Annotated in this window: 51 protein-coding genes and 2 pseudogenes (1 of these 53 cut by a window edge); 19 read left to right on the top strand and 34 right to left on the bottom strand. The window is 62.8% G+C overall.

What is annotated here, in order from left to right:
- The 4 genes from ACVIGB_RS34320 to ACVIGB_RS34305 form a co-directional block, all read right to left on the bottom strand.
- Window positions 1–826: the 5' portion of a VOC family protein gene (locus ACVIGB_RS34320; protein WP_092122295.1), read on the bottom strand. Its footprint begins 50 nt before the window's first position; 826 of the gene's 876 nt are visible here — the first part of the coding sequence; its start codon is at window positions 824–826; its stop codon lies beyond the left edge, outside the window.
- On the bottom strand, window positions 823–2,025 hold the full coding sequence (locus tag ACVIGB_RS34315; RefSeq protein WP_456719329.1) for an FAD-dependent monooxygenase: 1,203 nt from the start codon (window positions 2,023–2,025) through the stop codon (window positions 823–825). The genes ACVIGB_RS34320 and ACVIGB_RS34315 overlap by 4 nt, the downstream gene beginning before the upstream one ends.
- Entirely contained in the window at window positions 2,022–3,644 is a 1,623-nt protein-coding gene (locus ACVIGB_RS34310) for an FAD-dependent monooxygenase (protein WP_456719330.1), read from the bottom strand. The genes ACVIGB_RS34315 and ACVIGB_RS34310 overlap by 4 nt, the downstream gene beginning before the upstream one ends.
- A gap of 190 nt (window positions 3,645–3,834) precedes the next feature.
- Complete coding sequence (locus ACVIGB_RS34305) at window positions 3,835–4,713, bottom strand: fumarylacetoacetate hydrolase family protein (protein ID WP_456719331.1); 879 nt, start codon at window positions 4,711–4,713, stop codon at window positions 3,835–3,837.
- A gap of 125 nt (window positions 4,714–4,838) precedes the next feature.
- On the opposite strand from ACVIGB_RS34305, the gene ACVIGB_RS34300 reads away from it, so the two are divergent.
- Window positions 4,839–5,591, top strand: a complete 753-nt coding sequence (locus tag ACVIGB_RS34300; protein WP_456719332.1) for a GntR family transcriptional regulator — start codon at window positions 4,839–4,841, stop codon at window positions 5,589–5,591.
- A gap of 34 nt (window positions 5,592–5,625) precedes the next feature.
- On the opposite strand, the gene ACVIGB_RS34295 is transcribed toward ACVIGB_RS34300, so the two are convergent.
- The 5 genes from ACVIGB_RS34295 to ACVIGB_RS34275 all read right to left on the bottom strand — a co-directional run bounded on the left by ACVIGB_RS34295 (window position 5,626) and on the right by ACVIGB_RS34275 (window position 12,529).
- A complete protein-coding gene (locus tag ACVIGB_RS34295; protein WP_456719333.1) occupies window positions 5,626–6,318 on the bottom strand; it encodes a TetR/AcrR family transcriptional regulator in 693 nt (230 codons plus the stop codon).
- Window positions 6,319–6,384: 66 nt separating this feature from the next.
- The gene (locus ACVIGB_RS34290) at window positions 6,385–8,127 is read right to left on the bottom strand and encodes an FAD-dependent monooxygenase (RefSeq protein ID WP_456719334.1); all 1,743 of its coding nucleotides are present in this window, start codon (window positions 8,125–8,127) and stop codon (window positions 6,385–6,387) included.
- A 95-nt stretch (window positions 8,128–8,222) separates the two neighbouring features.
- A complete protein-coding gene (locus ACVIGB_RS34285) occupies window positions 8,223–9,905 on the bottom strand; it encodes an AMP-binding protein (protein WP_456719335.1) in 1,683 nt (560 codons plus the stop codon).
- Between the two features lie 65 nt (window positions 9,906–9,970).
- Window positions 9,971–10,759, bottom strand: a complete 789-nt coding sequence (locus ACVIGB_RS34280; RefSeq protein ID WP_456719336.1) for an enoyl-CoA hydratase/isomerase family protein — start codon at window positions 10,757–10,759, stop codon at window positions 9,971–9,973.
- Window positions 10,760–10,783: 24 nt separating this feature from the next.
- Window positions 10,784–12,529 (bottom strand): CocE/NonD family hydrolase, encoded by a 1,746-nt coding sequence (locus ACVIGB_RS34275; protein WP_456719337.1) that lies wholly within the window; start codon window positions 12,527–12,529, stop codon window positions 10,784–10,786.
- A 683-nt stretch (window positions 12,530–13,212) separates the two neighbouring features.
- Between ACVIGB_RS34275 and upp the strand changes: the two genes are divergently transcribed.
- The gene (gene upp / locus ACVIGB_RS34270) at window positions 13,213–13,845 is read left to right on the top strand and encodes a uracil phosphoribosyltransferase (RefSeq protein WP_249132048.1); all 633 of its coding nucleotides are present in this window, start codon (window positions 13,213–13,215) and stop codon (window positions 13,843–13,845) included.
- Between the two features lie 69 nt (window positions 13,846–13,914).
- On the opposite strand, the gene atzD is transcribed toward upp, so the two are convergent.
- The gene (atzD, locus tag ACVIGB_RS34265) at window positions 13,915–15,048 is read right to left on the bottom strand and encodes a cyanuric acid amidohydrolase (protein ID WP_456719338.1); all 1,134 of its coding nucleotides are present in this window, start codon (window positions 15,046–15,048) and stop codon (window positions 13,915–13,917) included.
- 143 nt (window positions 15,049–15,191) lie between these two features.
- Window positions 15,192–15,377 carry a hypothetical protein gene (locus tag ACVIGB_RS34260; protein ID WP_456719339.1) on the bottom strand — a complete coding sequence of 62 codons (186 nt, stop codon included), beginning with the start codon at window positions 15,375–15,377 and terminating at the stop codon, window positions 15,192–15,194.
- 32 nt (window positions 15,378–15,409) lie between these two features.
- On the opposite strand from ACVIGB_RS34260, the pseudogene ACVIGB_RS34255 reads away from it, so the two are divergent.
- The 5 genes and pseudogenes from ACVIGB_RS34255 to ACVIGB_RS34235 all read left to right on the top strand — a co-directional run bounded on the left by ACVIGB_RS34255 (window position 15,410) and on the right by ACVIGB_RS34235 (window position 20,258).
- Window positions 15,410–16,445 (top strand): annotated as a pseudogene (locus tag ACVIGB_RS34255) (ABC transporter ATP-binding protein).
- 17 nt (window positions 16,446–16,462) lie between these two features.
- Window positions 16,463–17,755 carry an ABC transporter substrate-binding protein gene (locus tag ACVIGB_RS34250; RefSeq protein WP_456719341.1) on the top strand — a complete coding sequence of 431 codons (1,293 nt, stop codon included), beginning with the start codon at window positions 16,463–16,465 and terminating at the stop codon, window positions 17,753–17,755.
- Window positions 17,756–17,821: 66 nt separating this feature from the next.
- Window positions 17,822–18,703 (top strand): ABC transporter permease, encoded by an 882-nt coding sequence (locus tag ACVIGB_RS34245; protein WP_456719342.1) that lies wholly within the window; start codon window positions 17,822–17,824, stop codon window positions 18,701–18,703.
- A gap of 1 nt (window position 18,704) precedes the next feature.
- Window positions 18,705–19,583: an ABC transporter permease gene (locus ACVIGB_RS34240; RefSeq protein ID WP_456719343.1), complete on the top strand. Its 879-nt coding sequence runs from the start codon at window positions 18,705–18,707 to the stop codon at window positions 19,581–19,583.
- Between the two features lie 174 nt (window positions 19,584–19,757).
- Entirely contained in the window at window positions 19,758–20,258 is a 501-nt protein-coding gene (locus ACVIGB_RS34235) for a nucleoside deaminase (protein WP_456719344.1), read from the top strand.
- A gap of 106 nt (window positions 20,259–20,364) precedes the next feature.
- On the opposite strand, the gene ACVIGB_RS34230 is transcribed toward ACVIGB_RS34235, so the two are convergent.
- Window positions 20,365–21,459: a hypothetical protein gene (locus tag ACVIGB_RS34230; RefSeq protein WP_456719345.1), complete on the bottom strand. Its 1,095-nt coding sequence runs from the start codon at window positions 21,457–21,459 to the stop codon at window positions 20,365–20,367.
- Between the two features lie 543 nt (window positions 21,460–22,002).
- Between ACVIGB_RS34230 and ACVIGB_RS34225 the strand changes: the two genes are divergently transcribed.
- From ACVIGB_RS34225 to ACVIGB_RS34210, 4 genes are all read left to right on the top strand, one after another.
- Complete coding sequence (locus ACVIGB_RS34225; protein ID WP_456719346.1) at window positions 22,003–23,574, top strand: ABC transporter ATP-binding protein; 1,572 nt, start codon at window positions 22,003–22,005, stop codon at window positions 23,572–23,574.
- Window positions 23,558–24,649: an ABC transporter permease gene (locus ACVIGB_RS34220; protein ID WP_456719347.1), complete on the top strand. Its 1,092-nt coding sequence runs from the start codon at window positions 23,558–23,560 to the stop codon at window positions 24,647–24,649. Before ACVIGB_RS34225 ends, ACVIGB_RS34220 begins: the two co-directional genes overlap by 17 nt.
- Complete coding sequence (locus ACVIGB_RS34215; RefSeq protein ID WP_456719348.1) at window positions 24,636–25,553, top strand: ABC transporter permease; 918 nt, start codon at window positions 24,636–24,638, stop codon at window positions 25,551–25,553. Before ACVIGB_RS34220 ends, ACVIGB_RS34215 begins: the two co-directional genes overlap by 14 nt.
- Before the next feature lie 70 nt (window positions 25,554–25,623).
- Window positions 25,624–26,700, top strand: coding sequence for a BMP family ABC transporter substrate-binding protein (locus ACVIGB_RS34210; protein WP_456719349.1), 1,077 nt, complete (start codon window positions 25,624–25,626; stop codon window positions 26,698–26,700).
- Between the two features lie 55 nt (window positions 26,701–26,755).
- Here ACVIGB_RS34210 and ACVIGB_RS34205 read toward each other — a convergent pair whose 3' ends face one another.
- The gene (locus tag ACVIGB_RS34205) at window positions 26,756–28,105 is read right to left on the bottom strand and encodes an 8-oxoguanine deaminase (protein WP_456725012.1); all 1,350 of its coding nucleotides are present in this window, start codon (window positions 28,103–28,105) and stop codon (window positions 26,756–26,758) included.
- A gap of 132 nt (window positions 28,106–28,237) precedes the next feature.
- Between ACVIGB_RS34205 and ACVIGB_RS34200 the strand changes: the two genes are divergently transcribed.
- Together ACVIGB_RS34200 and ACVIGB_RS34195 are read left to right on the top strand one after the other, a co-directional pair.
- A complete protein-coding gene (locus ACVIGB_RS34200; RefSeq protein ID WP_456719350.1) occupies window positions 28,238–29,059 on the top strand; it encodes an FAD binding domain-containing protein in 822 nt (273 codons plus the stop codon).
- A complete protein-coding gene (locus ACVIGB_RS34195; RefSeq protein WP_456719351.1) occupies window positions 29,056–31,779 on the top strand; it encodes a molybdopterin-dependent oxidoreductase in 2,724 nt (907 codons plus the stop codon). Before ACVIGB_RS34200 ends, ACVIGB_RS34195 begins: the two co-directional genes overlap by 4 nt.
- Before the next feature lie 153 nt (window positions 31,780–31,932).
- Here the strand turns inward: ACVIGB_RS34195 and ACVIGB_RS34190 are convergent, their stop codons facing one another.
- A complete protein-coding gene (locus ACVIGB_RS34190) occupies window positions 31,933–32,958 on the bottom strand; it encodes a DUF6709 family protein (protein WP_456719352.1) in 1,026 nt (341 codons plus the stop codon).
- A 488-nt stretch (window positions 32,959–33,446) separates the two neighbouring features.
- Between ACVIGB_RS34190 and ACVIGB_RS34185 the strand changes: the two are divergent.
- Window positions 33,447–33,546 (top strand): annotated as a pseudogene (locus tag ACVIGB_RS34185) (IS5/IS1182 family transposase); the annotation flags it as partial.
- A 336-nt stretch (window positions 33,547–33,882) separates the two neighbouring features.
- On the opposite strand, the gene pucL reads toward ACVIGB_RS34185, so the two are convergent.
- Complete coding sequence (gene pucL / locus ACVIGB_RS34180; protein WP_456719353.1) at window positions 33,883–34,725, bottom strand: factor-independent urate hydroxylase; 843 nt, start codon at window positions 34,723–34,725, stop codon at window positions 33,883–33,885.
- 222 nt (window positions 34,726–34,947) lie between these two features.
- Window positions 34,948–35,829, bottom strand: coding sequence for a 2-oxo-4-hydroxy-4-carboxy-5-ureidoimidazoline decarboxylase (uraD, locus tag ACVIGB_RS34175; RefSeq protein ID WP_456719354.1), 882 nt, complete (start codon window positions 35,827–35,829; stop codon window positions 34,948–34,950).
- On the opposite strand from uraD, the gene ACVIGB_RS34170 reads away from it, so the two are divergent.
- Complete coding sequence (locus ACVIGB_RS34170) at window positions 35,755–35,925, top strand: hypothetical protein (RefSeq protein WP_456725312.1); 171 nt, start codon at window positions 35,755–35,757, stop codon at window positions 35,923–35,925. The genes uraD and ACVIGB_RS34170 overlap by 75 nt on opposite strands.
- Here ACVIGB_RS34170 and ACVIGB_RS34165 read toward each other — a convergent pair.
- Window positions 35,922–36,212, bottom strand: a complete 291-nt coding sequence (locus ACVIGB_RS34165) for a hypothetical protein (RefSeq protein WP_456719355.1) — start codon at window positions 36,210–36,212, stop codon at window positions 35,922–35,924. The genes ACVIGB_RS34170 and ACVIGB_RS34165 overlap by 4 nt on opposite strands.
- Window positions 36,213–36,407: 195 nt before the next feature.
- On the opposite strand from ACVIGB_RS34165, the gene ACVIGB_RS34160 reads away from it, so the two are divergent.
- Window positions 36,408–36,635, top strand: coding sequence for a hypothetical protein (locus tag ACVIGB_RS34160; protein ID WP_456719356.1), 228 nt, complete (start codon window positions 36,408–36,410; stop codon window positions 36,633–36,635).
- Between the two features lie 509 nt (window positions 36,636–37,144).
- On the opposite strand, the gene ACVIGB_RS34155 is transcribed toward ACVIGB_RS34160, so the two are convergent.
- From ACVIGB_RS34155 to ACVIGB_RS34135, 5 genes are read right to left on the bottom strand one after another with little or no spacing between them, the layout of a single operon-like run.
- Window positions 37,145–38,170, bottom strand: a complete 1,026-nt coding sequence (locus tag ACVIGB_RS34155) for an aromatic ring-hydroxylating dioxygenase subunit alpha (protein ID WP_456719357.1) — start codon at window positions 38,168–38,170, stop codon at window positions 37,145–37,147.
- A 15-nt stretch (window positions 38,171–38,185) separates the two neighbouring features.
- Entirely contained in the window at window positions 38,186–39,547 is a 1,362-nt protein-coding gene (locus ACVIGB_RS34150) for an amidohydrolase family protein (RefSeq protein ID WP_456719358.1), read from the bottom strand.
- Window positions 39,544–40,344 carry an ABC transporter permease gene (locus ACVIGB_RS34145; protein WP_456719359.1) on the bottom strand — a complete coding sequence of 267 codons (801 nt, stop codon included), beginning with the start codon at window positions 40,342–40,344 and terminating at the stop codon, window positions 39,544–39,546. Before ACVIGB_RS34145 ends, ACVIGB_RS34150 begins: the two co-directional genes overlap by 4 nt.
- Window positions 40,341–41,147, bottom strand: coding sequence for an ABC transporter ATP-binding protein (locus ACVIGB_RS34140; RefSeq protein ID WP_456725013.1), 807 nt, complete (start codon window positions 41,145–41,147; stop codon window positions 40,341–40,343). Before ACVIGB_RS34140 ends, ACVIGB_RS34145 begins: the two co-directional genes overlap by 4 nt.
- A 56-nt stretch (window positions 41,148–41,203) precedes the next feature.
- Window positions 41,204–42,199 (bottom strand): ABC transporter substrate-binding protein, encoded by a 996-nt coding sequence (locus ACVIGB_RS34135; RefSeq protein WP_342725811.1) that lies wholly within the window; start codon window positions 42,197–42,199, stop codon window positions 41,204–41,206.
- Between the two features lie 285 nt (window positions 42,200–42,484).
- On the opposite strand from ACVIGB_RS34135, the gene ACVIGB_RS34130 reads away from it, so the two are divergent.
- Complete coding sequence (locus ACVIGB_RS34130; RefSeq protein ID WP_456719360.1) at window positions 42,485–42,883, top strand: RidA family protein; 399 nt, start codon at window positions 42,485–42,487, stop codon at window positions 42,881–42,883.
- A 63-nt stretch (window positions 42,884–42,946) separates the two neighbouring features.
- Here the strand turns inward: ACVIGB_RS34130 and ACVIGB_RS34125 are convergent, their stop codons facing one another.
- From ACVIGB_RS34125 to ACVIGB_RS34105, 5 genes are read right to left on the bottom strand one after another with little or no spacing between them, the layout of a single operon-like run.
- The gene (locus tag ACVIGB_RS34125) at window positions 42,947–43,531 is read right to left on the bottom strand and encodes an NAD(P)H-dependent oxidoreductase (protein ID WP_456719361.1); all 585 of its coding nucleotides are present in this window, start codon (window positions 43,529–43,531) and stop codon (window positions 42,947–42,949) included.
- A gap of 1 nt (window position 43,532) precedes the next feature.
- A complete protein-coding gene (locus tag ACVIGB_RS34120) occupies window positions 43,533–44,891 on the bottom strand; it encodes an FAD-binding oxidoreductase (protein ID WP_456725014.1) in 1,359 nt (452 codons plus the stop codon).
- Window positions 44,885–45,712 (bottom strand): cysteine hydrolase family protein, encoded by an 828-nt coding sequence (locus ACVIGB_RS34115; RefSeq protein WP_456719362.1) that lies wholly within the window; start codon window positions 45,710–45,712, stop codon window positions 44,885–44,887. Before ACVIGB_RS34115 ends, ACVIGB_RS34120 begins: the two co-directional genes overlap by 7 nt.
- Complete coding sequence (locus tag ACVIGB_RS34110; RefSeq protein ID WP_456719363.1) at window positions 45,709–46,134, bottom strand: cupin domain-containing protein; 426 nt, start codon at window positions 46,132–46,134, stop codon at window positions 45,709–45,711. The genes ACVIGB_RS34115 and ACVIGB_RS34110 overlap by 4 nt, the downstream gene beginning before the upstream one ends.
- 19 nt (window positions 46,135–46,153) lie before the next feature.
- Window positions 46,154–46,981 carry a creatininase family protein gene (locus ACVIGB_RS34105; protein ID WP_456719364.1) on the bottom strand — a complete coding sequence of 276 codons (828 nt, stop codon included), beginning with the start codon at window positions 46,979–46,981 and terminating at the stop codon, window positions 46,154–46,156.
- 32 nt (window positions 46,982–47,013) lie between these two features.
- On the opposite strand from ACVIGB_RS34105, the gene ACVIGB_RS34100 reads away from it, so the two are divergent.
- Together ACVIGB_RS34100 and ACVIGB_RS34095 are read left to right on the top strand one after the other, a co-directional pair.
- On the top strand, window positions 47,014–48,045 hold the full coding sequence (locus ACVIGB_RS34100; protein WP_456749254.1) for a LysR family transcriptional regulator: 1,032 nt from the start codon (window positions 47,014–47,016) through the stop codon (window positions 48,043–48,045).
- A gap of 203 nt (window positions 48,046–48,248) precedes the next feature.
- On the top strand, window positions 48,249–49,169 hold the full coding sequence (locus ACVIGB_RS34095; RefSeq protein ID WP_456719365.1) for a LysR family transcriptional regulator: 921 nt from the start codon (window positions 48,249–48,251) through the stop codon (window positions 49,167–49,169).
- Window positions 49,170–49,196: 27 nt separating this feature from the next.
- Here ACVIGB_RS34095 and ACVIGB_RS34090 read toward each other — a convergent pair whose 3' ends face one another.
- The 7 genes from ACVIGB_RS34090 to ACVIGB_RS34060 form a co-directional block, all read right to left on the bottom strand.
- On the bottom strand, window positions 49,197–49,973 hold the full coding sequence (locus tag ACVIGB_RS34090) for an esterase/lipase family protein (protein WP_456719366.1): 777 nt from the start codon (window positions 49,971–49,973) through the stop codon (window positions 49,197–49,199).
- A 67-nt stretch (window positions 49,974–50,040) separates the two neighbouring features.
- Complete coding sequence (locus tag ACVIGB_RS34085; RefSeq protein WP_456719367.1) at window positions 50,041–50,838, bottom strand: SDR family NAD(P)-dependent oxidoreductase; 798 nt, start codon at window positions 50,836–50,838, stop codon at window positions 50,041–50,043.
- Entirely contained in the window at window positions 50,829–51,149 is a 321-nt protein-coding gene (locus ACVIGB_RS34080; protein WP_456719368.1) for a hypothetical protein, read from the bottom strand. Before ACVIGB_RS34080 ends, ACVIGB_RS34085 begins: the two co-directional genes overlap by 10 nt.
- Window positions 51,146–51,742 carry an adenylate kinase gene (locus tag ACVIGB_RS34075; protein ID WP_456719369.1) on the bottom strand — a complete coding sequence of 199 codons (597 nt, stop codon included), beginning with the start codon at window positions 51,740–51,742 and terminating at the stop codon, window positions 51,146–51,148. The genes ACVIGB_RS34080 and ACVIGB_RS34075 overlap by 4 nt, the downstream gene beginning before the upstream one ends.
- Before the next feature lie 94 nt (window positions 51,743–51,836).
- Window positions 51,837–53,171 (bottom strand): MFS transporter, encoded by a 1,335-nt coding sequence (locus ACVIGB_RS34070; protein WP_456719370.1) that lies wholly within the window; start codon window positions 53,169–53,171, stop codon window positions 51,837–51,839.
- 98 nt (window positions 53,172–53,269) lie between these two features.
- Entirely contained in the window at window positions 53,270–54,823 is a 1,554-nt protein-coding gene (locus tag ACVIGB_RS34065) for a WS/DGAT/MGAT family O-acyltransferase (RefSeq protein WP_456719371.1), read from the bottom strand.
- A 136-nt stretch (window positions 54,824–54,959) separates the two neighbouring features.
- Window positions 54,960–56,669 (bottom strand): long-chain-fatty-acid--CoA ligase, encoded by a 1,710-nt coding sequence (locus ACVIGB_RS34060; RefSeq protein ID WP_456719372.1) that lies wholly within the window; start codon window positions 56,667–56,669, stop codon window positions 54,960–54,962.
- Window positions 56,670–56,677 lie beyond the last annotated feature (8 nt).

Here is a 56,677-nt window from a genome sequence, read left to right as displayed (position 1 = left end):
GATCGATCGTCCACACGCGCGGGCGTTGGGGAAATGCCTCGTGCCACGGCCGCGGCTCGAAAATATTGAGTTCTGGAACGAGCACGTCCATGTCGGAGTAGAGCTCGATCAGAAAGCGGCTGGGGTCATAGTGATAGGAGGCGAGGTTGTGGCCCGCGGTGTGCCGCGACGGGCCCCAGAGCATCGGATGCCCCGTCGTCGCGAGAAAATCTGCGGCATCGTGATGCGCGGCGCGGCTGCGCAGCTCAAAGGCGAGATGGTGAACGCGCGCCTCCGGTGCCGCGATGATATTGAGCACGTGGTGATCATGGTTGCAGGTCAGGAATGTGGCTATTCCCTCGAACCAATCGGTCGCACGAAACCCGATCGCCGAACAGAATTTGATGAGCTTGTCGGCCTCCGGCGCCATCAGGGCGACATGCCCGAGCCGTGTCGGAATGACGCCCGAGGTGCGGAAGCCGGGACCGGGCATGGCCATCTCCGGCACGAGGTGAAGTGTGTGCCCGGCGACGACGACCTCCACCAGCTCCGGAACGCCCGGCCGCGCATCGCTCTTCCTTTCCGCAGAAAGTCCGAGATCGCGCAGTGAGCGGATCGTCTCGTCGACCGCTTCCTGACCGATCCTCAGGCCAAGCGCGGTGAGGCGTTTATCGGACGCCGGCTTGATGGTTATGTTGTGGTGATCGACACCGAGGCTGAAATAGGTGCGGCCGTCGGAGCCGCGCTCGGTCGGAGTTGCGCCGATCACGCGATCGTAATAGGCGATCTCCAGTTCTGCGGCGGGCGTATCGAGATCGACATAGGCGATTTGGAAAGCGCGGGTCATGGTTTTTCCTCCAGCGTCGCCGCGACGGCTTCTGCGTCGTAGCCATAAAGTCGGTTCATTGCCTCCGGGCTGCCGCGCACGCCGCGCGTGGCGAGGACGTGATCCCTCTCGACCTGTTGGGGTCCATCCGGCATGTGGAAGCTGATGGAATTGGCACGGGATCTTTCCTGCACCTCAGTCGCACGCGGCTTGCGCAATGTGACGTAAGCCCGAAACGCGGACGGAATGTCGAAGGCTGCGTGTTTCAGGCAGGCCGCCAGGGCCGCGCCGTCCTCGATGGCCTGTGCAGCGCCTTGTGCCATGAACGGCAGCATGGGATGACAGGCGTCCCCGAGGAGCGCGATGCGCCCCTGGGTCCATTCCGGAAATGGATTTCGATCGAACAGCGCCCATTTGAACGTCTCGTCGACCGCGTTGAGTATAGTCGCAATCTGCGGATGCCACCCTTCATAGATCTTGACGGCATCGGAGATCGAACCGCGGTCGGACCACTGCTCCCGCGTCCAGGTCGCCGCTTCGCTCACCGCCACAAAATTCAGAAAGCGGCCGGCGGCAACGAAGTAATGGACAAAGTGACCGCCCGGCCCCACCCAATTCGTGACATCGAGCGGAAGGCCGAGATGCGCGACGCGTTCGACAGGCGCGAGCCCGCGATACGCGATCTGCCCCGAGAACCTTGGCTTCTCCTCGCCGAACAGACACTCGCGAACCCTGGAGTGGATGCCGTCGGCCCCGATCAGGAGATCGCCGCGCGCGGACGTGCCATCGTCAAAATGTGCGGTCACGCCGCTATCATCTTGCTCGACATTGATCAGACGACGTCCGAGCTTGATCTCCTTGCGGCCGAACGCGTCCGCCAGGACAGCGATGAGGTCCGCCCGGTGGAAATGGTAGTAGGGCGAACCGTAGCGGTCCTCGAGGACGTCGCCCAATTCCTCGCGCCCCAGCACACGGCCGTCCTGCCAGCGACGAAAGACCACCGCGGCGGGACGAACGGCGGCTCGCGCCATGGCGTCGCCAAGCCCGTAGCGCCGGAGCAGCCGGGAGGCGTTGGGGCTGATCTGGATGCCGGCGCCGACCTCGCGTTGCGCCGTCGTCTGCTCGAACAGGGAAACGTCGAGACCAGCCCGGCGCAGTGCAATGGCAGCGGCCGTGCCGCCGATGCCGGCACCGATCACGAGGGCATGCAGCGGCTTCACCGCTCGCCTCCCCAGCCGAGAGCCGTCGCGAGGATCGCGTCTGCATTGGGTGCCTTGCCGCCCGTTCCACGCCACGCGATGTGATGGTCGGGGCGCACCAGCAGCATGTCCCGGCCATAGACGCCCTTCAGATCGAGCTCGTCGAGTTGCAGGATCGACAGCGGTATCCGTCGTCGCGCCGCGGCATCGACGAAGGGTGACGGGTCGGTGCTGCGGAAATCGATCAGCGTGAAATACGCACCGAGCCGGTCGTAGAGCGCCGTCCCGTCCTTGAGATACGTGCTGGGCAGGCGGGCACCGGGCGTGGTCGTCGGCTTGTAGACGACCGGATCGAACGGAAATGGAGCGGCCTCCGCGTCAGCGACGATCGGCGATCCCTGGTAGACGAAGCCGTGCTCGATCCCGAAACATTCGTTCTCGGCGTTGCCAAGTCTGGCAAGCTCCGCGCCGACTTCGGCGCGCCGCACGGGATTTTCGCTGTTGTCGCCTTGCAGCAGGTTTCCGTAGGCTTCGGCAATCTGCATCCGCACTTGCATGTGGCGGCCGGACGCGTCGCGATTTCGTGCGGCGACGGGGCGCCGCTCGACTTCGTACGAAGCGAGGAGGCCAGGCCCGCCGAAACCTTGCAGCGTCGCAGCCAGTTTCCAGCCGAGGTCGATGGCGTCGCCGACCCCGGAGTTCATTCCGTAGCCGCCGGTCGGGATGAACTGATGCGCGGAGTCGCCGGCGAGGAGGACACGTCCCTTGCCATAGGATTCGGCGACCACGAGATGCGGCGTCCAGGCATTCGCGACCAGGATCTCGAACGAAAATGGCCGGCCGGCATAGGCCTCGACCAGCGCGCGTGGATCGAGCTTGCTCGCATCCTGCCCGGGCAGCACGGGAACATGCACGGTCCAGATATCATCATCGTTCTGGGCAATCATGGTTCCAAGCGGCGACTGATAGTGCCAGGCGACACCCCAGCGCTGCAACAGGTCGCGCTCCGTCGATCGGAAGTGGATCATGTAGAGCTCGCCGACGCGCGACTGGCCCTCCAGCGCGATATCCAGTCCCGCGCGAACGCGGCTGGAGCCGCCGTCGCAACCGATCAGATACTGACAACGGACCTGCTCTTGCGCGCCACTCCCCTGCTCCCGCAGGACGGCGACGACGCCATCGTCCTTCGCTTCAAAGCTTTCAAAGGCGACGCCGAACCGCACCTCGACTTCCGAACGGGCGTCGATGGCCTTCTTCAGGACAGGTTCGATCTCGACCTGTGAAACGCGCATCGGCGGTTCGAGCGGCTGGGTGCCGTCGTTCCTGGTTCGGCTGTGCTTTCGAAACTCGCTCGGGCTCATGTACCGAAAACGATGCAGCTCATATCCCGCGAGGCTCGTGATCCAGGAGACGTCGAAGGGATGATCTTCCGCTACCGCGGCCTTTCGCAACGCGTCCGACAGGCCGAACCGGCGGAATAGCTCCATGCTGCGGCTGTTGGTGATGTCCATCTTCGGATGACGGGTCGTCGTCGCATTCCGCTCGACCAGCATGGAGCGAATGCCGAAACGGGCCAGGACGTTCGCAAGCGTCATCCCGACGGGACCGCCCCCTGCAATCAAAACCGGAACCGATTTCATTCTTTCCTCCCATAGGACCGGCGGCGGATTTTATGTTGTGTTGCCGCTTCCGCACGACGCTAGATCAAGAACTGGTCTGATCGACTCCTCAACTCCGGGCAGTGCGCGTATCGACCTTGGCCAAGCCCTCATCCTCTTGGGGATCGATACGACCTCCGTTCGTCACCGCGCGCAGCGACGTCGGCGAAGGTCAGGCAGCTGCACGTACCGCATCATCGCCCTCTTGCACGATCGGATTGCGAAGTACGCCCAAACCCTCGATCTCGATCTCGCAGACGTCGCCGGGCTCCATGTAGAGCGGCGGCTTGCGTGCAGCGCCGACGCCGGACGGCGTGCCGGTCACGATCAGATCGCCCGGATACAACGTTATACCCTCGCTGATCAGCGCGACCAGCGTTGCGACATCGAAGATGAGGTCGGAGGTCGATGTCTTCTGCATCACCGTGCCGTTCAAGCGCGTCTCGAGCGTCAGGCCGCCCGCGCCGGGCGGGAGTTCGTCGGCTGTCACGAGTGCGGGTCCGAACGCTCCGGTGCCGTCGAAGTTCTTGCCCATGGTCCATTGCGGCGTCCGGAACTGATAATCCCGGATCGTGCCGTCATTGAAGATCGAATAGCCGGCGACATGATCGAGGGCCGCGGATTGAGGGATATGGCGGCCGCCGCGCCCGATGACTGCGACCAGCTCGCCCTCATAGTCGAGCGCTGCCGAGACCTTCGGCCGCACGATCGGCGCACCGTGCCCAATGAGGCTCGACGAGAACCGGCCGAAGAGCGTGGGGTAGTCGGGCTGCTGGATACTGCTTTCGGCGGTGTGGTCCGCGTAGTTCAGTCCAACACAGATGATCTTGCCGGGTGAGGACAGCGGAGGAAGGAAGGTCACGGCTTCCGGATCGAGCGGCTCGCCCTTGAGAAGCGCCGCTGCAAGATCCTTCAGCCCGTCATGCCCGCCGGCGAGGGCGCGCTCCAGCCGGCCGTGCGCTGCGCCATCATCAAGTCCCCGATATCGGCCGGCCTGATCGGCCACGGCGAGGCCGCGCTTCGCGTTTCTTTCGTAGGCGATGAACCGCATGGGGTGTTTCCTCCGTGTTCATCTCCTCTAGCATATAAAATGCACTTTGCAAATAAAAATGCATTATTTTCGAAGCGTGCATATTTTGAATGACTCGGATCACCCCTTTTGTTATGGCTAAGCCCATGGAATCACCGACGAGTCTGACCCACGGGGCCTATGCCAAGCTTCGCTCGCAATTGCTGGCATGCCGCTTCGCGCCCGGAGAAAAGCTGAAGATCGACGATTTGTGCCGCCGCTTCGAGGTCGGCTCGAGCGCCGTGCGCGAGGCTCTGTCGCGCCTCGCATCAGAGGGTTTTGTGGTCAGCGAACCGCAACGAGGATTCCGCGTGGCGCCGTTGTCCGTCGACGCCCTGAGCGACCTCACAAATGTTCGATGCAGCATCGAGGCGCTGTGTCTTCGGGGTGCCATCGAGAAAGGCGGGATCGAGTGGCAGTCACAGGTGGTCGCTGCGCTGCATCGCTTGTCGCACACGCCGGTATGGGCAGATAAGGCCGCGCGACGCTACAGCGAAGAGTATTCGAGGGCGCACGAGATTTTTCATGAAGCTCTCGCGTCGGGATGCGGCAGCCCCTGGCTGCTCCACTTGCGCGCGACGCTTTACAATCACTCCGAACGCTACCGCGCGTTTTCCGGTCCCTTGTCCAAGGTGGACAGAGACCTGGACAGGGAACATCGGGAGATTGCAGAGGCCACTTTGGCGCGGGACAGCGAACGCGCCGTCATGCTGATGAACCAGCACTTGCAAATGACGACGAAGGTCATCCTCGATTCCGTGTTGGCCGGGCGCGAGCCGGCTCAGGAATCCGCAAAGGCGAAACCAGGCGAGGCTTATCTGCCTGAAAGCCTGCCTCGCAAACGCGGCGCGCCCGTCTGACACGGGCCGCATTTCGAACCGTTTCGGCGCAGCGTCATGGCTGCCTTCGACGCCGACCGTCGTTTGGCTCCCCGCCGAAGACCATCTCCTCGACAAGCCGCCAATAGGAGGCAACAACCTTCGGGTCACCGGATGACAGTCCGCTGGTCACCTGCATTTCGGGACCGAATTCCGAAAGCGTGGCGGTCAGGCTGACCATCATGTAGTGGAACAGAATCGGGTCCACGGCGGGAAGCAGACCCTGCTTCTGAGCCTCGGTGATCTGGGGCAATAGCCGGCCCAGAAGCGGGGCCAGGACCGCTTCTGCCACCCATTTCAGCCGCGGATTGTTCGTCAGGGTCTCCTGGCGCATAAACCGATGAAATTCGGGAAATGCGACCGTGTAGCGGAACAGGGTCGTGTATTCCTGGCGCAGCCGCGCCAACGGCGACGGATCGATCCCCTCCTCCACCGATCTATCCCATTCGGCACGGATCTGCGTGAAGGCATGCTCGGCGGCCGCGCGCCACAGAATGTCCTTGCTTCGATAGTGATAAGTGATCAGCGGGTGTTGCAGGCCAAGCCGGTCGGCGATGGCGCGAATGCTGGCGCCGTCGAATCCTCGCTCGGCAAACTCCGCAATGGCGGCATCGAGGATTGCGGCGCGCGTCTCAATCGAACGCTGTTGTTCGGCCCTCTTGCGCGGGCGGCCGCGGCGTCCGGCCGCCGGCTTCGTTTTCTTCGACATGTGATCTTGGACTAACATGGTTGCCGGCCCAACGTCACGCGAAGTGTCGCACAGTTCTTCACAGCTCTAGCGCACGCCGCTGCGGCCAAGGATCGATCGCATGGCCTGGCGAAGTGCCGCCGCCGGATCACCGGGGAGATCGTGACTTCTCCAGGCAATGAAGCGGTCGGGCCGCACCAACAGGCAGCCCTGGTCGGACACCCCGCGGATGTTGATCCAATCTCCATACATGTCGTCGAAGTCCTGGCGCAGGCCAATTCGCGCGAACGCGATTGGCACGCCGAGCTCGGACGCGACACTCGCTGCCGCCTCGCCCCAACGATCGCCGGCCGCACCAACGATCAGCGTGAAGGCCGAATAGTCGCATACGTCAAGCGTCGAGATCTCAGCTCCACCATGCTGCACCCAGACGTGCGGAATGTGGGAACCTGGCACCGCGTCCGGCTGGAAGAACAGCTCCGGATCGCGCTGATATTCGGGAAACGGCTCGAAAGAAGCGATCGCGCCGCTGCGATAGCGCTGTCCCAGCTCGACGCCGTGCGCATTGAATTGATAGTTCATCAGATCGACCCCGGCCAACAAGGCCTTGCGCCGTGTCGCGCCGACGTCCGATGCCCCGAACAGCTCCTCGATATTGTGCTTCGCGTCCTGTCCGTTCATGCCCGGCTTGAGCCCGGCCGCCTCCGACCACGGCTCGATTTCGACATGGCTCTTCATGGCGCGATCGATGACCTTCCGCCCGACCGGTTGACGTTCGTCATTGTAACTGTCCAGCAAGCCTTCATCGGCCCTACCCGACAGGACGAGTGAAAGCTTCCAGGCCAGGTTATAGGAATCCTGCACCGACGTATTGGATCCGAGCCCGTTCGCAGGCGAATGCCGGTGCGCCGCGTCCCCCGCAAGAAAGACGCGCCCGTTCTTGTAGCTCTTCGCAACGACATGGTTGACCTGCCAGGGCGATATCTTCTTGATCTTGAACGGCACGGTCGGATCGCCGATGGCTTCGCGGATGTAGCCCTGGAGCGTCTCCTCATCGGTTGCACCGGGGGCCCAGCCATGGCGGAAAAAGAATGGATTCCACTCGGTCCACGGCGTCACGCACGGCCAGATGCTCATCCAGATGTTACTCGCCTGGGGCGTGATGAAGGCGATCGCGCCTGACCTGTGCCGCGTATAGGCCGTAAGATCTGCTTCGAGCCAGATGCTGATTGCCTCGCCGATGTTGAAGCGTCCATCGAATTCGAAGCCTGCCTTCGCAGCGACCAGACTGCGGCCGCCGTCCGCGCCGATCAGATACTTGCTGCGGATCTGCTGCTCCCGGCCCGTCGTTCGTTCGACAACGCGGGCCGTGACCCCGTCGCGATCCTGGTGCAGGTCGACCAACTCATGGTTGAAGCGAATATCCGCGCCGTTCCTCGCCGCGGCCTCCAGAATGATCGGCTCCAGCTTGTGCTGCGCGATATTGCTCATCGAACCGGGACTGGCCGTCTGATAGTCCGTTCGGCGATCGATTCCCGCACCCCAGGCGCTGGTTCGCGACAATTCGAGCCCCGCGAATGACGTCGCGAAGATCTGCGTCCCCATCAATTCGTGAGGCATGGCCGTCTGGCGCAGGCGGTCCTCTACGCCGAGGTCGCGCAGCACCTCAACCGTTCTCTGGTTGGTGATGTGGGCCCGGGGCGAGTCGGCCGTGCCGGGATATTTGGTAATGCCGATCGCCTTGACGCCAGCGCGCGCCAACAGGGCGGAGGCCGTCAGCCCGGCGGGCCCAGCTCCAACGACGAGTACGTCAGTCTCGAATGTTTCCATCGTTTCCTCCAATAGACTCCGGACTCCGGACTCCGGACTGCGGTCACGGTCGAGCGATCTGCGCGCTCGATCCCGCCGGCCACTTTCAGCAATGCTCACGCACTGACTTTTGCCGCGCGAGCGAACTCCTCGATCATCGCCTCGCGCATCGCGAACTTCTGGACCTTGCCGGTCACGGTCGATGGGAAGCTCTCCACGAACCGGATGTAGCGCGGGACCTTGTAGTGCGAGATGCGGCCCTGGCAGAACGTGCGGACGCTTTCCTCGTCGATCGCGGCACCGGGCCTCGAGACGATCCAGGCGCAGAGCTCTTCGCCATATTTGGCGTCAGGTACGCCGAACACCTGGACGTCCTGAACATCCGGGTGCTGATACAGATACTCCTCGACCTCGCGCGGATAGATGTTCTCGCCGCCGCGGATGACCATGTCCTTGATCCGGCCGACGATGCGGCAATATCCGGCATCGTCGATCGTCGCGAGGTCACCGGTATGCATCCAGCCGGCCGCATCGACCGCCTCCCTGGTTCGCGCCTCGTCATTCCAGTAGCCGAGCATCACGGAATAGCCTCGCGTACAGAGCTCGCCGGCTTCTCCCCGGGGCACGATGCGACCGTCACGGTCGACGATCTTGGCTTCGAGGTGCGGCTGGATGCGTCCGACCGTCGAGACGCGGAGCTCGAGCGGATCGCCCCGGCTGCTCTGAAAGCTCACCGGACTGGTTTCAGTCATGCCATACGCAATGGTGATCTCGCTCATATGCATCGACGATGCGACTTCCTTCATCACCTCGATCGGGCACGGCGCCCCGGCCATGATCCCTCGCCGCAGCGAGCTCAGGTCGAAGCTGGAGAATTCCGCTTGATTGAGCTGGGCGATGAACATCGTCGGCACGCCGTAGAGAACGTCGCAACGCTCGGCCGCGACGGCTTGCAATGTTTTCAGCGGATCGAACGCCTCGGATGGATAGACCATCGTCGCCGCGTGCGTGACGCAGCCGAGATTGCCCATCACCATGCCGAAGCAATGGTACAGCGGCACGGGAATGCACACACGGGAGCCTGGTTCGACGCCGGTGGCTTCACCGACGAAGAAGGCGTTGTTGATCAGATTGTGATGCGACAAGGTCGCGCCCTTCGGCAATCCGGTCGTCCCGCTGGTGAACTGGATGTTCACGGCATCGTCGATCTGGATCGCGGCCGCCACGGATTCCAGGCGCCCGCTTCCCGCTTGCCTGCCCTGCTCCATGACCCGATCGAAGGCGAGGCAGCCATCCGGCTTCCCCACAATGGAGATCACGTGTCGCAGGTCCGGCAGGCGAGGGCTGTGAAGCTCGCCGCTGCCGCGCCCCAGTTCCGGGACGAGCTCGCGGATCATCGCGATGTAATCGCTGGATTTGAAGCGCGCGGCTGTGATCAGCGCGCGACAGCCGACCGCGCGCAGCACGTGCTCCAGCTCGCCGATGCGATAGGCCGGATTGATGTTGACCAGGATCAGCCCGGCCTTCGCCGTCGCAAACTGCGCGATCGTCCATTCCGCGCAGTTCGGCGACCAGATCCCGACCCGGTCGCCGGGCTCGAGGCCAAGCGCCAGCAGTCCCGACGCAAACGCGTCGGATCGCGACTTGAGCTCGGCATAGGTCCAGCGAACATTCTGATGCGCGACAACCAGTGCCTCGCGCGCTCCGTCGGTTGCGCTGACGTCGTCAAGCAGCGCCCCGATGGTCTTGCCGATCAGCGGCGCACCACTATGGCCATGCACGTAGCTTTCGCGCGGCACGATTCGCTCCCATCGATAACGAAACCCTGGAGGACCGCCGGCGTTCGGCGGTCTTGCGCAGGCGACTATTTGCCTTCGAACACCAACGGCGGCGGCTCGATATCCTTGTCGAAGGCTTCAGCGGTGTTGACAAAACCGCGCTGGGCGTCCGCGCCGTTGTAGAGCTCCATCGCGACGTCGAGCATCACCAGATCGGCCGCAGCCACCCCGCCGCTCGACCACGCCTTGAGCAGGGTGCGCGTCGCGGCGTATGACCTGGTCGGCCCGGTCGCGAGCTGCCGGGCCAATGCCGCCGCCGTCGCCGTCAGATCGTGCTCGGCCACCACATGCGTCGCAATTCCGAGCGCTCCGGCTTCACGTCCGGAAATCGGCTCGCCGAGCATGGCCGATCGGGATGCGCGCGCCCGCCCGGCGCGCTCGGCGATCCGCTGCAGTGCACCTGCGATCGGCAGCATCGCGGTCGTGACCTCGACGCAGCGGAACGTGGCGTTCTCGGCCGCGACCAGAAAATCGCACGCCAGCGCCAGCTCGAACCCGCCACCGAAGGCAATCCCCTGCACGACGGCGACCGTCGGGATCTTCAGCATCTCGATTGCGCGATATGAGACGTTCACGTCCACGACGAATGTCCGGAACCAGTTGATGTCCTTGCCCGGCCACTCCCGCACCTCACCGCCGAAGCTGAAGTGTGGCCCCTCGGCACGAACCACCAGCACACGGATGTCGCTTTCGCTGGCCTGGCGCACGGCGGTGCGCAGGTTTTCCGCGAAGCGCGCGTCGAGGCGATTGAACGGCGGATTGGCCAGAACAATGTTGCCGATGGCGCCGTCTCGTTCAAATCGGATCGTCTTCATGGTCGCGTTTCCTTCTATGAGGTGTCAGGCCGGACGCCGGTCGGCAGGCTCGGGAATGATCGGCAGAAGCAGATGTGACGGCCGCTCCGCGTCGCGGTAGATTTTGTGAGTGACGGTCCTGCTGCTGCAGACGTGGTACGGGATGTACTCGACGTTGGTCATGGCTCCCGTCCCGGTCGGGACATCCATGGACGTGATGTCGAGGCAGATGCGGTGACCCGCCTTGAATTGGTTGGCAGTGGCGAGGATCTGGATCTGGTACTCAACCACGTCTCCGGGCGTCACCGGGGCGATCGCGTCCTGCGTCAGCTTGTGGAACGGCTCCCACGACTTGGAACGCTTTTCGTCGAGCGCGCGATAGGATGCCTTCAGCCACCCCCGCGTCAGCTCGCGCTCGGGCAACGTCGACGGGACGTCCCGCTCGCCTTCCCGCGCGGTCCGAACCGAAACGTCGGGGCCGACATCCTTGAGCACGACGATCCAGTTGGTGTCGTCCTGGTCGATCGCCGCGTGGAGCGTCAGTGTGATCGGGCCGGCGACGGTGACGTCATGCGGCAACGGCTCGGTCATGTAGCGCAACCGCTCGATCTTGGTCGTGCGCGTGACGGGCATCTGCGTGAAGACGTCAGGCTCCCTTGCCGAAGCTCCGACCTCGGAGGCCGGACGCGGCGGCTCGGTCGACAGCGTCTCCCAGTGCGAGAGATAGTATTTGGTCCACTGCGTCTCCGGCAGCGGCCAGTTGGTTCCGGTTCGCCACTCGTTGGCCCCCATCAGCCAATAGCGCACCGGCGGCTCGTTCATGATGCCGGTGTCATGACCCTTCAGCCAGTGGTCGTACCATCGGATGATCTCGTCGTGATATTGATGGAACGGCCGCTCGAGATGGGCCGGGCCGGTGAACAGCAGCTTCTTGGGCGCATCGACATTCTGGAAGTAATGCTGCGCCCCGAGCCAGTGCAGCTTGTAGGTGTAAGCATAGGCGCCCGAGCCGGTGTAGAATGGAATCTTGATCTTCCTGAAAATCTCCTCGGCGCGCTCGACCGTGCCGTCGAGCTCCCACGGGTGGGTCATCATGAGATACATGACGAACGTCCGCTGCCCCTTCTGGGTGAGGATGTTGTAGAGGTTGATGTACTGCTTGAAGTCCGGATTCTGCATCGCCCGGCGCCAGAGCGCTTCTTCCGCGGCGGGCAGCTCGGCGGGACGGTCACGAGACTCGTGAACCGTGCTGAAGACGTCGAGTAAATAGGGGAAGCTGTGCAGCACGCCGCCCGGATTGAAGTCGCGGAATCCGAACATGCCGCCATATGCGCTGCAGGCGTCGTAGGGGAAGATCGCCTTGAGCGCGGGATGTCCCTGCGCGGCCGCACGCCACTGTTCGCCGGCATAGCCGGAGATGCCGACCATCCCGACCTTGCCGTTCGACCAAGGCTGCTGCGTGATCCACTCGATCAGGTCGTAGTGGTCGGTGTCCTCATGGCCATAGTGCCCTTCCGACTTGGCTGAGCCGCGCGGCTGCGCGATCACATGGACGTAGCCGTTGGCGATGAAGCGCCGCGTATCGCCGGCCTCGATCGGACCGAACCAGAGCGGCGCATGCGCCGGCTGCGGCGGCAGGATGTCCGCGATGTCGGGTCCCTGGATGTCCTTGTTGTGCAGCGCTGATGCGTACAGCACCGGGTACTTGCCGGTCGCATCCGGGCGGTAGACGTCGACCGCCAGCCGGGTGCCGTCCCGCATCACGACGCTGATGTCCCGCTCCTCGATCATCGTTTCTCCCCGGCGTTTCCGCGACGGTTTTCGTCGACTTCGACCATCACAAGCGGAGAGGCAGGCCTCTCCCTCTGGCCGCACCAACCATCGCACTCAACTTTACGATCGTAAAGTATAATTTTCACGCCGCGGGGACGTCAAATGGAACGGTGTGTCCTGCTGGTGGAACGACTGACGCCGGCAGATGCCGACCGATCCGCGCGGGAGGCCACCCCGCGCATTCGCGCAGCGGCGATCGGGAAAGCGCGCCTTCACGCGCTCGGGCGTCATGGGAAGTTCGCGCAACCGGCGCCCGGTCGCGTGAGCGGTTTGGCGGCGGCGTCACCGGTGATCTCAGCGAGAACACCAATCGCTAGCCTCATCCGCGGCGACAAGCTCGCGCTCGGCAGGCGCGGCTTAACCTCCGACACCGGACTTTCGATAGCCTGGTAGACTTCGCGCAGTAATGCGTTGGTTTCGACGAGCAGATTCCCTATCCTCCGAATGGGCCATGATCGTGTTCCGCAAAACACGAACAACGAGCCAAGCGATGAAGGAGCCGGGTGGATCGCCTTGAAGAATGGCCTCCCGCCCAATGAATGAGGCCGCGCTCGACAGTCAGCAGAAGCGGGGCACGCTACTTGCACACGCGACGACTTGGACGAACTCGCACGCGACCCCTTTATTGAGAAAGCGATATCATGACCAAGAACGTGAACCTCGTCAGCCATCCCCTCGTGCAGCACAAGCTCTCGCTGATGCGCGACAAGGATCGTTCCACCAAAGGGTTTCGCGAGCTACTGAACGAGATCGGAATGCTGCTCTGTTATGAGGTCACCCGGGATTTACCTCTGGAGATGGTCGACATCGATACGCCGCTCGCTGCGATGAGGACACCCAAAATTGCGGGCAAGAAACTCACATTCGCTCCGATCTTGCGGGCGGGCGTCGGGTTTCTCGACGGAATGTTGGCGCTCGTCCCATCAGCACGCGTCGCGCACATCGGCCTTTACCGGAATCCGGAAACACTTCAAGCCGTGGAGTACTTCTTCAAGGCGCCGCAGGATGTTTCGGAGCGCATCGTGATCTTGCTGGATCCAATGCTTGCTACGGGAAATTCCGCCAGCGCGGCGGCCCGCCTGCTCAAATCGCGAGGCGCGCAAGACATTCGGTTCGTCTGCCTGCTCGCAGCCCCCGAAGGAATTGCCCGATTCCAGGACGAGTGTCCGGACGTTCCGATCTGGACCGCTGCTATCGACGAAAGACTGAATGATCACGGGTATATCGTTCCAGGCTTGGGCGATGCAGGAGACAGAATGTTCGGCACCAGGTGAGCCGTCGGCAGCGCGTTCGCGCTGAAGCGTGAACAGATGCCGGCCGTAACGGCACACGACGCCCGATGCTCAGTCGGACCCGTTTGCCAGCAGTCGAGCGATTACGGCAACCGGCCCGCCACCTGGGGGTCCCTGATGTTCGGCTCCGCCGGAAACATACACAGCGCTGGTTCCCGACAAGCCGCTGATCAATCCGCCGACGGCAGCGCGAGCGTGCCGGGTTGAGCTGATGTCAGTATCCTCAAGCATGATGTGACGAAATCCGCGGATGCTCCCGTTCGGCGCGGCTTCCGCCTTGGCAAAGATATTGACGAGCTGCCGCGACGCCGTCGGCGGCCTGGAGGCGTCGTCGATGTGCAGCCCCACGCTTTTCAACGCATCGATCACCGCTGCCGAATCAATGGCGTCGCTCATCACGGCGTGTCCGATCTCGAATGGAGCCGCCGACGACGTCGTATTGCCCAGCACGATGACCACGTTATGCATCAGTTCGATGCCCGCCGACGTGGAGGCGACCGACGAAAACAGATCGAACCGCCGGAGAACGTGTTCGTCGTCAATCTCGCCTTCAACCTCGCCAAGCGCGACGGCCACGCCCAGCGCTGACGCGCCACGGGAATACGCCATCGAACCGTAAGCGCTGTTGGTCACGGTCTCATGACCCCGCGCCACCGCTGCCTCGATGCGGTCGCTGGTCAGAAGCGGACACTTGATCTGCACAAAATGAACGTCTTGCGGATCGACGATCCCAGCATCGGCCATGGCGGCAGCCACCGCCCTTGCGGTTTCCCGGATCTGCACGCCGCGACCGATCTCCTCGGGCAGGAAATCCCGCGTCTGTGCCATCCCGATGCCAAGGCGTTTCCCGGAGACACCTGAATCGTGATTGGCGGCACCGTCACGCGTAAACACGGTGATATGTGGACTGAGCACACCTTCCGTCCCACCCGACATCACGAACGCAATCCGTTGCTCAACGCGATGCGGCGGCAGATCCAGATAAGGCGCCAGGGTCGTACGGAGAGCTGAAACGGCGAACTCACGCGTGAAATCGTTGACGCCTCCATTGCCCTCAGTCTTCCCCAAGATCGCAACGATCGACTTTGGATCGATCCTGCCTTGCTCGATCAGGCTCAGCAAGCCGGAGACGTCACCGGGGCCCTTGGTGGAAATACGAACGACGTCGACCGATTTTGTGCGCATGCTCTTCCCCTCGGATATCTTCGGGCTCGCAAAAAGATATGGCAAGCCAAAACGTCTCCCGGCGCCTGCGGGCACGGCACCGGTTTTGATCGCAGCGAGATGGCTTTGGCAAAGGGATCGACCTTCAACATCGCCTCGATCGCCTACGTCCGGAACTCAAGCTTCGCAGACAGCGTACCTGGCAACTGACCTCCGATCTCGGTCGCAGCGGCGCGGCCGACCTCGTCGGCCGGCGGAGTCTGCCCAATTTTTGTCTGGTCTGTCGCAAGATTTGGCACATCTGTTGCATCGAACTCCGGATCGCGGGCCGGGGCGACAATGTCGCTCAAGATCCCTGGCAAGACTATGCGGAATGGTGCGGATGACGACGACGGCGGCGCTCGAACTCGTACAGTTGACCAAGATGTACGGTGGCGTCACCGCCGTTGACGCCATCAACCTCAAGATTCCGCCCGGCTCCTATTGCTGCCTGCTCGGGCCGTCCGGCTGCGGCAAGACATCGACGCTGCGCATGGTGGCCGGCCACGAATCGGTCAGTTCAGGCGACATCCTGGTCGGGCCGAAGAATGTAACCGACCTGCCCCCTGCCGATCGAAGCACGGCGATGATGTTCCAGTCTTACGCCCTGTTCCCTCATCTCTCGGTCATCGACAACGTTGCCTTCGCCTTGAAGATGAAAGGCGTCGCCAAGGCTGCACGCCATGCCGAGGCCAACAAGTTGCTGGAGCTCGTCGACATGCAGCCCTATGCGGCAAGGCTGCCAGGCCAGCTTTCCGGTGGCCAGCAGCAGCGAGTCGCACTCGCGCGCGCGCTGATCACCTCTCCTCAAATCCTGCTCCTCGACGAGCCGCTGTCGGCGCTCGATCCGTTCTTGCGGCTGCGGATGAGAGCCGAGTTGAAGAAGCTGCAGCGCGAGCTCGGGCTCACCTTCATCCATGTGACGCATGGCCAGGACGAGGCGATGGCTCTGGCTGATATCGTGGTTCTCATGAACGCGGGCCGGATCGAGCAGCAGGGTTCGCCGCGTCAAATCTTCAACCACCCTCGAACCGAATTCACGGCGAAATTCATCGGCGGCCACAATGTTATTGCGGTGGGTCCCGAGACCTTCGCCGTTCGGGTTGACCGGCTGATGCTGAAGCGACCGAGCGAAGCGGTCGCTGGTCCATCGGTTGCAGGCACCATCAGCGAGGTCGAATACCAGGGAACCTATGTCCGCGTCGTCATTGCCGTCGATGGTGGCTCCGAGATCTCGGCCCAAGTCACGGAAACCCAAATTCGACGCGGCCAACTACGCTGTCGGTGAACGTGTTCTCGCCACATGGGACCCGACGCAGGCCAACCTTCTTAAAACCACGAGTCCTGTAATCGCCCGGTCGCCTGAAAGGGCGGCGTGACACCCAAGGAGACAATCATGAGCAAATCCTCGAAATTCGATCGTCGCATTAGCCGTCGCACCATGCTGAAGGGCGCGGCCGGAGCGGTCGGCCTTGCGGCGGGCTCGGGCGCAATTACCGGATTTCCCTACGTCCATCCAGCCGACCCGAAGGTTCTGCGTTATCTCGGAACGGCGGTGAACGAAGGTGACGAGATCTCAAAGAAGTGTCTGGAAGATACCGGCATCAAGATCGAATACATCACGGCAACCACCGACGACGTGACCAAACGCGTGATCACCCAGCCGAACTCGTTTGATGTGCTGGATACCGAATATTTCTCGCTGAGGAAGCTGGTGCCGTCGGGTAATATTTTTGCGCTGGACGCCAAGAAGATCAAGGAATTCGACAACATCACCCCGGTGTTCACCAAGGGTCAGCTGCCGAACGGCAAGAAGATCGGCGATCAGGGCACCGCGCCATGGAAGGTGCTTTATCTTGAGGGTGCAAACTCCAAGACGTTCTCAAAAACGCCGACCGAATTCGTGACGCTGATCCCGACGGTCTACAATGCCGATACGCTCGGCATCCGGCCGGATCTGATCAAACGGCCAATTTCATCGTGGACCGAATTGCTCAATCCCGAATTCAAGGGCAAAGCCTCGATTCTCAACATTCCGTCGATCGGAATCATGGATGCCGCGATGGTGGTCGAAGCCAGCGGTCAGCACACCTATGCCGACAAGGGCAACATGACAAAGGCCGAGATTGATCTCACCATGAAGATCATGACGGAAGCCAAGAAGGCCGGCCAGTTCCGCGCGTTCTGGAAGGATTTCAACGAATCCGTCAACCTGATGGCCTCGGGTGAAACCGTCATCCAGTCGATGTGGTCGCCTGCGGTCACCAAGGTGCGCTCGATGGGGATCGCCTGCACATTCCAGCCGCTCAAGGAAGGCTATCGCTCGTGGGCTTCGGGGTTCTGCGTATCGAAGGCGGTTACGGGGCCAAAGCTCGATTGGGCCTATGAATTCGTGAACTGGTACTTGTCGGGTTGGGCCGGCGCCTATCTCAACCGCCAGGGTTACTATTCGGCTGTGCTGTCCACTGCGAAGGCCAACATGACGGCGGACGAGTGGGGCTACTGGATGGAAGGCAAGGCCGCCGTCAGCGACATCAAGGCACCCGACGGCACGATTCTCGAGAAGGCCGGCACCAAGCGCGACGGGGGATCCTACGAAGACCGCATGGGCGCGGTCGCCTGCTGGAACGCCGTTATGGACGAGAACGATTACATGGTGCGCAAGTGGAATGAATTCATCGCCGCCTGATGCAATCCACAGGAGGACAAGGCGTTTGACAACTCCTGCTGCGCCATCACCGCGATTCTCCGTTCGATGATGCAAGACCGCAAGACCTTCGTTGCCTGGCTCCAGGCCGCACCGATGATGCTCGTTTTCTCGGTGTTCTTTCTCTTGCCGCTGCTTCTTGTGACGATTGTCAGCGCGTGGGACTACAACGAGTATGAAATGATTCCAGCCTTTAGCCTGCGTGGCTACAGCGACACGTTCGAGGGATGCATCGCCGATCTGCCCAACCTCTGCACCATCTTGAAGACCTATCTGAAGACGCTGAAATTGTGCCTGCTGACCTGGAGCCTGACCCTTCTGATCGGCTTCACCGTCGCCTATTTTCTCGCGTTCCACGTCCGGTCCAAAACCTGGCAGATCGTACTTACCTTGCTCTGCACCATCCCGTTCTGGACGTCGAATGTGATCCGCATGATCGCATGGATTCCGCTGCTTGGCCGGAACGGGTTGGTCAACAGTGGGCTCGAGGGCGTGGGACTGATCCGGCAACCGCTGGAGTGGCTCTTGTTCTCCGAGTTTTCCGTCGTACTTGCCCTCGTTCACCTCTTCACATTCTTCATGGTGGTGCCGATCTTCAACTCGATGATTCGCATCGACAAGCGTCTGATCGAAGCCGCCTATGACGCCGGCGCCACCGGATGGCAGACCCTGGTCAACGTCGTTATTCCGCTGGCAAAACCCGGAATCGTCATTGGTTCGATCTTCGTGATCACGATCGTAATGGGCGATTTTGTCACGATAGGCGTGATGGGCGGCCAGCAGATTGCATCTGCAGGCAAGATCATCGAGACGCGCCTGAATGCGCTGCAATTCCCGGCCGCCGCGGCCAATGCGGTTATCCTGCTCGGCATCACGATCCTGATCATTTCGGCGCTGACCCGAATCGTCGATGTTCGCAAGGAGCTGTGAGATGAACGAGAAGCGATCGCGATCCTTCTATCTTCTCGCCGCATTTTTCACCGCTTATGTCCTGTTTTTGTACGGACCGATGTTCGCGATCTACATCCTGTCGTTCCAGGGGCCGGATGGCGGCCTGACATTCCCCATGAATGGTGTGTCCCTGGTGTGGTTCGGCAAGGTGTTCTCCGGCTCAGGCATCGTCGACATCGCCGCAGCTTTCAGGCGATCGCTTCAGCTCGGCCTCGTCGTCATGGTGCTTACGGTCGTCCTCTCGGTTTCGGCAGGCCTGGCCTTCCGCAGATCGTTCCGCGGCGCGACCTTGCTATTCTACGTGGCCATTGCCAGCCTGATCATGCCATCGATCATTACCTCGCTCGGCATCGCCCTGGAATTCCGGCTGCTTGACGACTTCATCATCAAGAGCGGCGCCACGGATTGGACAACGGCAATGGGGCTTTTTACATCGGGCCTCGGTGCACATCTGACCTGGACCTTGCCTTTTGGTCTCCTGATCATGTTTGCGATCTTCAACAGGTTCGATAGCCGGCTTGAAGAAGCGGCACGCGACCTGGGCGCCACGCCGTGGCAGACATTTCGGCATGTTGTGCTGCCGATCATATTGCCATCGGTCGTCGGTATCGGCCTGTTTGGGTTCACCTTGTCCTGGGACGAACTCGCGCGCTCGAGCCAGACCATCGGCCCTGTCAACACACTGCCGCTTGACCTGCAGGGCCTGACGACCACCGTCACGAAGCCAGATATCTATGCGCTCGGAACATTGACGAGCGCCGTTTCCTTTCTCGTCATCTTTCTGGCGCTGGTTGTCATTCTTGTGCTTCAGGCCCGGCAGAGACGTCACGGATCGGACGCGGGCAAGGGACTGGTGTAAAATCCTCACACGCATCCGGATCGTCGCACGGGACCGCCGCCTTGACTGGGAGAGAACGGCCGGGCCATTGCAACCGTGAGAGCCGAGATTGCCGTCGTCACGATTTCAGGCAAGGAAGACGCCGGCCGGCAATTCGCGGCCGCCGCGCAGATGTGACTGGCAAGGAGACCGTTCATGAGCGACGCGAACAACTCGAACCACCTGCTCGACGACGAGAGCTTTCTGCGGCACTCGTTCGCGGTTGCGCGCCGCGCGATCAGCCATGGCAATCATCCCTTCGGCGCCGTTCTCGTGAGCCGCGAAGGCAGCGTCCTGCTCGAGGTCGAGAACGGCTTCATGCCGTCGCGCGACAGCACGGCCCACGCCGAGCGACTACTGGCGACCATGGCATGCACGACGCTGTCCGCGGAAGTGCTGGCGGCTGCGACGCTCTATTCATCCGCCGAGCCGTGCGCCATGTGCGCCGGCGCGATCTATTGGGCGGGCATCGGCCGCGTGGTCTACGGACTGAGCGAACACCGCTTGCGCGAACTGACAGGCGATCACCCAGAGAATCCGACGCTCGATCTGCCCTGCCGCAATGTGTTCGACAGCGGTCAACGGAAGACAATGGTGGTCGGCCCGTTGCTTGAAGACGAGGCCACGGTCGTGCACGAGGGCATCTGGGCGCGATAGTCGCGCGGTGATCCCTCAGCTGAATGCCTCCGCGCGCGGACGTGAAAGTGGCGCCGCGGTGTGTCGCGGCGCCACCAGGAGCCACCCGTGGAACGGATCGGGTGGATCAGAACTTCACGGAGATACCGGAGTAGAGCGATTCTTCGGTACAGGAATTGTTGCTGACGCCGGGCGAGACATTGCAGACGACGCTCTTGGCGTGATCGAGGCCGAACTTGTTCTGCCAATAACGGTAGGCCACCCAGACGTCCACGAAATGTGAATACTTCGGGCCCCAAAGCGCCTTGCTCGCGTCGAAGGTCAGACGGATCGGTTCAGAGTTGAGCTCGACGGCCGTACTGATGTTGGTGACCGGATTGAACGCCATCGGTTCGTTCTCGGTGCCCTTCTTGCCGTACCAGCCGGCGCGACCACTGATCGAGAAATACTGCATGCTCTCGGGCAGGAAGCCGAGATCCATGTAGTAGTTTACTTCGACGGCCCAGGTCGGGTTGAACTTTGTATTGCCGTCGGTGAGGCAGGTCACCCCGGGCACGCCCGGGCCGAACAGCCCGCACTGGTCGAACGCGTTGTGGTTGGAGAACTCGTAGTACATCAACGGCGACACGTTGACGTAACCCTTGTACGGAAGATTGAATTCGAACTGGAGGCCGGCGACGACGTCACGCTTGGCGGGCGCCAGGAAGTTGTTCTCCGTGTTGGCGTCCATGCCGACTTCGAACGAGATGTTGTTCAGCGGCCCCATGCTGAACGCCTTCGTGTTGAAGATCTGATTCCAGCCGAAGGTCGAGCGGAACAGGCCGTAGATCTCGGTCGCGCCGGCGCAGGTTGCCGGCGCTCCCGTGATGGTCACACCGACATTCGAGCACGGTGACGCCGGGTCGTTATGATCCGACTTGTACATCGAGATCGTGAAGAAGTTCTGGCCATAGGCCCAGATATCGAAATGCGTGAACGAGTAGACCTGCTTGGCGGTCTTTCCGTTGATGCTGCCGTCGGGGCGGACGGAGAATACGCCCGGATCAGTGCCGGAGAAGATGTAGGAGTAGGTCACGCGGTCGTCGATGACCAGGAAGAATGGCAGATCAGCTGCCGGCTTGGGTGCCTTGACTGGCAGATCTGCGGCGCTTGCAAGGTTAGCGACCGGCATCAACCCCAATGATAGTGCCGCGGCCGACAAGGTTCGGCGGATGTTGAACATTGTGAAAGACCCCCAAGAGTGAACGCAACGAATTCGTGCTGATGCAGGAGCGTGGCGCAGCTTCGGGGCGAACGGGAAGCCCGAAGTTTCTCCACGGCCTGACGCGTGTTTGATCAGCACCCTCCGCGAGATCGGTTTGGTTGGACCAGTCCTGTAGCGGTTGACGGTCGCAAAATTCGCTTCGACGGAATTCGGGGTTTTTCAAATTATGCCCATCATTGCTCGACTTCCGCGACATTTGCGCACAGCGGGGGGACGTACCGCCGGGGCACGGGAAATCCGCTGGAATCCTGCAGCGACACGCTGCTCAACTTTGCGTCATCGTTGACCGCTCCACTTTCGAATTGGATCGACAGTCACATTTCTGCAACAACTTCCACGGACGTGGCAGCGAGGCCGACTGACCGTCGACCCCGCAAATCTACGGAGCGATTCAATCGTGCCGAAGCCTTGAGCAAGCACTGGCGCTTTTTCCCTACTTACGCGTGCGTGAAAACTGGCCCACTATTGCGGCTCCTCTCTCCACGCATGCGATATCCCGGGATGCCAGACACGACATCTGCCGCGCAGCACACAGGTGCCACGCCGCTTCTGCAGACGGTCGGCTTGACCAAGCGCTACGGTTCGTTTCTCGCCAACGACAAGATCGATCTCGATATTCGGCCGCAAGAGATCCATGCGTTGCTCGGCGAGAACGGCGCCGGAAAATCCACCCTGGTCAAGACGATCTACGGCCTGATCCAGCCGAGCGAGGGCGAGATCCGCTGGCAGGGCAGGACGATCGTGCTGTCTGGGCCATCGGATGCGCGCGCACATGGAATCGGCATGGTGTTCCAGCATTTCTCGCTGTTCGACAATCTGACGGTCGCCGAGAATGTTGCGCTCGGCCTCGACGGCAAGGAGCCGTTCAAGGACATGTCGGCGCGCCTCGAGCAGGTGTCGCGTACATACGGACTTCCACTCGATCCGAAGCGGGAGGTCTGGCAGCTTTCGGTTGGCGAGCGGCAGCGTATCGAGATCGTGCGCGCGCTGATGCAGAATCCACAATTCCTGATCCTCGACGAGCCGACAGCCGTGCTGACACCTCAGGAGGCCGATCAGCTCTTCATCGTGCTCAATCGCCTCAAGGCCGAAGGCCGCGCGATTCTCTACATCAGCCACAAGCTGGACGAGGTGAAGCGGCTCTGCGATACCGCAACGATCCTGCGCGGCGGACGGAAGGTCGAGACCTGCAATCCCAGGGCTGAGACCGCGGCGTCACTTGCGCGCATGATGGTCGGCGGCGAGATCATGGAAGTGAAGGCTGCGGCGAGCCGCCAGATCACCGTGCCTCGCCTGCTGGTCAACGATCTCAACCTCACACCCGACGATCCGCACGGCATACAGCTCGAGCACATCTCGTTCGAGCTTCGGGGTGGTGAAATTCTAGGCATCGCCGGTGTTGCCGGTAACGGACAGGACGAACTGTTCGCAGCCCTTTCCGGCGAGCGGCTGGCGAAAGACCCGGGCACGATCGTGATCGACGGACACGCGGCGGGTCACCTGTCGATCACCAGGCGCCGCAAGTTGGGTGCGGCCTTCATCCCGGAGGAAAGGCTCGGCCACGGCACGGCGCCGCGCATGCGGCTCTCGGAAAACGCCCTCCTGACCGGCCACGCCATCGGCAATATGGTGCTTCATGGCTTCGTGAACACGGCCGCAACCCTGAAGACCGTCGACCGCACGACCGAGACTTTCGACGTGCGCAAAGCCAAGCGCGACCCGGAAGCGGCGAGCCTGTCGGGCGGCAACCTGCAGAAATTCATCGTCGGCCGCGAAATCCTCCGCAATCCCGTCGTGCTGATCGTGAACCAGCCGACCTGGGGCGTCGACGCGGGTGCGGCCGCCGTGATCCGGCAGGCCCTGCTCGATCTTGCCGCAGGCGGCGCCGCGGTGCTGGTGACGAGCCAGGACCTCGATGAACTTGCCGAAATCACCGACCGCATCGCCGTGATGTTCCATGGCCGCTTGTCGGCCCCCGTGCCAACCGCCGAAGCCAGCCGCGAGACACTTGGCCTGCTGATGGGCGGCAGCAGCATCGAAGCTCCGGAGACACCTCATGCAACTCGTGCTTGAGAAGCGCGCCGAGCGTTCGGCCACGATCGCGCTCATCTCGCCGCTGATCGCAATCGGGCTCACGATCGCCACCTTGTGCATCGTGTTCGCGGTGCTCGGCAAGAATCCGATTGCCGCGCTCGCCGTCTACTTCATCGCCCCTCTGACCGACGGCTACTCCCTGCAGGAAATCGCGGTCAAGGCGACGCCGCTGGTCATGATCGCGATCGGCCTGTCGTTGTGCTATCTCGCCAACGCCTGGAATATCGGTGCCGAAGGCCAATTCCTGATCGGCGCGGTGGCCGGGAGTTGGCTCGCGGTGAAGACCCAGGGCACCGATGCCGGCCACTGGGTGTTGCCGGCGATGCTCGTGCTCGGCGCGGCCGCGGGCGCGCTCTACGCACTGATTCCGGCGATCTGCAAGGTGCGGTTCGGCGCCAGCGAGATCCTGACCTCGCTGATGCTGGTCTATGTCGCCGACCTCCTGCTGGACTATCTCGTGCGCGGTCCCTGGCGTGATCCGCAAGGTTTCAACTTTCCGACCACGGCCGAGTTCGATCCGGTGGCGACCGTGCCGACGCTGATCGAAGGCGGCCGGCTGCACCTTGGCTCGATCATCGCACTGTTCGTGGTGGCCGCCGGCGCGGTGCTGCTCGGCAGGACCATCAAGGGCTTCGAGATCCGGGTCGTCGGCGCCGCGCCGCGGGCAGCGCGGTTCGGCGGGTTCAACGCCAATCAGCTGGTGCTGCTGACCTTTGCAATCTCCGGCGCGCTGGCCGGGCTCGCCGGCATCATCGAGGTGGCAGGCCCGGTCGGCCATCTGCAGCCCGGCATTTCGCCGGGTTATGGCTTCACTGCGATCATCGTCGCCTTCCTCGGGCGACTGAACCCAATTGGAATATTAATTGCAGGACTGTTCCTCGCATTGACCTTTATCGGCGGCGAGCAGGCCCAGATCGCGATGAAAATCCCGTTGGACGTCACCAAGGTGTTCCAGGGCATCCTGCTGTTCTACGTGCTCGCCTGCGATTCCCTGATCCTCTACCGCTTTCGGCTTATTTCCTCATCGCCAAAGGTGCAAAGTGGGGCTCATTGAGGCCATCATTTTGTCGGTGCTGGCGGCTTCCACGCCGCTGTTGCTCGCAGCCACCGGCGAACTCGTGACCGAGCGCTCGGGTGTGCTCAACCTCGGCGTCGAAGGCATGATGATCGTCGGCGCCGCCTGCGGCTTCGGCGGCGCGTGGCTCTCCGGTTCGATCATCGTCGGCGCGCTCTGCGGCATGGTCGCCGGCACCCTGATGTCGCTGATCTTTGCGCTGATGGCGCTCGGGCTCGCGGTCAACCAGGTCGCGACCGGCCTCGCGCTGACCATCCTCGGAATCGGATTGTCCGGCCTGATCGGCGCCGGCTTCGTCGGCGAACGGATCACGCCGGCGCCGCATCTCTACATCCCTGGCCTCACCGATATTCCGCTGGCGGGGCGAATCCTCTTCGGGGAGGACGCCTTTGTCTATCTTTCGATCGCCCTGGTGGTCGGCGTCTGGTGGTTCCTGTATCGGACGCGGGCCGGGCTGATCTTGCGCGCCTGCGGCGACAACCACGTCTCCGCTCATGCGTTGGGCTACCCGGTGCTCCGGATCCGGCTCTATGCGGTGATGTTCGGCGGCGCCTGCGCCGGGCTTGCCGGCGCCTATCTGCCGCTCGCCTACACGCCCTTCTTCATTCCCGGCATGACGGCAGGCCGCGGCTGGATCGCACTGGCCTTGACGGTTTTCGCGAGCTGGCGGCCGGCCCGACTGGTCGTCGGAGCCTACCTGTTTGGCGCCGTCACCATTCTTCAGCTCCACGCGCAAGGCGCCGGCATCGGAATTCCATCGCAGTTCATGTCGTCGCTGCCCTATCTCGCGACCATCATCGTTCTGGTTCTGCTCTCTCGCGCGCGCACCGGCGGCTCGACGGCGCCCGCTGCGCTCGGAACCGTATTCGTGCCGGACCGCTAGCTTGATGTCGGTACGTGCCGCGATGGGGCGCCCACGTTCCGAACTATGGTTTCCCCGTTTGGAGATTGAGATGAAGAGAACATTATTTGCGGCGGCAGCGATTCTCCTGGCCGGATGCATCAACAGCGGCGCCTGGGCCGCCGACAAGCTGAAGGTTGGCTTTATCTATCTCGGACCGGTCGGCGACCTCGGCTGGACCTATCAGCACGAACTGGCGCGCCAGGCTCTTGTGAAGGAAGTTGGCGACAAGATCGAAACGACATTCCTCGAGAACGTGCCGGAAGGACCCGACGCCGAACGCGCGATCGAACAGCTCGTGCGTGCCGGCAACAAGCTGATCTTCACCACATCCTTCGGCTACATGGATCCGACGCTGAAGGTTGCGAAGAAATATCCCAATGTGCACTTCGAACATTGCTCGGGATACAAGCGTGACAAGAACATGTCGACCTATTCGGCGCGCTGGTACCAGGGCCGCTACATCCAGGGCCAGATCGCGGCCAAGATGTCGAAGGCCGGCGTGCTCGGCTACATCGGCTCCTTCCCGATTCCGGAGGTCGTGTCGGGCATCAACGCGACGATGCTGGGCGCCCAGACCATCAACCCGAACATCAAGGTCAAGATCATCTGGGTGAACTCCTGGTTCGATCCCGGCAAGGAAGCCGACGCCGCCAAGGCCCTGCTCGACCAGGGCGCCGATATGATCATGCAGCACACCGACAGCCCGGCTGCAATGCAGGTGTCAAGCGAACGCGGCAAGCTCGCATTCGGCCAGGACTCTGAAATGATCAAGTTTGGTCCCAAGGCGCAGCTGACCTCGATCCTCGACACGTGGGCGCCCTACTACATTGAGCGCGTCAAGGCCGAGCTCGCCGGCACATGGAAGGCTGAAGACACCTGGGGAGGCCTCGAAAGCAAGATGTTCGAGATGGCTCCCTACACCAACATGCCCGACGACGTGAAGAAGATGGCGGAGGACACTCAGGCCGCTATCGCCTCCGGCAAGCTGCATCCATTCAAGTGCCCCGTCGTCACGCAGGACGGCAAGGACGTCGAATGCAAGGGCGGCGATCACCTCGAGGACACTCAGATCCTGGGCATGAATTTCTACGTCAAAGGGATCGACGACAAGCTCCCCGGGAAATAGACCCGATCACGACCAGGCTCGGGCTCGGGTGATCCGGCCCGAGTCTCCTTGCGCGCTATCCCGCGTGCATTCCATTCGCAGCTGCGCTGTGACGTCGGATGAGGTCCGGGACATCGAGCCCGGGAATGGCTCCGTCGATCACGACCCATCTCCCTCCGACCATCACCCGATCCGCGCGATGTGCGCCGCAAAGCACCAACGCGGCAAGCGGGTCGCCAGAGCCGGAGAAGCGCAGCTCATCAAGCTTGAACAGCGCGAGATCAGCCGCCTTGCCGACGGCGATCTCGCCCAGTTCCGGACGGCCGACGCAGGCGGCCGAGCCCCTGGTCGCCCATCGCAACGCATCCTTGTGGCTGACCTTCGTGACGCCGTAACGGGCACGCTGCAGCAGGAACGCGGCACGGACTTCCTGCATCAGGTTGGATCCGTCGTTCGACGCCGAGCCGTCGACACCGAGCCCGATCACCACGCCGGCCTCCTCCATCTCGCAGACCGGACAGCAACCGGACGCCAGGATCTGGTTGCTGCAGGCGCAATGGCTGATGGTCGTTCCGGCCCCGGCCAGCCGTTTCATCTCCTGTGCATCGAAGAAGATGCCGTGAGCCAGCCAGGTCCGGGCATTCAGCCATCCGCACTGCTCGAGGTAATCGAGCGGGCGACAGCCATACATCTGCTGGCAAAACCTGCTCTCGTCTTCGGTCTCGGCAAGATGCGTGTGCAGCCGGACATCCAGCCTGTCGGCGAGATCGGCAGTTGCACGCATCAACGACGTCGTCACCGAAAACGGCGAACACGGCGCCAGGGCGATCTGCACCATCGCGTCCTCGCCGCGCTCATGATGCTTCGACACCAGCCGCTCGCTGTCGGCAAGGATCGCATCCTCGTCCTGCACCACACTGTCTGGCGGCAACCCGCCGTCGCGCTGCGAGAGATTCATCGAGCCGCGCGTGAGCAGCACACGGACACCCAGCCGCCTAGCCACTGCGACCTCGATGTCGATCGCCTCCTCGAGGCCCGCCGGAAACACGTAGTGGTGATCCGTGGTCGTGGTACAACCAGACAGCAGCAACTCGGACATCGCGACGCTGACGCCGAGTTCGAGCGATTGCGGCGTCAGTCGCGCCCACACCGGATACAGCGCCTGCAGCCAGGGAAACAGCTCGCGATCCATCGCAGCCGGCAGCGCCCGCGTCAGCGTCTGATAGAAATGATGGTGGGTATTGATCAGCCCGGGCAGCACGACATGGGCGCTCGCGTCGTAGACCGCAACATTCGCCGTCGTCGGCTGATGCCCGGCGCCCACGCACTCGACGATCTTGCCGCCATGGACCACAACGCCGCGTTCGGCTCCGTTGGCCAGAATCGACAGGGGATCCTTGATCCAGATTGCCTGCATTTGATCCATCATTTTCGTCTCCCGAGCCGGCGAACGCCATTCCTGACCTGCAAGGACCGTCCCACGTCCCGCGAGACTTGGCGTTGCTCTTGCAAGACTTCATAGTCAATGATGCATCTCGTTGAAAGCGCTGGCGTATCCATGGACTTGAACACCATCACCGAGGTCGTCCGTCCGCTGTCGCGGGCGCAACTGCCCGTTTGGACGGCAGGCGATGCCTGGCTCGCGGGCGGGACCTGGCTGTTCTCGGAGCCCCAGGTGCATCTCATCCGCCTGATCGATCTCGCTGAGCTGAATTGGCCGGCCCTCACGATTGGCGACACGCATCTGAGCATTGCGGCGACCTGTACGGTCGCGCAGCTCGATGCCTTGGCCTGCCCGCCGGACTGGATGGCCGCGCCGCTGATCAACCAGTGCTGCCGTGCTTTTCTCGCTTCGTTCAAGATCTGGAAAACCGCGACCGTCGGCGGCAACATCTGCATGTCGCTCCCGGCTGGACCGATGATTTCATTGACCTCGGCGCTCGATGGCGTGTGCACGATCTGGCCAGCCCGCGGCGGCGAGCGAACCATCCCGGTCATGGACTTCGTGACCGGCGATCATGCAAACGTGCTGGCCCCCGGTGACCTGCTGCGGCAAATCGATATCCCGATCGCTGCCCTGAAGCGGCGCTCGGCATTCCGCCAGATTTCGCTGACGCCGGTCGGCCGCTCAGCCGCGCTGCTGATCGGCAGCGTCGACAACAACGGCAGCTTCACACTGACCGTCACCGCCTCGACGGTGCGGCCGGTGCAATTGTCGTTTCCTGCCATGCCTCGTGCCGACCAACTCCGCGACACGATCCAGCGGCGCATTGCGGATGGCCTCTACCACGCCGACGTCCACGGCAGGCCGCTGTGGCGCAAGCACATGACGTTGCGGCTTGCCGAGGAGATCCGCGACGAATTGCAGGCGCACCCATGACGTTCGAGATCAACGGCAAGACGTTCTCGACCCACCCGCGTGCCGGACAATGCCTGCGCACGTTCCTGCGCGAGCTCGGCCATTTCGGCGTCAAGAAGGGCTGCGATGCCGGCGACTGCGGCGCCTGCACGGTGCTGCTCGACGGCGAGCCGGTCCATAGCTGCCTGATCCCGGCATTCCGCGCCGACAGCCATGCGATAACCACCATCGAGGGCTTTGCCGGCGGCATCACCGGCACGCATCCGCTGCAGCAGGCCTTTCTCGATGCGCAGGGATTTCAGTGCGGCTTCTGCACTGCCGGCATGATCCTGACCTGTGCCTCGCTGAACCAGGCACAACGGCAGGACCTGGACGCGGCGTTGAAGGGCAATATCTGCCGCTGCACCGGCTATCGTTCGATCCAGGACGCGCTCGACGGCAAGACCAACATAGAGGATGCCACGGCCGGCACGGCCTTTGGCCGCAGCCTGCCCGCCCCCGCGGGCCCCCTGATCGTGCGCGGTGCAGCGCCCTACACCTTCGACACGACGATCGACGGCCTGCTGCACATCAAGCTCCTGCGTTCTCCTCACGCCCACGCGAGAATAGTCGCGATCGACAAGACGGATGCGCTGAAGGCCGCCGGCGTCCACGCGGTGCTAACGCATGAGGACGCGCCCGATTGCCTGTTCTCGACCGCGCGCCACGAGCGCGACTGGATGGATCCCGATGACACCAGGGTGCTCGACACGACCGTCCGCTTCATCGGTCAGAAGGTCGCAGCTGTCGTGGCGGACAGCGAAGCCGCCGCGGAAAATGCCTGCCGGCTGATCAAGGTCGCGTATGAGATACTTCCCGCCGTGTTCGATCCGACCGAATCTATCGCCGCAGGCGCTCCGGCCATTCATGCCGACAAGACGACCGCGCATCGCGTCGCCAATGCCGCGCGCAACATTGTCGCCGAAACGCATGGCGAGTTTGGCGACGTCACACGCGGATTCGCCGAGGCGGCTGTCACCTATGAGGGGACCTTCACCACCCAGCGCGTCCAGCACGCCGCACTGGAGACCCATGGCGGGCTGGCATGGCTTGACGCCTCGGGCGTGCTCAACGTCCGTTCCAGCACGCAGGTCCCATTCCTGACCCGCCGCGCGCTGGCCAGCCTTTTCAAGCTGCCGACCGACAAGGTCCGGGTGTTCTGCGAGCGCGTCGGCGGCGGCTTCGGCGGCAAGCAGGAGATGCTCGTCGAGGACATCCTGGCGCTCGCCGCGCTCCGCACGGGGCGGCCGGTCAAGCTCGAACTCACACGCGAAGAGCAATTCACGGCGACCTCGACGCGGCATCCAATGCGGGTGACAGTCAAGGCGGGAGCCGACAAGGACGGCAATCTGACAGCCCTGCAGCTCGATGTACTCTCGAACACGGGTGCCTATGGCAATCACGCAGGCCCTGTGCTCTTCCACGCGGTCAGCGAATCCATCAGCGTCTACAACTGCCCGAACAAGAAGGTTGATGCGATTGCCTGCTACACGAACACGCTGCCGGCCGGCGCCTTCCGCGGCTACGGTCTGCCGCAGACGCTGATCGCCGTCGAGGCGGCCATCGACGAGCTCGCCAAGCAGCTCGGCATCTCGCCGTTCGACATGCGCCGTCGCAATGTCGTCAGGCCAGGCGACCCGATGCTCTCACCACCCGGCTCCGAATATCACGACGTGACGTACGGCTCCTACGGCCTCGACCAGTGTCTCGACCTGGTCGAGCGCGCGATGTCAGCGGAAACCCCCACACCGCAGCTCTCCGCCGACTGGTTGGTCGGCGACGGCATCGCGCTGACCATGATCGATACCGTACCACCCGCCGGCCACCTCGCGGATTGCAGGATCAGGCTCTGCGACGACGGGCATTTCGAGCTGACCGTCGGCACCGCGGAATTCGGTAACGGCACCAGCACGGTGCATCGCCAGATCGCGGCCACCGCGCTCGCCACTTCGGTCGATCGTATCCGCCTGAGACAATCCGACACCGCGCATGGCGGCCACGACACCGGCGCCTATGGCAGCGCGGGGATTTTCGTGGCCGGAAGCGCGACTCAGGCAGCGGCCGAGAATCTGGCGGGCGACCTGAAGGCGCTGGCCTGCCGTCTGGCTGGAGGTGATCCCGGCACGTGCGTGCTGGAGGCCGATCACGCGGTCTGCGGCAGGCAGCGACTGCCCTATATCGAGCTTGCGCGCTCGGCGCGCGGCAGCGGCCAGGTCCTGCAAGCCAGCGGTACGTCGGAGGGAACGCCGCGTTCGGTCGCATTCAACGTGCAGGGGTTTCGCGTCGCAGTGAACAAGGGCACCGGCGCGCTCAAGATCCTGAGGAGCGTGCAGGCCGCCGATGCCGGCCGTGTCGCCAACCCGATGCAGTGCCGCGGTCAGGTCGAGGGCGGCGTGGCGCAATCGCTGGGCGCGGCACTCTTTGAGGAGTTGGTGATCGACAGCGGCGGCCGCGTGATCAATCCGAGTTTCCGGAACTATCACTTGCCATCTTTCGCAGACGTGCCGCGCACCGACGTCTATTTTGCCGACACCTCCGACAGCGTCGGCCCGATGGGAGCCAAATCGATGAGCGAGAGTCCCTATAACCCCGTCGCCGCCGCGCTCGGCAACGCCATCGCCAACGCCACCGGCATCCGCTTTACCGACGTTCCCTTCAAGCCTGACCGGCTGTTCCCGGAGTTGCTGAAGAAATTTGGCTAGGCCGTGTACCTATAAACGCCGAGCGGCGTGACGTGACTGGTGACGACGTCGCTTTCCCCATATAGCGACCAAGTTAGTACGGTAGCGCAATATGTCGCGATGGGCCAAAAGCGGTAAGTTGGAAACAAATAGCCGCTCGGAATGCAGCCTCGTTTATGGCGAACCGGCTGCGACTAGCTTGCGCCGCGCCGCGACGAGGTCAATGAGCCTGGACCTGTTTTTCTTGTACGCCTTGTCGAGCTCACGAGCGTGGCCGAGCAACACCCATGGCGCCACTCTCCCCAAGTGCTCCATGACCTCAGCAGTTTGCGCCTTCCGGACAGAAGCCCGCATCTTCTGGTTGGAGAAGTAAAGCATCAGCGAATGCGAGCGGCTGGTCGGTATCACGCCGTACATCAGTGTCGTAGTCGTCATGCTATAGGCATAGAGCATGTCCGACAGCGGCATCAGTCGGAACCTGAACCAGCCCCTTTGCAACACATGCGTGTCAGTAATCCGCACGTAGCCGCGAAGCTTCAAGGCAGATCTGGCTGTCGCAATGTCGTGCTCCAGCCGCGCGCTGAGCATTTCCAACGCATTGGCGGACTGGCTGCAGACCGCACGCAAATCGGGATGCGATGATGGCGCGTTTAATCGCGATAGTGCTCGCCCGCCGATCAAGGCAACGAGCGCCAATGGTACCGCAATCAAGATCAGCACGGCCGCAACGGCGGCGGAGGTGTATTTCTCCGTGTCGAGCATGACAGGGAGGAACGCCGCGCTCGCATCGCCACTCCGCTTAACGAGGCGACCGATCCGGTCGATTGTCTCAATGTCGGCGGCAAGCAGACCGCCGCTCAGCGCTCTCGCGTCGAGAACGCGATCCGGAGCCGCCTTGATCAAGAGCAAGCGGTCCCCGAGCTGAGCAATAGAGAAGATCGCGTGGTCATGTTTGTGCCGGGAGTAGACGCCGGTCGAAACGACTTTATCGGCCTGCAGCGCGACCCAGTTGCGCGACAGTTGCGGAAGACTCGTCACCGCGCGCACTTGGTCTTGCGACATCGCAACGACGCCTCTGGCGTAGTTGCCGAGAAACTGTACGTTTTCCAGCACCATGACAGCCGCAAACGCGAACAGCAGAAGGCATGCGCCGAGCTGACGCAAGCTCGTGTTGCGTATCTGGCGCTCGACCCATGTCATGCTCACACCTCTGCTTCCGGTCGGACCCGCCTAGAGTTCGGGCGTTTGTCTGCCTGGTCCTTCGAGGCAAGCACCCTGGGAATGTCGCGCGAATGCAATTTCCGATCGTTCGGGAAGCGCGCCAGCCTCAGCCGCGAAACAAGTGACAAATCCGTCCACAGCCGGCGCGACGATCAATCTTATGCGCATAGTCTTACTTCAGGACTGCTGCCGGAGGCTGCAGCGCAGGTGATTAAAGCGACTTTAACGGCGGAGACCTGGCTTGGCGTCGGTCACGTTTCGATTGCTTAAACTCATAAAATTTGAGCTTTGGTCTTCCCCGCTTGTGCACGACGGGCCCTGCAAGTGGACTGCTTGCGGCGGGCTGGTGTCTGGGGCCGTATCATAGATGCGCTTGCGACTGCCCATGATGCCGCTGTCCAGATGATCGACACCTCGATTGTCCGTGTGCATCAGCAGGGGCCTGTATCAGAAGGAACCAGCGCCAGTCGATGGGAAGATCACGCGGTGGCTTGACGAGCAAAATCCATGCGGTAGCCGATGGCAATGGTCTGCCGGTCCGGCTGGCGCTGAGCCCGGGTGAGGAGGTCCATGACGTTCGACTTGCCGGAAAATTGCTGTCTCGTCTGAAATCCGGCTCAATGCCGCTTGCCGGTTCGCGTGAAGAAAACGCGTCAAAACAAGGATCTAGAGCTCCGTTCCAATTCCATCGGAACGGAGATAGCTCCGGTGCGGGCGAGGAGGGTACACGATTTCGGAATATTGGAAGAATATTCCTGAGTTGCCCGACGTGTCAAGTTGCCTCGTCGAACGCCGGCAGCCGCCGGCTACTTTGCATGGGGTTGTTTTCGATATTTTGGCAGCGCGCCCGCTGCGGGGTGGCCGCCGTCAACGCGGCTCGCAACGCGGGGCAGGAGCACCGGCCTACTTCCGCCCCACCGTACACTCGATCTGTCCATGAGGCTCGTCGGTGGGCAGGAAGACGTCGTTGTTGTTATCCAGCCCGAAGGCAGAGAGATTGATCGGGATGAAGTGCATGTTTGGGCAGGCCATGCTGATCTCGGATATCTCAGGGACCGCGGCAAGCGCCGCCTCGCCCATGCGGTAAAGACTGTCCTGCACGCTCCTGCTGTAGGTCGTCGAGAAGACCCTTAGCATGGTGTCAAGGATCTTCGCGTTCGTCGCTGGATAGTTCGCGGGCTTTGCGGACCATGCCCACGACGTGACCATGCTGGTCGCGCAGATGCGATCCGCGGTCTCCGGGATCGTGGTGTAGCGATCCTTGACATAGTTCTCCCAGCCCGACTGGGTCGACTTCATGAATGCGAACCCATCGACGCCCGAACTCAGCGTCGAGGAGCCATCGCGCGTCATCGTGGCCTCGACCGTCGGACGACCGTTGGCGTCGAGCACGAAACTGTGCGGATGCGGCTTGCCGTCGAAACTCAGCCGGGTCCATTTGGTCTCGTGCGAGGTGATCGCGACGGATGAAATCTGCTGATAGGTGTCGAGATATTTTCTCGCCAACACCTGGCAGAACTCCTCGGCACAAAGGCCGGTGTTTTCGCGAGCGACCACATTGACGATGTTCTTGATGGTGTCGGTCGAGACCGTCATGATATTGTCGGCATGGGTATAGGTGCGCGCGAACTCGCCTTCGACCATCGCCTTGATGTTGAGCTGACTGACCTCCTGCCGCTCTCCGTCACGGTGAATCCGCATCACGCGGACCCGGCCCTTGCCATATCGATTCTTGATCAGCGACACGTCAAAGCCTCCAGCAATGGCACCAGGCCGGCAACGCCCGCCGCCTCTCGTAGCCAGTATCGAGCAACGTTCGTGCCATCGGCAAGCTCGCGCCACCCACCGCGTCATGGATAGACCAGGTTCGATCACCGGAAGTGGCACCCACGGTATGGCCTCGCTGCCGGAATCTTCACCATCCCTGCCGCACCTTTCAGCAGTCATCAGCCGCTTGCGATTCCGTACCTAGCTTCCGCGATAGGTCGCGTAACTCCATGGAGTCACGAGGAGCGGTACATGCAAATGGCCTTCGGGTTCGCTGACCGAAAAGCGCAACGGTATCTTGTCCAGGAACGGCGGATTGGACAAGGGCACGCCACGCTTGGCGAAGTAATCGCCAACGCTGAACAGCAGCTCGTACGTCCCGGCCGGAACGGGACGGCCGCCAATCAAGGGCTGGTCCGTCCGGCCGTCGGCGTTGGTCAAGGCGCGGGCCACCACGCGGCTCGTGCCCAGCCCCGCGAGTTCGATCAGCTCGACCGCAATCCCGGCAGCAGGCTTGCCGCTGTGGGTATCCAGCACGTGGGTCGAGAGACGCCCGTGAACGGCAAGCCGGTCGTCAGCCATCACGATCTGGTCGAGCCTCAGGGCCGCGATGCGGCAGATCTCCTCCACCGAGGTCTGCATTTCGACCGCGATGTCATTCGGCAGGCGCCGCTCGAAATCACGTAGAATGGAATCCTTGGTGTGGCGGCGCACGCAGACGATGTAAGGAAATCCGAACTTGGCGCGGTAGGCATTGTTGACGCGCTGAAACGCATCGTATTCCGCACCCGATAGCCGATCGAGCCCCGCGCTATTTTGCTCGGCAAAGGAATCATCGGTGAGACCCGCTGCACGCTGCGTCTTGTCAGCAAGGTCGGGATGCATCTTGATCAGTGCCAGTCGCAGTTCGGACGGTGCCTGCTCGACCGCCGCCTTCATCGCCATGAACAATTGAGCGATCCCGGCATACGGCCGCTTCGTCGCAACCTGTTCAGCAACCCACGGCGAATGCTCGAAGACATTGGCGAGGGCCGCGACAAAGTCATCTCGGCTCGCATTGTTGAGATCGATCAACGTCGTCATGAATTCGTCCGCTGGTCCATTCGATGGATGGCTCTTCGAGATGCGGCGCGCCGGACGGTCATTCCGCGCGATGCACCGCACGCTGCAATGCACTAGTCCCCGGGTTTCCGCCGGTCGTAGGACAAACCGAATAATCCGGTCCGCTGCGTTTCCGGTTCGGGCGGCGGCGCGGCTTCCTTGGACTCGGCCGCTGGCGCTGCGGCGACCGGCACGTCCTGGCATTTCATCGAATAGACCAGCTCGCCTTTCGCAGTCCGGCCGATCGGGGCGCAAATGTCTGCTGGTACGGCCGCAGCTTTCGGAACGGCTTTGGGCGCTGGCCGCGTCTCGGCCGCCGCCGGCGAAGCGGCCAACAGCATGACTAACAAGATTTTCGTCTTCATCGGCTGTGTGTTCTCGGATGGTGCGTGCGTGATTGGAGTCCGCCAACGATAGACCCTGCCAAAAGTTTAGTCGCGCCCAATTATTTTGCGCACCACTTCGTGATCGCCGCCGGGCTAAGCAACGCTGCTGCAAGCACTATTTGCGGAAAACCAGGCCGAGCGATTCCTCCGGCCGGGAGCCCAAGGGAGAACCCAATGAAGAAAAACACTCGCGTTGTTTACGTCGTGACGGCCGGTCTGCTACTCGGATCGACCTTGCAAAGCGCCATGGCCTCAGAGCGCCACCGCAAGCCACAGGTTGCACCGGTTCAGCAATCGCAGTCCCGTCCGACCGACGCGTATGCGGCCTGGCAGCAACCCAGGGTAAGCAGCCCCGTTTCCTCTTATTACACCGGCGGCTATTCGGCTCCGGCCGGACACTAGGCTAATTCCAGACTCTGGCGCGCCAGGACAACTTCGGCCTGATGCCTGCCCGTCCGGCCGAAGTCGCGCCCACAACGGCTCGCTGCGCGAGCCGATCATCAACATCGCTTCACCGTCAGACATGGCTACTCTGCTTCAAGGTGGTACCACCGGAGCTTCTCACGTGTGATGCAACGAATGGCGCGATCAGCGAGCCACTTTTTTGCGGTGCCGTACTGGACGACATGAACCGAGAAGCCGCCGCTGGGGTCCCCAAGCACCCCGACCTCCTCCACGGCTTCACACCCCGGCCAGAGCCGGATCTCCCGAAGGCACTCCTGCACGAGCGCGGTCCGAACAACACCCGCCGTGTATCTCACAGAACCACTCCAAGTCCCAGGCGCGTCGATCGGTCTATGCTCTAAGCGTCGGAGGCAGCGTGCGCCCAATCTTGTCGGTGAATTGCCAGACCTACTTCCGTCGAAGCAACGCAGGCTCTCCAGGCTTCAACGACGGAAGTTCGCCTCGGTTCAAGCGACCCTCTCCCTCGGCTGCTCCTTTTCGTTGTGCTCGCCCAAAAGCTCGAGCAGGCGCTTTCGCATGATCATTCCGGGCCGATCGGAAGGCATGTGCATTTCGAGCTTCCGGCTCATGTCGACGATCGCGTCGGGGTCGGTCGATTCGAGCATCTCGCGATCCTCTGCGATGATGGCGGCGTCCCAATCGATCAGCTCCTGGGTGGAGCAATCGGCTTCGGTATCGTTGCGGAACAGCAGCTGCACGACCTGGATCTGGCCATCGGAGATCGGCGTCGCGCAATTGAAGATGATGTGACGAATGCCGGACGGATACTCCATGTCGAGGCGGCGGCAGAACGGCATGAACCATTTGTTGCGTTGATGACGCTTCGTGGTTGGATCGGTTGTGCCGCTGATCCGGAAAGCGTTCGGCGGATTGCGGATGGTGATGATCGTCTCGGCGTCGAAGCCATCCTCGGTTTCGGTGATCTCGTACTTCTCGGGCTTTGGCTGATTGATGTCGCCGAACGTCCCCTTGTGCACAAATGCGAAATGGGCATTGTCGAACGAGTTTTCCATCAGGCGGAGCGCCGCCGTGTCCCACTTTTCATAGAACTGATGGATGCGGCGGTAGCCCGCCTTGTTCTCTTCGGCAATGTCGGGAATGCCGCGCAGCGGCTCATCCAGGGCGACCCAGACATAACCATACCGTGCGCTGGCGCGGAACGAGCGCGCCCTGGCATCGGGAATCGGCTGCTCGAAGGGAAACTGCGGGACCATGACCAGCTTGCCGTCGCGGTCGTACTCCCAACCGTGATAGCCGCAGACGATATTCCCGTTGTTGCACCAGCCTTTCGACAGCTTGGCGGTGCGATGGCAGCAGCGATCCTCGAGCGCGGCCGGCTCTCCGTTGGCATCCAGGAACAGCACGATCGGCTCCCCGAGCAGCGTGAAGGGCTGCGGGCCCTCCCTGAGATGGTCGACGGGCATCGTTGCATACCAGAAGCGGCGCAACACGGGTTGCTTGGTAACGAGCATCATTTCCTCCGCGGTTCAGGCAGCCAGACGCGAGACAACGCGGGCCGCATCGAATTTCAGCTTCTGCAGGTCGAGGCCGGGAATCGCGCCGTCCTCGACGACCGGGCGACCACCGACCAGCAAATGGCGAACGTGCGCCGAACCTGCGCACGTCACCGGCGCGACCATGGGATCGTGCATGCCGAAGTGGCGTGGCTGGTCCAGGCTGAAGATGGCGATGTCGGCCTGCTGGCCTGGCGCCAGCGTACCGATCCGCGGCAGGCCCAGCACGCGCGCACCTCCCGCCGTGGCCCAATGCACGACGTCTTCCGCGGTCACCGCGTCGGCTCCCTTCACGGCGCGATGTGTGTGCCAGCAACTATGCATCTCGCTGATCATGTCGGCTGCCTCGTTGGAGGCTGCACCATCCACGCCGAGCGACACCGCGCCGCCCAGCCGCGCCATCGCGTCCGCCGGCGCGACGCCGGAACCGAGGCGGCAATTGGATTGCGGACAATGCGCCATGCCGGTGCCGGAGCGGGCCAGGATCGCCACCTCCTCCGGATCGAGATGCACGAGGTGCGCGAACCAAACGTCCTCGCCGAGCCAGTCGTGCTCTGCGAGCCAGTGGACTGGCCGTTTGCCATGAACCGACAAACAGAAGTCGACATAATCCGACGTCTCCGAGAGATGGCTGTGCAGCCGCAGCTTCATTCGCCGCGCGGCAGCGATCACCTCGCGCAACTCGCCCGGATCCAGCGACCAGGTGGGCGTGGTCGGCGCCAGCGCGACGTGGGTCAGGCTATCCGGCGACGGATCGTGGAAGCGCTGCGCACAGGACTCGACCGATTGCAGCATCCGGTCCAGCGTTTCGACCGGCATCGGCACGGACTGATCGGTATCGAAATGGCGGCTGACGGTGGCACCCCCGCGGCAGAACACGAGGCGGATGCCGAGGCTGCGGGCAACATCGAAGATCACCTGCGCCGGATCGAAGCGAAACGTGTCGCTGAACAGATAGTGGTGATCGGCGACCGTGGTGGTGCCCGAGAGAAGCAGTTCGGCGAGCGCAATCCGCGCAGCAACCGCCAAGGCCTCCTCGTCGATGGCCGACCAGAAGCGGTAGGGCACCGAACGCAGCCACCCTGCGAGCGGAAGATTGATGCCTTCGCGGACGCCTTTCAGCACGCTCTGGAACATGTGGTGATGGGTCGATACGAGACCCGGATAGATCACGCAGTCTTTTGCGTCGAGCCTGCGCTCGCCTGGCTCCGGCTGCAGCATGCCGATTGCGACGATCACACCATTGCGGATCCGGATCGCACCCGCCGTTCGCATCGCATCGCCTGACAGGCCCGTGAAGATCCCGGCGGCATTCTCGATCAGCATTGATGTCATGTCTCGGCCCGGATCTCGCTTTCATGCCAGCTTGATAACGCAAACCGCGAAAGCGCCGCCATGACGGTGAACAGCACGACGCCGGTCAACGTGATCAGGAACAGCGCCGCGAACATGCGCGGAATATCGAGCGTGAAGCCGGCATCGAGGATCTCATAGGCGAGGCCCGACGACCGCCCTCCCGTGCCCGCCACGAATTCGGCGACCACCGCGCCGATCAGCGCGAGGCCGCTCGAGATGCGCAGCCCGCCGAAAAAGTACGGCAACGCGCCGGGGATACGAAGCTTGATCAAGGTCTTCAAGCGGCTGGCCCGGTTCATCCGAAAGTAATTGGCAAGGCCTGGATCGACGCTGCGCAGACCCAACGTGGTGTTCGAGATGATCGGGAATAGCGCGACCAGGGTTGCGCAGATCGTCAACGACAGCTGGGTGTTCTTCACAAGGATGATGATCAGCGGCGCAATCGCGACCACCGGCGTCACCTGCAGCAGCACCGCATAGGGAAACAAGCTGACCTCGATCGCCCGGCTCTGCACAAACATGAATGCGATCAGGGTGCCGAACACGGTCGCCGCAATGAAGGCCTGCAGCGTCACCCGCAAGGTCACCAGCAGGGCACGCAGCAGTGACGGCCCGTGCTGCACAAGACTTATGAAGATATCACTCGGCTTGGGAAACAGGTACACGGGAACGGAGGCCAGGCGGAAACTGGCCTCCCACAGGCCGAACAGCACGATCCCGACGGCGACCGGAGCCGCGACCCGGACGAAGGCGTCCGATTGCAGGAGCGGCTTCATGCTTCGCCCCCGCCCGACCGCGGCAGCGAAGCTTCAGCGAGCCAGGTCGAGAGCTCCCGGCAATAGGCGGCGAACTTCGGGCTGTCGCGAAACCCGACCTCACGCGGCTGCGGCTCGTCGATCGTCATGGTGCGGAAGATGCGGCCGGGACCGGCAGCCATGACGATGATCCGGGTCGAAAGGAACACAGCCTCATAGATCGAATGGGTGACGAACACTGTCGTGAGCTTGCGTTCCCACCACAGCCGAACGAGATCGTCGTCCAGTCTGTTGCGCGTGAACTCGTCGAGCGCGCCGAAGGGCTCGTCCATCAGGAGCAGGTTGGGTTGCGTCACCAGCGCCCTGGCGATTGATACCCGCATCCTCATGCCGCCCGACAGCTGCCGCGGGTAGTGTTGACTGAACGCCGACAAGCCGACACGCGCGATCGCATCCTCGACCAGCGGGCCCGCCTTCACCCTGGGCATGTCGGCAAGCTCCAGAGGCAGTCGGACATTGGCCTCGACACGCGCCCAGGGCATCAGCGTCGGCTCCTGGAACACGAAGGCGAGCCGCCTCCCCTGCTGCCCGACCTGGCGGTGGTCGCCGCGCCACCACAACAGCCGACCGTCGGTTGGCTCGATCAAGTTGGCGATCAGCTTGAGCAGCGTACTCTTGCCGCAGCCGGAGGGGCCGATCAGCGTCAGGAATTCGCCGTCCGCGATCGTGAGATCGATCGGCGCAAGGCCCCGCGTGCCGTTCGGAAACAGCTTCTCCGCCGAGAGCACCTCGACGACGGGCGGGCGGCCTTCGGAGGTCGTCATGGGCTCGGTGTCGTCGTCGAACGTGCAGGGCGGCGGCAGAACGTTCATGGCCGTTCCTATTTCACGCCAATCCTGAGATCCTTGACGAAACGATCGTCAAACGACTTTTGCCAGGCGGTCTTGGGATCGAGCAGTTCGCCGGCCACCAGGAAGTCGTAGACTTGCTTGTAACGCTCGGCGGTGATGATGCCGATGCCAAGCTTTGCTGCGTCGCCGCCGTCGACCGCTTTGCTCTCCTTGAGCTTCTCGATCGCAAATGCGATCTGCCCGTCGGTCATCTTGGGATTGTCAGCCTTGATCAGGCCGTTCGCCGGAGCAGGATTCTGCAAATAGTCGCGCCAACCTTCGAGCGACGCCTTGACGAAGCGCGCCACCACATCCGGCTTCTCGGCGACCATTTTCTCCGTCGTCACGATTGTCGAGCCGTAGGGTGGATACCCGCCGTCTGCCAGCAGGAAGAATTTCACCTTCTCCTTTTGCTCCTGCGCCTGATATGGCTCGGATGACGGGTAGGCCTGCTGTGCCATGGTCTTGTCAGCGAAGAACGGCTGCAAGTTGAACGTGTAGGGCCGGATCTGGTCGTCGCTGTAACCGTACTTGGCCTTGAGCCATGGCCAGAACGTCACCCGCGAGGATCCCGCGATCAAGACTGGCCTGCCCTTCAGCGCGGCAAGGTCCGGCACGTCATCATGGGTCATGATCCCCTGCAGGTCGAACTGGAACGACGATGCGACAGTCACGAGCGGCAGGTTCTGCTCGCGTCCTTTCATCACCTGGATGTCGTAACCCATGATGAAATCCGCATCGCCTGCGAGCAGGAGCTGCGTGCCGTTGACCTGGGGACCACCCATCTTGATGGTCACGTCGAGACCGGCCTTGTCATAGAGACCGGTCGCCTTGGCCTGGTAGAATCCGCCATGCTCGGCCTGGGCGAACCAGCTGGTGAGGAAGGTGACCTTGTCGGCGGCCAGAGCAGGTGCGAACGACATCGCAAACATGGCGGTCCCCACCAGGGCGGAGGCAATCGTTCGGGAGGCAATCGTCATGGCCATCGTGGCTACCTTTGATCGTCCGGTGAATGCCGGCTGCGGATGACGTCAATACTGTCTGGACGAGAATGTGCTCGCACGGACCGCATCCTCGATGAACTCAGGATGCACGCGACCACTGTCGCCCGAAAGCATTTTGATTCGAGCGATCCGTTGCCTTTCCGGCAACGCCGATTTTTTGAGCAAGGGGCACCAAATGGCGGCGCCGATCAGCCAAATTTCGGCATGCCGGCGTCGGCGCCTTGGCCTAAGCTCGCAGCAGCAATGACAACTTTTGAATCTATCGCGATGAGCTTGCGCGCGCTTTCCCCTCCTGCAATTCGTCCCCCGTTCGCACGATACAGCCACGGCATCGTCGTGCCGGCCGGACACCGCCTGGTGTTCACGTCCGGGCAGCTCGGCATCGCTGGCGACGAGACAGTCCCTGCGGACAGCGAGGCGCAGTCCGATCTCTGTTTTGCGAACATCGCAGCGATCCTCGCCGAAGATCGGATGACATTGGCGAACATTGTCCGGCTCAACGCCTATGTGACGGCCCGCGAGCACATGCAGGGCTACATGCGGTCGCGTGACCGGCAATTTCCCGGGACGCCGCCGTCCTCGACCCTGATGATCGTGTCCGGCTTCAGCCGGCCGGAATTCCTGGTCGAGATCGAAGCGGTCGCGGCCGCGCCGGACCCGAGCTAGAGAGCTTCCGAGCGAAGTGCATCTCGCTTCGCGGAGAAAGCGCGTCTTGGGACGGAACAGGCTCTAGAACCGGCGCATTTCGTGCCTGACCTTGGCCAGAAAGTGCGCGCGCTTGGCCGGCGTGGCAATGTTCATGTGATAGAGCGCGTGATAGCGCGTCGTCGCCTTTGCCCCGGTGAACCACGGCAGATATCGCTTGATGAGCTTGCGCGGCGGATCGGCCATCGCAATCGCCTGCCAGCGCGGGCGGCCGTAGGTCGCAATGCCGGAGATGCGGCGGATGTGATGCAGCATCGGCCGCGCCCGGGCGGGATCGGACAGATCGAGCGCGATGCCGGGGCCGAACATGCGATCGAACCAGCCCTTGAGCATGGCCGGCGGCCCGAACGACCAGGTCGGAAACTGTACGACGATCGCGTCTACCGCCATCAGGCGGTCGGCGTAGGCCTGATTGTTGTGCCGGTTGCGCACGGGATCATGGTAGTCGCGCCGACGTTCGGCCGTCAGGATCGGATCGAACCCCTCCGCATAGAGATCGAGCAGATCAACGGCGTGGCCGGCTTCAGCGAGCCCAGCCAGCGCTTCCCCACGGATCGCGGCGTGGAAGCTGTCGGCAAGCGGATGGCAGTAGACATAGAGGACGCGCATGTCACGGCCTGGCAGCGACGAAACTCCGCATCTTGCCGGGATTGAGCAGATTGTGCGGATCGACCTCGCGCTTGAAGCCCAGTTGATCGGCGTCGGCGCGCTTGTAGCGGCTGCCATCCTCGACCGTGTAGACGTGCGGATTGGCGATGAAAACGCCGCGCTCCTCATGCATCCGGATGATCTCGTTCAGCCGTTCGGCGCCGCGGTAGCGCACGACCGGCAAGCCGCTGCAGGTGACCCGGCCGCCAAAGCGGATGAACTCGAGATGTTGCAGCACCTCATCGGGAAACAGCGCCCTCATCTCGGCAACCTTCTCCATCAGGGCATCATGCGGATAGAGACATTGCAGATAGGTGACGGTGCGATCGGACTTCAGGACCTGCAGCGTGGTGTGATTCCAGCTGTATTCGTAGAGCGGCACCTGACCCGGTCTGTCATCGGTCGGGGTCTCCAGCGTGATGGTCCCGCGACGACCGAGCAACGATTTAAAGCTTTCGAGCGACGGCTCGGCGATCATCGCGATCAGGATGCTCTGTCCCTCGGCCACGCATGGTCTCAACGCACCGAAGTAGGAGGGAAGCGGCCAGCTGACCGGCGACAGCAACTTCTTCGTGATGCCATCGGCAAGAGCTGCCTCGTATCCGACCGCCGCCGCATCCAGGAAGTCGTCGAAGCAGACGACGACGTCGATCCAGCGCCAGGCTGGAGCCAGCGGCATTTCCAGTGCCGTGATGATCCCGGTGGTGCCATAGGCGCGGTTGATCTTTTGTGCCGCCTCGCCGCGCAATTCGATGATCCGGGGCGTTTCCTCGACGGTGACGACCCGTGCCGCCTGGATATTGCCCGGTTCGCGCAATCCACCATACGTCACGGATCCGATGCCGCCGGAGCCGCCGGCAACGAAGCCACCGATCGTCGCCGAGCGCTTGGTGGACGGATGCATGCGCAGTTCCCAGCCCGTCGGCTGCAGGTCGGCGTCGATGGCATTGAGCTTGGCGCCCGCGCCAACCCGTATCGTTCCGGGCCCCGTCCATTCAATGGCCGACAACGCCATGATATCCAGCAGCACCCCGCCCTGGAGCGGCACGGCCTGACCATAGTTTCCCGTACCGCCGGCGCGGACTGTCAGCGGCACGCGATGGCGCGCGCAGGCCGCGGCGAGCCGAAGGACGTCGCGCTCGTCCCGCGGGACGACGATCAGGTCCGCTGATTTATCATTCAGCAGATCATTCAGGATGGGGCTGTACCAGAAGAAGTCGCGCGAACGGCGCCGCACCACCTTGTGGTCGCTGATCACCGTCATGTCGCCGAGATCGGCGACCAGCCTGTCCAGCGCGCCGGCTGAAACTTCGCTCACGATGTCTCGTCCCGGCTGCATTGCACCTGGCTGAGCTCGGACAGTACCTCGTCCGACCTGACGACAAAGCCAAAGCACTGGCGAACGTTGTAGAGCGTGGCGGCAAGGCAATAATCCGGCGACGTCGTGGCCGTGCAATCCTGCAGCAGCAGGCAATCGTAGCCGCGGAAATTGGCGTCCTGCAGCGTGCACAGCACGCACTGGTCGGCATTGACGCCGGCAAACATCAGCGTCGTGACGCCGAGATTGCGCAGAATGCTGTCGAGCTCGGTATCCTGGAAACCCGACATCCGGTATTTTGCGACCTCGATATCGGAGGAGCTGACGGCGAGTTCCTCGACGACGGCGGCAGACCAGCTGCCACGCTCCAGCACTCTCGCCCCGGAGCGCGGCAGCGCGTCGCCGAGCCCGACGCCGGCGCCGCTCGGCTTGTAGACATGCAGCAGCGCCGGGCTGAGATTGAGCCGGTCGGGCCGGTTACCCCAGTTGACCCAGATCACCGGCAGTCGGCAATCGCGCAGCACCGGCAGCAGGCGCCGTAACGGTTCGATGGGTGCACGCGCCGGCGCAATGTCGACCCCGATATGGGCCAGCCAGCCGTCCGGATGGCAGAAATCATTCTGCATATCGACGATGATGATTGCGCTGCGCGCAAGGTCGATCGAAATCACCTTGCCGTCGGCCCGGAGCGTAACCGGGCGCGGCGCGGCCGGCTGTCGCACCAAATCGGCGCGGCTGTCGGACACCAGCCAGCGGTTGCGCTCGCTCGAGCCCAACGGCGTCAGCGGTTCGGCGGCCGGGTCATGGCGGGGAGCGAAGTTCATGCCCGGCGCCCCTGCAGCACGCGAAGATCCTCCGCATCGAGCTCGACCGGCTCGCCGCCACGGATCAGCTCCGCAAATCCCTCGTTCGGCGTCATCACCGTGAGTGTGTAGAGCTTGCCGGCACCGGTATTCTCGATCACATGCTCGGAGCCTGGATGCAGCAGCAGCGAATCGCCCTTCCGGATCGGCACCGTCTTGCCGTCGCAGCTGGCAAGTCCTTCGCCGTGCAGGACGTGGAAGAACTCATGCGCAATGGCGTGCTCGTTCGGCGGCGTGGCGCCGCCGGGCCGGAAAATCTCGATGACGAAGATGTTGTCTATTTGATCGGTCGTATGATCGAACAGGATTGCGAAATAGTTCGTGTCGTTCGGCGAGATGCGAAAGGCCTTGGCCCTGGCAAGTTGCGCGATACCGAATGCCATGCGTCGGCTCCTGTCGTGGTCAGATCGGCCCGGCCCGATCAAACGCGGTGCGGGTCGCAACCGCGGCCAGCGGATATCGGACGATCTCGTCGACGAGCGCGACCAGGCGCGCGGCCGCGCGCTCGACCACCATCCTGCCGAGCTCGGCGGTAGCCCTGGTGGCGTCGCCGCAGGCGCCCTCGGGGTGGAGATCCTGGGTCTGCCAGCCGAATTTGACGACGCCTTCGAGCCCCAGCATCTCGAAATCGCGCGCGATCCGTGTCGTCGCGGGCTCGAAGTTCTCGGCCCGGCTCATCACCACGGAGTCCGGCGCCAGATGCAACATCACACTGGTCTCGATCTGGCCGCCGTGAATCCCGTGACGGATCTCGTCCGCGTCGAACAGATCGGTCATGTCGATCAGTTGCGGCCACATCGCCGTCGCCGCGAACATGCCGAAGCGGACGCGAAGGTCGCGGCAGACGATCTCGAGCAGCTGCGGCTGACCGCCATGCGAGTTCAGGAACAGGATCTTGCGGATCCCGGCGCGGTACACCGACTCTCCGATCTCGGACCACACTTTCCCAAGCGTTTCATACGAGAGCGTCAGCGTGCCCGGAAAAGCCAGGTGCTCGTCGGACTTGCCGTACGGCAACGGCGGAAGCACGAGCGCGGGACAATCGGGGCGCATCAACTCGACCGCGCGGGTCACTATCCCCCATCCGATCGCCGCATCGACCTTGACCGGCAGATGCGGTCCATGCTGCTCGACGGCGCCGACCGGAAGGATCGCGACCGCTCGTTCGCCGTCGAGTTCGGCAAAGTCACGTGTCGAGAGATCCCACCACCAGCGAGATTTGACTGCCATTGCAAGACCCAAGCCGTTGGCCGGCCGCGCACATGCGTCGGCCACCGACGGAGGATTTTGCACGTGCATCCATCGCTTCAAAGCGCTTAGATTCGGCAACCCTGTTGCCTTTTGGGCAACGCCGCGCCATGGTCGCCGCATCATCTTTCGGATCGGTAACAATGCTGCACAGCCGCCTCCTGAGCTACATCGACGAGGTCGCGCGGACCGGGTCGATCCGCAAGGCGGCAAACCATCTCAACGTCGCGGCCTCCGCCATCAGTCGCCAGATCCTCGCCCTCGAAACGCAACTGGGTACCCCGATCTTCCAGCGTCTGCCGAAGAAGCTGATCCTGACCGCCGCGGGCGAAGTCCTGATCGGGCATATCCGGCAGACGCTGAAGGAGTTGACGCGGGCTCAGGCAAAGATCGAGGAACTCAAGGGACTGCGCCGCGGCGAGATTACGGTCGCGATGATGAGCGGGCTCGCCTCCAACCTCGTACCGGGCACGGTGAAGGAATTCCGCCTCGCCAACCCCCGCGTCAAGCTGAACCTGACGCTCTTCAATACCGGGACAGAGATCCAATCGGCGGTCGCTAACGGAGAGGCCGATCTCGGGATCGGCTTCGATTTCGCCAAAGATGCGAACCTGAAGTTGCTCGCGCGCGCGGTTGCCAAGCTCGGCGGGGTGATGGCCCCGGACCATCCATTGGCGAAACGCGCCAGTATTCGTCTCAACGACTGTGTCGACTATCCGATTATCATTGCCGACACCAGTAGCGCGATACGCCCCTACCTCGACGCCGCTTTCACCAGGGCCGCGCTGGATCTCCGGCCGATCATCGAGACAAATTCCATCGAGATCATGAGGCACGCCGCAATCCTGGACAACGGCATCACGTTCCTCACTCCGTTCGACATCGAGTTTGAACGCCGGGCGGGCCGGCTCGCTTACGTTCCGGTTCGCGAACTCACCAATGATGCCCAGGCGCTGATGCTGATCGGCCACGAGCGTGGCACCAGCGCCATTGCGAGTGTTCTCGCCGAGATGCTCAAGGCAATGATGCAGGATACAATCTTGTAGACCGACCACAGCGGTTTCGAGCGAAGCGGAGAGAACGCGTCCATCCGACAAGCTGGAGCTTCGGCGCAAGCTGATGCGCGACCGCATCGCGAACCCAACTCCCGATGCCTGGCCGTTATCGCGACCCCACCCCGACGTGCTTGCATAAATGGCCGCACGATTGAATATTCGCTGCACTGTTTGCAATGATCAGGACCATGCCGATGAGCGCCAAGCTGGAGCCGCGTCGACTGCACTATTTCATGGAGGTGCTCAATAGCGGCTCCGTGCGCGGCGCCGCAGGTGCGCTCGGCATGGATGCCTCGGCGGTCAGCCGGGCACTCGGCCTGCTCGAGAAGGAGTATGGCGCGCGCCTGCTCGAACGGCGAGGCCGCGGCGTTGCGCCGACCGACGCCGGCCAGCTGCTTGCCGCCTACCTGCACCGCCAGCAGGGCGAACGACAGGCACTGCTCGCGCAGATGGACAGCATCCGCAAGGTCGAGTCGGGTCATATCGATCTCGTGACGGGCGAAGGTTATGTCGACTGGCTGGCCAAGAGCTGCCTGTGTCGCTTCATGCAAACCCACCCGAAGATCACGATCAGCCTCGACATCGGGAGCACCGACCAGATCGTGCAGCAGGTCGTCGGAGAACGCGCGCATATCGGTGTCCTGTTCAATCCGCCTCGCGACGATCGACTGCGCTCGCATCATTCGCAGCCGCATCCGATCAGGGCCGTGGTGCCGCGCGGGCATCCACTGACCCAGCTCGGTCGGCCGCTCAAGCTCGCCGACCTCGCACCCTACCCGGGAGCCGCAATGCATCCGAATTTCGGCCTGCGCCAGCATGTCCAGGCCGCTGAGATCAGTGAAGGCGTCCGGCTCAATTTCGCGTTTACGACTGCCTCGTTCGATGCGCTCGCCCATTACGTGACCGCCGGACTTGGCTATGCGTTGGCGTCACGCCTTGCGATGACGGAGGCCGACGCCGCCAAGGTGGTGGCGCTGCCGATGAAGAACGCGCTGCTGCATCGTGGCCGCACCCACGTGGTCTCACGTCAGGGACGTACGTTGCCGCCCGCCGCGATGCAGCTGCTGCGGATGATGGTCGGCGAGATGCGATCACCGGGAAGCAGTGCGCGGTAGACTGAGGCAGGCCGTGCCTTTGCGACCTCAATCGCGACGCGTCGTTGCCGGAAACCAGATCGCGACCTGCGGAGGCGGTCGAAACGGCTTCCAGCTGCCCGTTGGCTGGGCGAGGCGATCGGCAATCACCCACAGCGCCGGCGCGTGAAAGCCAAGCCCGATATGCGTCGTGTTCACCTCGACGTTTTCGCGCTCCCCACCCTCCTGCTCCAGGCAGGCGCGCCACGCCACCACGCCATCGGTGCGGGTATAGATCGATGTTGTCGGCACGGGAATCGGTTGCGCGAGGCGACTGATCCGCTCGGCGGTCGGCGGCTCATATTTCTGTCCGGTCAGGAGCCGCCAGATCGCGCGGACATTGCTCGCACCCGGAGCCGCGAACGGACTGCCGAGCGTGATGACCATCCGCACCGCCGTGGGGATCTGCCGCGCAACCTCGCGCGCGATGATGCCGCCGCGGCTCCAGCCGACCAGACTGACCTTCGAGCCGCCCTGCTTTTCGAGTTCGATGACCCGAGCCGTCACGGCGGAGAGGTCCGCGTCCGGCGCGCGCACGTTGCGGCCGCGGCCCCATCCATGAACCTGATAACCGAGGAACTCGAGGAATGAGCGTATCGCCAACGTCGACCGGTCATCGGCGCCCAACCCGGGCAGAACCATCACCGGATGCCGCTGTCCCCGCGGCGCGGTCGCCAGAAGCGGCGCCGCCACGGCAAGAAGCGCCGGGATGTCGAGAAAGCCGCGCCCTTCCGCGGCAAGCAGCGCGAGCGAGGGTGGTTCGACGGTCTGCTCGTCACGTCCCATGAGCAACGTCCCTTGTTGATAGTCAAGAATAGCCCGGCAACGGTGCATCGCCGGCGAGCACGAGACGTCAGTTCGGCGGCGCGGCCTTTCCGAATACCCCGCCGATGGCCCGCAACAGCCAACTCGGCTGATACTTGATCCATTGGACCGCCAGCTCGTTGGCAAGTCCTGCGACATGCACCGGCTTTCCCGCCATGCAGGCGCGGTAGCCCTCCTGTGCGACGGTCTTCGCATCCATGATCATCATGCTCGGCATGTTGCCGAGATTGGTGCCATGGACCATTCCGGTGTCCGTCACGCCGGGACATAACGTCGTCAGCGTAATCTTGCTGCCGCTCAATTCCTGGGACAACGCCTCGCCGAATGACAGCACATAGGCCTTCGACGCGGCATAGACCGCAAGGTTTGGCACCGGCATGAACGCCGCGACTGACGCAACATTCAGGATCCGTCCACTGTTGCGCTCGAGCATCGGCGCGAGGAAGAGACGAGTCAATGCCGTCATGGCTACGACATTGACCTGCAGAAGCCGCAACTGGTCATCGAGGCCGATTGCGGCGACGCGTCCTTCGAGCAAAAGGCCGGCATTGTTCACCAAGAGGTCGACCCGCACGCCAGCGTCCTTCAGCGAATCGAACACCGCCTGCGGCGCCGACGGCTCGCTCAGATCGGCGGCAACGATGGTCACCTTGGTGCCGTGATCGGCCTTGAGCTCGCGGGCAAGCTCCTGCAGCTTGTCGCGGCTGCGCGCCAGCAGCACGAGGCTGAAGCGATTGGCCGCAAGCACGCGCGCGAGCTCGAGACCAATGCCGCCCGATGCGCCGGTCACCAGCGCGCATTGACCTTCATTTCCGCTCACCGACATGAGGCGCCTCCCTTCGCTGCCAGAACGGTTCTGCGCAATCCACGAACGGCGCGCGCAACAAGCCGCCGCCGCGCCAGACGACGTGCGTCGCGCCGCGCCAGCTCGGCAGGCGTGCCGGCGCACTTCCGGTCGGCAGCATATGTGCGGGAGAACCGTTCGATCGCCCGCAGCAGCGCCTGGGCCTGCTCGAATTGATCGGCCGTTTCGTTCACCTCACCAAGCGACCTGCGCAACGGCTCCAGCACCTCGATCCGCTCGAGATCGCCGGACAGTCGGGCTTGCGGATCGCGATTTTGCGTCGCCGGCATCACGTCACCGAACGATCTTGGCCGATCGCTCTGACGACGTCGAGGGCGACGGCCTCGACTGGCTGCAGTCCGTCGACGGTTCTGAGGATGTTCCGCGATCGATAGTAGTCGACCAGCGGCGCGGTCTGCTCGTTGTAGGCGTCGATGCGCAGCTTGAGCGTTTCGTGATTGTCGTCGGCGCGCACCGCGCCGCCCTGCTCTCGTGCTTCGCGGGCCCGTGCCTCGATCCGGTCCAGCAACACCGTCTCGTCGGCCTGGAGCTCGACGACATGGTCGATCGCAAGACCTTCGGTATCGAGCAGATCATCGAATCTGACCGCCTGTGCCATCGTCCGCGGGAAGCCGTCGAGCACAAAGCCACGCTCGGCATCCGCTTGCGAGATGCGTTCGATCACCGCGGCGATCACGAGCTGATCCGGAACGAGCCCACCACTCACCATGATATCCTTGACCTTCCGTCCGATGCCGGTGTCCGCGTCGACCGCAGCACGCAGCATGTCGCCCGTCGAAAGGTGCGGTATGTCGTACTCCTCGACCAGGCGCCTCGCCTGCGTTCCCTTGCCCGCACCGGGCGGCCCCAGCAGAACGATCCTCATCGCATGTGTCCCGATATTCGCTTGATCACCGGCAGCTTTCCGACGGAGCGTCGGGTAACCCGGCTCAGTGCGGGCCGGGCCGCTCGAATTGTCCTCACGCCATCGCCAGGCGCGCACTTGGGGCAGGCCGCATCGACAGCAGCAACAGCAATCCCGACAACACGTAGAGCGCCATCACGAAGTACATGCTGTAGATGTTGTCGCCGGTGCCTCGCACGATCAGTCCATTGATCGAAGGGCTGATCGCCGGACCGAGGTTGCCGAGACTGCTGATCAGCGCAAGCCCTCCGGCGGCGGCGCCGGTGGAAAGATATTCGCTGGTCAGCGCGAAGAACAGCGGCGTCGCCGACGCAATTCCGATCACCGCAAAGGACAACGCAAGGATGGATCCGACGAGGTTGCCTTGGAGCATCGTGGTGATGAACAAGCCGAACGCGGCGATCGCGACGCAGGCGGCATAGTGCCAGCGACGCTCGTGCCACTTGTCAGAGTGTCGGCCGATCAGGATCATGCCAATGACGCCGGCGGCATTCGGGATCGCAGCATAGACGCCGACAAGGAACAAATCCTTGACACCCCAACTCTGGATCAGGGTCGGCATCCAGAACACCATCGTGTAGGTCGCGCCGAGCAGGAGCAGATAGACGAACGACAGCACATAGACCTTGGGGTCCTTCAGCATCTGCCCGAACGTTCCCGAGGGCTCGCTCGCGATGTCCTTCTCATCGTGCCGGAAGGTGTCTTCGAGCAGGGCTTTCTCGTCCTTCGAGAGCCACGCGGCCTGCGCGGGCTTGTCCTCGAGCAAGGCGTAAACCAGGATGCCAAGAATCAGCGCCGGCAGACCCTGGACAAGGAACAGCCACTGCCAGCCATGAAGGCCGCCGGCACCGTCGAGGTATTTCAGGATCGAGCCGCACAGCGGGCCGGCGATCACAGACACGATCGTCGTCGCCGACATGAAGGTGGCGATCACCTGTCCCCGCCGCGCCGACGGATACCAATAGGTGAAGTACAGGATCACGCCGGGAAAGAAGCCGGCCTCGAACACACCGAGCAGGAACCGGACGAGATAGAACTGGAACGGTGTCGACACGAACATCATGGCGGCTGCCGCGAGCCCCCATAACACCATGATGCGCAGCAGGGTCTTGCGCGCGCCGATCCGCTCCAGGAGCAGGTTGCTCGGCACCTCGAACAGGAAATATCCGACGAAGAAGATGCCTGCACCGAGACCGTAGACCGCATCGTCGAACGGCAGCGTCTGCTTCATCTGCAGCTGTGCGTAGCCGATATTGATGCGGTCGAGATAAGCGATCATATAGGCGATCAACAAGAGCGGGATCAGGCGCCAATCGATCTTCGAGAACAGGGATTTGTGCGCCGGGCTTTCCAGTACCGACAGAGATCCCTTTGCGGCGGGTGGGTGCATCCTGGTGTCCTCCAATGTTCTTTTGATTCCGACGCCGAGCGGGAGACCGCGGTGGCGTCCCCAGCTCCGGCGATGTGACGCGTTGAAAGCCCGGGCGCCTAGCTGGCCCGGCTCGCCTTGTCGTTTGCGGCGGCCGGCGGCACCTCGTCTGTCTGGATGACCGTCACCGACGCCGCGGCCGCCGATGCCGCCTTCGATTGAGCCGTAGCCTGCGTTGTCAACTCGACGATCTCGGCCTCGACCGGCGGCAGGGCTTCGATCGCGCGCAAGGCCGCCCGGAGATGCTCGATCATCTCGTAGGACTCGTCCTGCGTGAGTACACGCCGGCATGCGGTCAGACCGAATTCGAGCAGGCCCGCATAGCTGTGCACCGTGATGTTCAGCGCGCTGCCGTGATAGGGGATCGAGACCGGGAAATAATGCACCATCCGTGCGCCGGCCATGTAGAGATTCTGCCCTGGTCCCGGCACATTGGAGATCAGCACGTTGCCCGCTGCCGGCATGCGGCTGGCGAGGTTGGAGCGGCCAAGCAGTGAGGCGAGCCCGGTCATCAGCCACGGCGAACCTGTGATCGGCACATCGACACCGAGCACCGGCTTGAGTTCGCGCACGACCGCCTTGGCCGCCTCGGATGACGCGTGGATCGCCTTGAAGCGGGTCGGCAGGTCATCGATATCGGTCGCCAGGTCGACGCGTACCGCCGAAACCTGGTTGTTCATCGCCTTGTCGCCTTCGGCACGCAGGCTAACCGGCACCATCGCGATCAGGGCCTCCTTGGGCAGCAGGCCGCGCTCGGCGAGGAAGCGTTGCAGCGCGATGCTGCACATCGCCATGACGATGGTGTTGACGGTACCGCCGACACGCTTGCCCAGGACCTTGATGTCGGCAAGCGGCAACGACATCGTACTGTAGGAGCGCTGATTGGTGATGGAGTCGTTGAACACCGTCTTCGGGGCCAACCCGAGGCTGAGCGAGCGCTCCCCCTTTTGCGACCGCTGGCTGGCCACCACGCTCGCGGCCGTGCCGAGCGCCTTGGCCGCCGTCGGCAGGAGCTCCGCGAGCTTGCGATATTGCTGGGCCGCGTTGTTGGCCGCCGCCTGCAATAGCTCGGTCACGCCGAGCTGGTATTGCGCGGCGGCGCGCTTGCGCCGTGGCGGCGGCACCTCGCGCATCTTGGGCGAGACATCATAGAGCACCTTGGCGAGTTCGACACCGGCCTTGCCGTCGACGCCGCTGTGATGCGCCTTGGTGTAGAACGCGACCTGGCCGTTCTCGAGGCCATCGATGACATACATCTCCCACAGCGGACGGCTGCGGTCGAGCAGCGAGGCGTGCAATCGCGCAACGAGTTGCTCAAGCTGCGCCATGGTGCCTGGCCGCCGCAAGGTGACGGTCCGCACATGATAATCGAGTTCGATATCATCGTCCTCGATCCAGACCGGTTCCGCGAGCTGAAAGGGCATCTGCGCCAGTTTGCGGTTCAGCAATGCCGAGAGATGGAGACGCTTGCCGAGCATCTCCTTGACATCCTCGTAGTAATCGCCCTGATAGCCCTCTGGGAGATCGAAGATCATGAGGCTGCCGACATGCATCGGCGTTTCCGGCGTTTCGAGATGCAGGAACGATGCATCCATGCTGCTGAGTTGATCCATTCTTCCCTCCCATGACGTTGTGACGGCGATCGCCGTCTTGATGACCGTATGCCGATATCTCGCGCGTCACGGTCATTGCATTGCGGTCGGACCTGACACCTCTCCGCCGCGGCCGATCCGGTTCACGCAGGCGCTCTCAGGCCCGCGCCCGGGCCGCGCGCTCTTCCTCGTCGTACAGCTCCTTCTTCGAAAGCTTGCCGACCGCGGTCTTCGGCAGTTCGGCGCGGATATCGAGCGCCTGCACCATCTCGTGCTTGCCGAGCTTGTCCTTCAGGAACGCCTGCAGCTCTTCGAGCTTGAACGGCTTGGCGTCCGCCTTCAGCTTGATGAACGCCTTCGGCGACTGGCCGCGATACTCGTCGCGGATGCCGATCACGGCGACCTCCTCGACCGCCGGATATTTGTAGATCGCCTCTTCGAGGACGCGCGGATACACATTGTATCCGCTGCACAGGAGCATGTCCTTGGTGCGGTCCACGATGAAGATAAAGCCATCCTCATCCATGTAGCCAACGTCGCCCGTGCGCAGGTAGCCGTCTGCGGTCGTCACCTCGGCGGTTGCGTCCGGCTTATTCCAGTAGCCCTTCATGACATTCGGGCCCTTGATGCAGATCTCGCCGCGCTCGCCGAGCGGAACATATCCGCTGCTGTCGTCAACGTTGAGGAACTTGATGACGATGCCGGGCATCGGCATGCCGCAGGAGCCGGCCTTGCGCATGGCCCCATGCTGCGCCGGCGTGTAGGTGCCGCTCGGCGAGGTCTCGGTCATGCCCCAGCCTTCACTCAAATTGCAGCCCGTGATCGAGGCGAATTGCTGCGCCACCTCGAGCGGCAACGGCGCGCCGCCGGATCCGCAATATTTCAGCGCGCGCAGGCTGTGCTTCGGCGTCTCCGGATGATTGATCAGCGCGGTGAACATGGTCGGCACTCCGCAGAAGACACTGACCGACTTCGTCGAGATTTCCTCGAGCGCGGCTTTCGGATCGAAACGGACGTGCTGGATGATCTCCGCGCCCATCAAGACGCCGAACAGTACATTCACGGAAAGCGCGTAGATGTGGAACGGTGGCAAGACAGCCAGGAAGCGCTCTTGCCCATCGACCAGCACCGGCGGCGAGCCGGCCGTGGTCGCCCGGTACTGCTGGCACGCGCTGGTCAGGTTGGCGTGGGTGAGCATCGCCCCCTTCGGCAACCCTGTCGTCCCGCCGGTGTATTGCAGCACGGCGATCGTCTCGCGCGGATCATCGATCGGATAGGCCCGGTAGGCTCCATCATTATGGGTCAGCTGGCCGAAGCTGATGTGATGATCGTCCCAGGCGACTTCGCTCAGCTGCTTGGCCGCCTTCATCTCGTTGACAACGGTGTCGGGGTCGGCCGTGATCTCGCCAAGCGAGCCGACCACCAGCTTCTTCAATCTTGTCTTGCCCAGCATCGCCGCCATCTGCGGATAGAGCGAAACCATGTCGAGCGTGATCAGGATATCGGTCTTGCTGTCCTCGATCTTGTGTTCGAGCACCTTGGCGGCGTCTAGCGGCGAGTAGTTGACCGCCGTGCCGCCTGCCTTGAGGATGCCGAAGAACGAGATGATGTAGTGCGGCGTGTTGGGCAGATAGAGGCCGACATGAACGCCCGGCTTCACGCCAAGGAGCTGCAGGCCCTTGGCCACGCGATCGGTGAGCCGCCCGAGCTCGGCATAGCTGATCCGCTTGCCCATGAAATCGATCGCGGGACGATCCGGCCATTTGGCGACGGCATCGCCCAATATCTTCTGCACGGGTCCGGCAGCGATCTCGATGTCCCAGCGTACGCCGTCGGGATAGGATCGGATCCAGGGCATGTCGTTCATGAGATCTC

The organism is Bradyrhizobium sp. USDA 4341, assembly GCF_054063755.1.
This window is presented reverse-complemented; position numbering and strand designations above follow the sequence as displayed.

Bases quoted from the DNA above. Each gene is read 5' to 3' on its own strand.
- ACVIGB_RS34310 (WP_456719330.1), bottom strand. From the start codon at position 3,644: ATGAAATCGGTTCCGGTTTTGATTGCAGGGGGCGGTCCCGTCGGGATG.
- ACVIGB_RS34305 (WP_456719331.1), bottom strand. From the start codon at position 4,713: ATGCGGTTCATCGCCTACGAAAGAAACGCGAAGCGCGGCCTCGCCGTG.
- ACVIGB_RS34300 (WP_456719332.1), top strand. From the start codon at position 4,839: ATGGAATCACCGACGAGTCTGACCCACGGGGCCTATGCCAAGCTTCGC.
- ACVIGB_RS34295 (WP_456719333.1), bottom strand. From the start codon at position 6,318: ATGTCGAAGAAAACGAAGCCGGCGGCCGGACGCCGCGGCCGCCCGCGC.
- ACVIGB_RS34290 (WP_456719334.1), bottom strand. From the start codon at position 8,127: ATGGAAACATTCGAGACTGACGTACTCGTCGTTGGAGCTGGGCCCGCC.
- ACVIGB_RS34280 (WP_456719336.1), bottom strand. From the start codon at position 10,759: ATGAAGACGATCCGATTTGAACGAGACGGCGCCATCGGCAACATTGTT.
- ACVIGB_RS34275 (WP_456719337.1), bottom strand. From the start codon at position 12,529: ATGATCGAGGAGCGGGACATCAGCGTCGTGATGCGGGACGGCACCCGG.
- upp (WP_249132048.1), top strand. From the start codon at position 13,213: ATGACCAAGAACGTGAACCTCGTCAGCCATCCCCTCGTGCAGCACAAG.
- atzD (WP_456719338.1), bottom strand. From the start codon at position 15,048: ATGCGCACAAAATCGGTCGACGTCGTTCGTATTTCCACCAAGGGCCCC.
- ACVIGB_RS34250 (WP_456719341.1), top strand. From the start codon at position 16,463: ATGAGCAAATCCTCGAAATTCGATCGTCGCATTAGCCGTCGCACCATG.
- ACVIGB_RS34245 (WP_456719342.1), top strand. From the start codon at position 17,822: ATGATGCAAGACCGCAAGACCTTCGTTGCCTGGCTCCAGGCCGCACCG.
- ACVIGB_RS34240 (WP_456719343.1), top strand. From the start codon at position 18,705: ATGAACGAGAAGCGATCGCGATCCTTCTATCTTCTCGCCGCATTTTTC.
- ACVIGB_RS34235 (WP_456719344.1), top strand. From the start codon at position 19,758: ATGAGCGACGCGAACAACTCGAACCACCTGCTCGACGACGAGAGCTTT.
- ACVIGB_RS34230 (WP_456719345.1), bottom strand. From the start codon at position 21,459: ATGTTCAACATCCGCCGAACCTTGTCGGCCGCGGCACTATCATTGGGG.
- ACVIGB_RS34225 (WP_456719346.1), top strand. From the start codon at position 22,003: ATGCCAGACACGACATCTGCCGCGCAGCACACAGGTGCCACGCCGCTT.
- ACVIGB_RS34220 (WP_456719347.1), top strand. From the start codon at position 23,558: ATGCAACTCGTGCTTGAGAAGCGCGCCGAGCGTTCGGCCACGATCGCG.
- ACVIGB_RS34210 (WP_456719349.1), top strand. From the start codon at position 25,624: ATGAAGAGAACATTATTTGCGGCGGCAGCGATTCTCCTGGCCGGATGC.
- ACVIGB_RS34205 (WP_456725012.1), bottom strand. From the start codon at position 28,105: ATGGATCAAATGCAGGCAATCTGGATCAAGGATCCCCTGTCGATTCTG.
- ACVIGB_RS34200 (WP_456719350.1), top strand. From the start codon at position 28,238: ATGGACTTGAACACCATCACCGAGGTCGTCCGTCCGCTGTCGCGGGCG.
- ACVIGB_RS34195 (WP_456719351.1), top strand. From the start codon at position 29,056: ATGACGTTCGAGATCAACGGCAAGACGTTCTCGACCCACCCGCGTGCC.
- ACVIGB_RS34190 (WP_456719352.1), bottom strand. From the start codon at position 32,958: ATGACATGGGTCGAGCGCCAGATACGCAACACGAGCTTGCGTCAGCTC.
- ACVIGB_RS34170 (WP_456725312.1), top strand. From the start codon at position 35,755: ATGCTCGAAGACATTGGCGAGGGCCGCGACAAAGTCATCTCGGCTCGC.
- uraD (WP_456719354.1), bottom strand. From the start codon at position 35,829: ATGACGACGTTGATCGATCTCAACAATGCGAGCCGAGATGACTTTGTC.
- ACVIGB_RS34165 (WP_456719355.1), bottom strand. From the start codon at position 36,212: ATGAAGACGAAAATCTTGTTAGTCATGCTGTTGGCCGCTTCGCCGGCG.
- ACVIGB_RS34160 (WP_456719356.1), top strand. From the start codon at position 36,408: ATGAAGAAAAACACTCGCGTTGTTTACGTCGTGACGGCCGGTCTGCTA.
- ACVIGB_RS34155 (WP_456719357.1), bottom strand. From the start codon at position 38,170: ATGCTCGTTACCAAGCAACCCGTGTTGCGCCGCTTCTGGTATGCAACG.
- ACVIGB_RS34150 (WP_456719358.1), bottom strand. From the start codon at position 39,547: ATGACATCAATGCTGATCGAGAATGCCGCCGGGATCTTCACGGGCCTG.
- ACVIGB_RS34145 (WP_456719359.1), bottom strand. From the start codon at position 40,344: ATGAAGCCGCTCCTGCAATCGGACGCCTTCGTCCGGGTCGCGGCTCCG.
- ACVIGB_RS34140 (WP_456725013.1), bottom strand. From the start codon at position 41,147: ATGACGACCTCCGAAGGCCGCCCGCCCGTCGTCGAGGTGCTCTCGGCG.
- ACVIGB_RS34135 (WP_342725811.1), bottom strand. From the start codon at position 42,199: ATGGCCATGACGATTGCCTCCCGAACGATTGCCTCCGCCCTGGTGGGG.
- ACVIGB_RS34130 (WP_456719360.1), top strand. From the start codon at position 42,485: ATGAGCTTGCGCGCGCTTTCCCCTCCTGCAATTCGTCCCCCGTTCGCA.
- ACVIGB_RS34125 (WP_456719361.1), bottom strand. From the start codon at position 43,531: ATGCGCGTCCTCTATGTCTACTGCCATCCGCTTGCCGACAGCTTCCAC.
- ACVIGB_RS34115 (WP_456719362.1), bottom strand. From the start codon at position 45,712: ATGAACTTCGCTCCCCGCCATGACCCGGCCGCCGAACCGCTGACGCCG.
- ACVIGB_RS34110 (WP_456719363.1), bottom strand. From the start codon at position 46,134: ATGGCATTCGGTATCGCGCAACTTGCCAGGGCCAAGGCCTTTCGCATC.
- ACVIGB_RS34105 (WP_456719364.1), bottom strand. From the start codon at position 46,981: ATGGCAGTCAAATCTCGCTGGTGGTGGGATCTCTCGACACGTGACTTT.
- ACVIGB_RS34100 (WP_456749254.1), top strand. From the start codon at position 47,014: ATGCGTCGGCCACCGACGGAGGATTTTGCACGTGCATCCATCGCTTCA.
- ACVIGB_RS34095 (WP_456719365.1), top strand. From the start codon at position 48,249: ATGAGCGCCAAGCTGGAGCCGCGTCGACTGCACTATTTCATGGAGGTG.
- ACVIGB_RS34090 (WP_456719366.1), bottom strand. From the start codon at position 49,973: ATGGGACGTGACGAGCAGACCGTCGAACCACCCTCGCTCGCGCTGCTT.
- ACVIGB_RS34085 (WP_456719367.1), bottom strand. From the start codon at position 50,838: ATGTCGGTGAGCGGAAATGAAGGTCAATGCGCGCTGGTGACCGGCGCA.
- ACVIGB_RS34075 (WP_456719369.1), bottom strand. From the start codon at position 51,742: ATGAGGATCGTTCTGCTGGGGCCGCCCGGTGCGGGCAAGGGAACGCAG.
- ACVIGB_RS34070 (WP_456719370.1), bottom strand. From the start codon at position 53,171: ATGCACCCACCCGCCGCAAAGGGATCTCTGTCGGTACTGGAAAGCCCG.
- ACVIGB_RS34065 (WP_456719371.1), bottom strand. From the start codon at position 54,823: ATGGATCAACTCAGCAGCATGGATGCATCGTTCCTGCATCTCGAAACG.
- ACVIGB_RS34060 (WP_456719372.1), bottom strand. From the start codon at position 56,669: ATGAACGACATGCCCTGGATCCGATCCTATCCCGACGGCGTACGCTGG.